Here is a 55831-nt window from a genome sequence, read left to right as displayed (position 1 = left end):
AGTGACGACGGTCGTCTCGGCGGCCGTGGAGGAGCAGTATGGCTGACATGCACACTCTGACAACCGAGGCGCCGGCCGACGGCGTGGACGCGCTCGCCCTCGACGAGGTCGTCGAGTTCACCTCGGACCTCATCCGGATCGACACCACCAACCGGGGCGGCGGCGACTGCCGCGAGCGCCCCGCCGCCGAGTACGCCGCCGAGCGCCTCGCCGCCGCCGGGCTGGAGCCGGTGCTCCTGGAGCGCACCCCCGGCCGCACCAATGTCGTCGCCCGCATCGAGGGCACCGACCGCGACGCCGAGGCGCTGCTCGTCCACGGACACCTCGACGTGGTCCCGGCCGAGGCCGCCGACTGGAGCGTCGACCCCTTCTCCGGGGAGGTCCGCGACGGCGTCGTCTGGGGCCGCGGCGCCGTGGACATGAAGGACATGGACGCGATGGTGCTGGCCGTCGTACGGTCCTGGGCGCGCACGGGGGTGAAGCCGCGCCGGGACATCGTGATCGCCTTCACCGCCGACGAGGAGGACAGCGCCGTTGACGGCTCCGGCTTCCTCGCCGACCGGCACCCGCACCTCTTCGAGGGCTGCACGGAGGGCATCAGCGAATCCGGCGCCTTCACCGTGCACACCGGCCCCGGCCGGACCCTCTACCCCATCGCGGCAGGCGAACGCGGCACGGCCTGGCTGAAGCTCACCGCGCACGGCACCGCCGGCCACGGCTCCAAGCCCAACAAGGCCAATGCCGTCAGCCGCCTCGCCGCGGCCGTGGCGCGCATCGGCGCGTACGACTGGCCCGTCCGGCTCACCGAAACCGTCACCGCCTGCATCACCCAGCTCGCCGCCGCACACGGCCTGTCGGTCGACCCGCGCGCCCCCGGCTTCGACCTCGACGCGGTCCTCGCCGAACTCGGGCCCGCCGCCGTCCTGGTCGAGGCGACCGTGCGCAACAGTGCCAACCCCACCATGCTGAGCGCCGGTTACAAGCTCAACGTGATCCCCGGCCAGGCCACGGCCTACGTGGACGGGCGGATGCTGCCGGGCGGCGAGGCCGAGTTCATCGCCACCCTGGACGAACTCACCGGCCCCGACGTGACCTGGGAGTTCCACCACCGGGAGGTGGCGCTCGAAGCCCCCGTGGACGGGCGGACGTACCGGATCCTGCGCGAGTCCGTCGAGCGGTTCGACCCGGCCGGGCACGTGGTGCCCTTCTGCATGGCGGGCGGTACCGACGCGAAGCAGTTCTCCCGCCTCGGCGTCACCGGCTACGGCTTCTCCCCGCTCAAGCTGCCGCCGGGCTTCGACTACTGGGCGCTCTTCCACGGCGTCGACGAGCGGGTCCCCGTCGAGGCGCTCCACTTCGGCGTCCGCGTCCTCGACCACGCGCTGCGCATCCTGTGAGCGGGGTCCGGTGATGGCGGCGGTGACCCTGCCCTACGGAAGCTGGCCCTCGCCCATCGGCGCGGGGCTCGCCGCCTCCCTCGACGGACGCCCCGAGTACGTCGGCACGGTCGGCCCCGAGGTGTGGTGGACCGAACCCCGGCCGCAGGAGGGCGGCCGCCGGGCCCTGGTGCGCCGCCCCGCCGACGGCGGCCCGCAGACCACCGTGCTGCCCGCCCCCTGGAACGTGCGCAGCCGGGTCACCGAATACGGCGGCAGTCCGTGGGCCGGCACCGGACGGCCCGCCGGAGGGCCCCTGGTGGTCTTCGTCCACTTCGCCGACCAGCGGCTGTACGCCTACGAGCCCGACGCGCCTGGCGCCCCCGGCCCGCGGCCCCTCACGCCCGTCTCCGCCGTCGGCGGCGGACTGCGCTGGGCCGATCCGGTGCTGCGCGGCACCGAGGTCTGGTGCGTGCTCGAGGAGTTCACCGGACCCGCGCCGACCGACGTACGCCGCGTCCTGGCCGCCGTACCGCTGGACGGAACGGCGGCCCAAGACCGTTCTGCGGTAAGGGAGTTGACGGACGACCGGCACCGGTTCACCACCGGTCCCCGGATCTCCCCGGACGGCCGGCGGGCGGCCTGGCTCGTCTGGGACCACCCCCGGATGCCCTGGGACGGCACCGAGCTCCGGCTGGCCGAGATCACCGCGGACGGAAACCTCGCCGGGCCGCGCACCCTCATCGGCGGCCCCGACGAGGCCATTGCCCAGGTGGAGTGGACGGCCGGCGGAACCCTCCTCGCGGTGAGCGACCGCAGCGGCTGGTGGAACCCGTACCGGGTGGACCCCACAACGGGCGACGCCGTCAACCTGTGCCCCCGGGAAGAGGAGTTCGGCGGCCCCCTGTGGAAGCCCGGACTGCGCTGGTTCGCGCCGCTCCCCGACGGGCTCGTCGCCGTCCTGCACGGCCAGGGCTCCTCGGTGCTCGGCATCCTCGACCCGGAGAGCGGGGACCTCGTCGACGCGGCCGGACCCTGGACGGCCTGGCAGCCGACCCTCGCCGTCAACGGGACCCGCGTCTACGGGGTCGCCGCCAGCCCGCGCAGCGCGTACGAGGTCGTCGAACTCGACACCGCGAGCGGGCACGCCCGGGTCGTCGGCGCACAGGGCGTGCACCCGGTGGACCCGGCCTACTACCCGGAACCCCAGAGCCGGACCTTCCTCGGCCCCGACGACCGGGAGATCCACGCCCACGTCTACCCGCCGCACCACCCGGCCGTACGGGCCGCCGCCGACGAGCTGCCCCCGTACGTGGTGTGGGCGCACGGCGGCCCCACCGACCACGTACCGCCCGTACTCGACCTCCACATCGCCTACTTCACCTCGCGCGGCATCGGCGTGGTCGAGGTCAACTACGGCGGCTCGAGCGGATACGGCCGCGCCTACCGGGAGCGGCTGCGCGAGCAGTGGGGCGTGGTGGACGTGGAGGACTGCGCGGCGGTGGCCCGGGCACTGGCCGCCGAGGGCACCGCCGACCCCCGCCGGCTCGCCATCCGCGGTGGCAGCGCGGGCGGCTGGACGGCGGCCGCCTCCCTGGCCGCCACCGACCTGTACGCCTGCGCGGCGATCATCTACCCGGTGCTGGACCTGCTCGGCTTCGCCGAGGAGACCCACGATCTGGAGTCCCGCTACGTCGAGAGCCTGGCCGGACCGGCACAGACCCTGGCCGTCCGCGGCCGCGAGCGCTCGCCGGTGGCCCGCGCCGACCGGATCACGGCGCCGTTCGTCCTGCTCCAGGGCCTGGACGACCCGGTCTGCCCGCCGGCCCAGGCGGAGCGCTTCCTGGCCGCCCTGCGCGGCCGGTCCGTACCCCACGCGTACGTGGCCTTCGAGGGCGAGGGCCACGGCTTCCGCCGGGCGGACACGATGATCCGTGCGCTGGAGGCAGAACTCTCCCTGTACGCCCAGGTGTTCGGACTCGACCGCCCCGATGTACCCCGGCTGGACCTGGACTTGGACCTGAACCTGGACCTGGACTTCTAGCCGGCCGGATGAGTATCCGTACTCATGGTGCGGCAGGGGCGTCGCGACCACGATGGGTTCCCGGAACGGATCTCAACGAGTGGAACGGCGGGGACGGGTGTGACGGTGGGGGAAGACGGCAGCGCGGGCGGCACGGCGGCGCGGCGCGGGGGCGATGTGTTCCGACCGTTGCTCAGACCCGCCGGCACAGGGGCTCTGCTGGGTGTCGTGTGGCTGGTGATCGCCCTGCTGCCATGGGACTCCGACGACCTCTGCCGGAGTGAGGAGCCCTGGGGCTGTCTGGGGGTCGGCCTGCTGCTGCTCGCCGCCGTGCCGCTCGCCGGCACGCTGCTCGGGTGGGCGCTGCTGCGGGTGGCGGGTGTCCGCCCCGCAGGGCGGGTGGCCTTCCTCGGCGGCCTGCTGGCCGTGCTGGCCGGCTACCTGCTCTCCCGGGCGGGGGTGGGGGCCGGGGGCCCGGCGGGCTCACTCGCGCTTCCGCTCCTGCTGGCAGCGTCGTACGCGGCCGCGGCCGCCGTCACCCTGCCCGGTACCGCTTCGCCCCGGCGCTGGGCGGTGCTCGGCGCCGCCCTTCTGCTGCTGTGGCCGCTGACGGGTGTCATGGGCGACAAGAGCGTGTCCGACGGAGTGGAGCGGGAACTGGCGGCTTCCCGGGTCCCGTTGCTGGCCCCGGACCTGAAGGGCTACCGGATCCTCTTCCCCACGGCCGGGAAGTACAGCGGCACCTTCGACTACCTGCTGCTTCCGCCGTCCGTGAAGCCCGGCGCCGACGACCGGGAGAAGCGCGGTGTCTGGGTGAAGGTCGCACCGATGGTGGCCGGCTTCGCGCCGCCGGACGCCTGCGAGTTCGAGGGATTGGGCGGGCTGGTCCACGCGGCCCCCTGTGAGCAGGTGGCACCCGACACCTGGCGCTCCTCCCGGTACGACTCCACCTGGTACATCGCCAAGCGCCAGGGCGTCATCGTGGCCTTCACCACCATCGGTCCGATCGTTCCCGAGAGTGACGTGCGGGCCATGGCCGAGTCGCTCGAGGTGCGGAAACCGGACTTCTTCACCGGCGGGTGAGGGTCAGGCGGTGTGCAACCAGATCCGGAGCGGGCCGATGGCGGTGAAGCCGTGCCGCAGCGCCGTGTCCACGTCGGCGCCCGACTCGTAACCGACGACGTCCAGGTCCGGCCACCGGACGGCGATCGCGGCGAGGGCGCCCGCCCAGGCCGCGTCGGTGTCCGCGTCGTCGTGCGCGAACACGTTCGACAGGCCGACGACTCCGGCGTCCGCGTTGGCGACGGCCCCGGCGACGATCCGGCCGCCCGCGCGGCCCGCGAGGAAGGCGATGCGCCCGGTCAGCAGCGCCGGGCGGAACACGCCGCCGCTCTCCCCGCCGTCCCGGGCCGCCTCCCAGGCCTCCAGCTCCTCCGGGGCGGTCACCGCGGACCACTCCAGCCGCGAACCGTGGTCTGCGGCGGCGGCTCCGGCCGGACGGTGGATCCACTGCGCGTCGAACAACACCTCGAAACCGTCCCCGGCCAGGTCCAGGCCCGCGAAGCTGTCCTTCACCGAGCAGCCGGGGCTCTCGGTGTCGATCCCCGCGAGCAGCACGGGCGCGCTCACCGCCTCGTCCAGCGTCACGGCGTCGGGGTAGAACGGCGGGGTCCGGCCGGCGCTGGTCCACAGCTCCTCGCCGAGGTGCGTGGGCAGGCCGTGGGCGCGGCAGACCGCGTCGCACCAGGCGGCGTTGTTGCGGGCCGCTGCCAGGAGCACGTTCGTCCGGTCGGGGTTCTCGATCACGCGGATGATGCTCGCATACCCCTAGCCTGGGCGGATGATCTTTTCCGCGTACCTCCGCGAGGGCGAGCGGGTGGGCCTGCGGCCCTTCCGGCTCGCCGACGGCCCCGAGTTCACCGCACGCGCGCACGAGAGCCGCGAACTCCACCACCCGTGGCTGTTCCCGCCCGTCACCGTCGAGGAGTACGAGCCGTACGCGACCGGGCTCATCGAGGAAGGACCCCGGGCCGGGTTCCTGGTCTGCGAGCGGGAGACCGGAGCCATCGCCGGCTTCGTCAACGTCAACAACATCGTGCACGGCGCCTTCAGGTGCGGGGCCCTCGGCTACGGGGCCTTCGCGCACGCCGCCGGGCGCGGGCTGCTGCGGGAGGCCCTCGGCCTGGTCCTCACGCATGCCTTCGCCCCGGCCGGGGAAGGCGGCCTCGGGCTGCACCGTCTGGAGGCCAACATCCAGCCGGGCAACGCGGCCTCGATCGCCCTGGTGCGCGGGGCGGGCTTCCGGCTGGAGGGGTTCTCCCCGGACTTCCTGTACGTCGACGGTGCCTGGCGCGACCACGAGCGCTGGGCGCTCACCGCCGAAATGCCCCGCGCCCGGCCGTGATCCGCCGAGACCCCCGCAGGGTCTTTGCGTAATCCTGACCGGTGGTGATCCGCGGAACCCCTGTGCACCGGCCGCCGTGGCGTGTTCCATTTCCTCATGGCCACCACCGTCCGACGTGCCGTACTGACTCTTCCGGCTGCCCCGTTGGGGCCCGAGAACCCGCTGCCCGCGCTGCGCGCGCCCGACGGCGTGCACGTACTCGACGAGCGGGCGCGCGAGGGTCTGCCGCGTGACATGGCGCGGCAGATCGGCTACGAGCCGCTGCGCTCGCTGCTGCCCGTCCGGATCCTCGACGGGTACGGACGGTCGCGCGCAGAGCTGGAGTTCGAGTCGATCGTCATCGAGAACGCGCACCTGCGGGTCACCGTCCTGCCGGGGCTGGGCGGGCGCGTGCACTCCCTCGTCCACCTGCCGACCGGGCGTGAACTGCTCTACCGCAACCCGGTGTTCCAGCCGGCCAACTTCGCCCTCAACGGCGCCTGGTTCTCCGGCGGCATCGAGTGGAACACCGGCGCGACCGGGCACACCACCCTCTCCTGCGCCCCGCTGCACGCCGCCCTCGTCCCCGCCCCCGACGGGGGAGTGATGGTGCGGCTGTGGGAGTGGGAGCGGCTGCGCGACCTGCCCTTCCAGGTGGACCTGTGGCTGCCGGAGGACTCGGAGTTCCTCTACGTCGGCGTCCGCGTGCGCAATCCGCACGAGCGGCCCGCGCCCGTGTACTGGTGGTCCAACATCGCCGTCCCCGAGGACGCGGGCACCCGCGTCCTGGTCCCCGCCGACGAGGCCTGGCACTTCGGCTACGAGCGTTCGCTGCGCCGCATCCCCGTACCGGAGTGGCAGGGCGCGGACCGTACGTACCCGCTGCGCAGCGAGTACCCGGCGGACTTCTTCTACGAGGTCCCGGACGGGGCCCGGCCCTGGATCGCCTCGCTGGACGCCGGCGGGCAGGGGCTCGTCCAGACGTCCACGCGGCGGCTGCGCGGGCGCAAGCTGTTCGTGTGGGGCGCGGGCGGCGGCGGCCGGCGCTGGCAGGAATGGCTCACCGAGCCGGGCACCGGCGGTTACGCGGAGATCCAGGCCGGGCTGGCCCGTACCCAGCTGGAGCACGTACGGCTGGACGCCGGGGCGGAGTTCTGCTGGCTGGAGGCGTACGGGCCGCTGGCCGCGGACCCGGCGGCCGTGCACGGCGCCGACTGGAAGGCGGCCCGCGGCGCGGCGGAGGAAGCCCTGGCGCGGGCACTGCCGGCCGACCGGGTGGAGGCGGCGTACAAGGCGTGGCTCGGCTGCGCCGACACCGAACCCGGGGAACGGCTGGCGGAGGGCTCGGGGTGGGGCGCGCTGGAGGTGCTGTGCGGGGGCTTGGTCCTGCCGGGCACCCCCTTCGAGCAGTCCACGCTCGGGGAGGAGCAGGAGCCCTGGCTGGAGCTGTGGCGCACGGGTGTCTTCCCGAAGCCGCGCCGGGCGGCGCCGCCGGGGCCGAGCCTGGTCGCGGCGCACTGGCGGGACATGCTGGAGACGGCCCCGGCGGAACCGCTGACGGAGTACCACCTCGGGGTGGCGCAGTGGCACGCCGGTGACATCGCCCAGGCGGTACGGAGCTGGGAGCGCGGACTGGCGTCGGCCCCGTCGCGGTGGCCGCTGCTGAGGTGCCTGGCGGTGGCGGACGAGCTGGCCGGGGATCCCCTGCGGGCGGCCGCCGGCTTCGCGGAGGCCTTCGAGGACCTGGCGGGAGAGAGCCGGGACGGCGAGCGGTGGGCGGCCGCGGAGGCCGCGCTGGGCCGCGAGGCGATGGCGGCCCTGCTGGCCGCCGGCCGCCTCCCGGAGGCCCGCCGCGTCTGGGACCGGCTCCGGCCGGCCCTGCGGGAACACGGCCGCTTCCGCCTCCTCGCCGCCCGGCTGCTGGCCGCGGAGGGCCATGTGGCCGCGGCCCGCCGGGTCTTCGAGGACGGCTTCGACATCCCGGACCTGCGCGAGGGCGAGGAGACCCTCTCGGAAGCGTGGTCGGCCCTCACCGACCGACCCCTCCCACCCCACTACGACTTCCGCATGCGGCCGTCCCCGTAGGGCAACAGCGCCGCTGCCGGCTCCGCCCCAGCCCCCGCGCCTCGAACGGGGGGCGGGGCCGGACGTGGCCGGCGCCAGGCCATTGCAGCCTCACCGGCGTTCGAGGCGCGGGGTGCGGGGCGGAGCCCCGGCGGGGCCGGACGCGCCGGCACCCCCTAGGCCCGGCAGAGGATTTCGCCGTGCAGGACCGAGAACCAGGCGTCGGGGTCCTGGCCCCAGGCGCGCCAGGCCTCGGCCATGTGGGCCAGCTCCGCCGGGGTCGCGTGGCCACCCGCGGCGGCGGTTTCGGCGTAGGCGGAGGACGTGGTGCGGTCCGCCCACAGGGCCGACCACCAGGCGGTCTCCTCGGGGGTGGCGTAGCACCAGGCCGTCGCGGACGCGGTCACCTCCTCGAAGCCCGCCGCGCGGGCCCAGGCCCGCAGGCGGCGGCCCGCGTCCGGTTCGCCGCCGTTGGCGCGGGCGACCCGCCGGTACAGGCTCTGCCACGCCTCCACGCCCGGCGCGGCCGGGTACCAGGTCATCGCCGCGTAGTCGGCGTCGCGCGCCGCCACGATCCCGCCCGGCCGGCACACCCGCCGCATCTCGCGCAGCGCCTGCACCGGGTCGCCCACGTGCTGGAGCACCTGGTGGGCGTGGACCACGTCGAAGGAGTCGTCCGGGAAGTCCAGCGCGTGGACGTCCGCCGTGCCGAACTCGATGGTGGTCACCCCGCGTTCCTCCGCGTGGGCCCGGGCCTGCGCGACCACGTCCGCCGAGGCGTCGACGGCGGTGACCCGGCCGCCCGGCGCGACCAGCTCCGCCAGGTCGGCGGTGATGGTGCCCGGACCGCAGCCCACGTCCAGGACGGACATCCCCGGGCGCAGGTCGCCGATCAGGTACGCGGCGGAGTTCGCGGCCGTGCGCCAGCGGTGCGAGCGCAGCACCGACTCGTGGTGGCCGTGGGTGTACACGGCGGTCTCCTTGGCGGTGTTCCGGGCGGCGTTCATGTCGTGACCCCTCCTCGTCGAAGCGTGACCACAGCGTAGATGATCAGTTCGGTCTGTGAGATATGCGTTTCGCCATGTGGACACTCCCCGTGCAGGCAAAGGGGATTGGGCATGTCGGTGGCAGGGCAATGGAGGTGCGAGGACAGTGGGCTCAAGAGGGGGACGCCCCTGGCACAGGACGGTGAGGGCCATGCCGGACACGCTGCTCGAACAACACGCCGCGGCGCTGCGGCTCTTCGGCGAGCGGCTGCGCGCCGTCGCCGACGACCAGTGGGACGCGCCCACCCCGTGCACGGAGTGGACCGTGCGGGACCTGGTCAACCACGTCACCGGCGAGCAGCTCTGGATCCCGCCGCTGGTCGCCGAGGGTCGTACGGTCGAGGAGATGGGCGACGCGTTCTCCGGCGACGTGCTCGGCGGGGACCCGGTCGCCGCCTGGGAGGAGGCCTCGGCCGCGGCGCACGCCGCCTTCGCCGCGCCCGGGGCGCTGGAGCGGACCGTCCGGCTCTCGTACGGGCCCGCGCTCGGTTCGGCGTACTGCTCCGAACTGACCGCCGACTGCGTCGTGCACACCTGGGACCTCTCCCGTGGCATCGGGGCCGACGACCGGCTGCCGGACGGGCTCGTCGAGTTCTCGATCAAAGAGGTCATGCCGTATGCCGACGGGCTGGCCGCGAGCGGGATGTACGCCGAACCGCTGGAGGTTCCGGCGGGTGCGAACGCGCAGACCAGGCTGCTCGCGCTGCTGGGGAGGCGGGGCTGAGCGGCGTATCGGCCGCCGGGGGCCGATAACGGGCATTTCTCGGCGAATAATCGTATAAAGGGTCAGCGGGCGGTGAGCGCGGAATGCGGGAAGGGGTGGCGGCGATGCAGCGCACGGCGGCGGAAGGCCGTGGTCCGGTCCGGTACGGTCCCCCCGCGCCCCAGCCCGGCCTGCCCGTCCTGCCCGAGCTGCTCTCCGTCCTCGCCGCGGCCGCCGGACGCTCCGCGCCCGAACCCCCCGGCGGCGGCCCACCCGTACGCGAGGCCGCCTGCCGGTACTGGGGCCGCCGCGGGCTGCCCACTGCCCCCGAGGCCGTGGCCGCCGGGCCCGGCGCACCCGCGCTGCTGCTCGCGCTGATCGGCGCGTACGGGGGCGACGTCATGCTGCCCCGGCCCTGTCCCGCCTCGTGGACCCCGCAGGTCCGGCTGCTGGGACGGCGCGCCTACCACGTGCCGACCCCGGCCGAGTGCGGCGGCGTACCCGACCCCTACGCGCTGCTGGAGACCGTACGGCGGGTGCGCGCCGAGGGCGGCGACCCGCGCGTCCTGCTCCTGTCGGTGGCCGACGACCCCACCGCGACCGTGCCGCCGCCCGAGACGCTGCGCGAGGCCTGTGAGGCCGCCGAAGCCGCCGGGCTCTTCGTCGTCAGCGACGAGAGCTGGCGCGACACCGTCCACCGGCCGCACGACACCCTGGTGCTGAGCCCCGCCGAGATGCTGCCCGAGCGGGCGGCCGTCCTCGTCGACCTGTCCGGCGCACTGCTGCCCGCCGGCTGGCCCGCCGCCGTGGTCCGCTTCCCCGACACCTCGCGCGGCACCTGGCTGCGCGCCCGTACCCTCGACGTCCTCACCGCCACCGGTGCGCTGGTCGCCGGACCGGTCGCCGGAGCAGCCGCGCACGCACTCGACGAACCCGAAGCCGTCGCCGCCCGGGCCCGCGCGGCCGCCGTCCTGCACGGCGTGGTCGCCGCCGCCGCGCACCGCGAGCTCCTCGCGGCCGGGGCGCTGGCCCGGCCTCCGGAGGCCGGGCGCCACCTCTACGCCGACCTGACCCCGCTGCGCGCCGGACTCGCGCGGCACGGGGTCGGCGACGCCATGGAGCTGGAGGACTGGCTCGGCGGCCGGCTCGGCGCCGCCACCCCCGGCGGGCAGCGGTTCGCCGACGAACTGGGCGCGCTGCGGGTGCGGTTGTCCACCGGGCCGCTGCTGGGCGCCACCCCCGAGGAGCGGCTGGCCGCGCTCACCGCCGGCGATCCGCTCGCGCTGCCGCACGTACGGAGCTCCCTGGACCGCCTCGGGTCAGTCCTGGCCGGGCTGGCCTGATGCCCGAACCGGTGAACGGAGACTTCCTGATGAGGAACGGGACCGACGCCCCCGCCTCCCCGGCCCCTCCACGGCCCACCCCCGCTCCCCGTCCCACGCCCGGCCCGTCACCCGCCGCCGCCCCACCCGCGGCGGGCCCCGTGCCCGCGGCGGCCGCGGCCGCGCCCCCCGCACCTGCCGCAGGGTCCGCAGTCGCAGGCCCCGCAGCCCAGGAGGCGGCGACCCGGGCCCTCGCGGCCCCCGACGCCCGCGCCCTCACGGCACCCGCCCCGGCCCCGGCAGCGCCGACGGCCCCCGCCGAGCCGCGGCCGCTCGGGGAGCACCGGCGCTGGCCCCGTTCCTTCGCGGACCGGCTCACCACCCCGCTGCCCGGCGTCCGCGGCATCGCCCGGCTCGCCCGCGAAGGCGCCTTCCGGCCCGGCCCCGAGGGGCTGCGCGGCATCCCCGATCTGCCCTACGCCCCCGCACCGCTGCCACCCGCGCCCCCCGGCACCGTCTCGGTCACCTGGGCGGGGCACGCCAGCTGGGTGCTGCGGACCGGCGGGCTGACCGTACTGACCGACCCCGTCTGGTCCCGGCGGATCCTCGGGACGCCGAGCCGGATGACGCCCGTGGGCGTGCGCTGGGCGGACCTGCCGCCGGTGGACGCGGTGGTCATTAGCCACAACCACTACGACCACCTCGACGCGCCCACCCTCAAGCGGCTGCCCCGGCACACCGCGCTCTTCGTCCCGGCCGGCCTGGCCGGCTGGTTCCGCCGCCGGGGCTTCACCCGGGTCACCGAGCTCGACTGGTGGGAGGCCGCCGAACTCGACGGCGTCCGCTTCGAGTTCGTGCCGGCCCACCACTGGTCGAAGCGCTCCCTGATCGACACCTGCCGGTCCCTGTGGGGCGGCTGGATCCTCACCGACACCCGGAGCCCCGAGCCGAAGCGGCTCTACTTCGCGGGCGACACCGGCTACGGCCACTGGTTCGCCGAGATCGGCCGCCGCCACCCCGGCATCGACCTCGCCCTCCTCCCGATCGGGGCCTACGCCCCGCGCTGGTGGCTCAGCGACGTCCACGCCGACCCGGAGGAGGCCGTCCAGGCCTGCCTCGACCTCGGTGCCCGCCGGATGGCCCCCATGCACTGGGCCACCTTCGTCCTCTCCGCCGAGCCCGTCATGGAACCCCTGGACCGCGTCCGGGCCGCCTGGGCCCGCGCCGGCCTGCCCCGCGACGACCTCTGGGACCTCCCGATCGGCGCCTCCCGCACCCTGGAGGGCCGCTAGTTTTTCGGAACCGGCCGGGCTCGCGGTCCGGCGCAGCCGCGGATCCGGCGACGGTTCCGGAACCCTCCACGCCCCTCACCGGGGGCGGGCAGGCCTCCGGGGACGCCGGATCCGGCGCCACAGCGAAGGGCCGGCGCTGATCAGGAGGGTCAGGCCCACCGCCAGGGCAACGCCCTTCCAGGGCTCCGCGAAGAGGGAGCCGCCCAGGATGCCGATCAGGCCGTACGTAGCCGCCCACGCCAAGCAGGCCGGGGCGTCGCCGCGGGCGAAGCGGCGCAGCGGCCACTGCGCCAGCAGGCAGGCCAGCATGACGGGGATCCGGCCCGCCGGGAGCAGCCGTGACACCACCAGGACGAGCACCCCGTGCTCGTCCAGCCTCGTCCGCGCCTGCTCCAGCCGTTCGGGCGCGGCCCGGGCGCGCAACGCCTCCAGCCACCGCGAGCCGCCCCGGGACCGCACCCCGCGGCGGCCGAGCCAGTACAGCGCGACGTCCCCGGTGAACGCCGCCAGCGCCGCCACCGCGAACACGAGCAACACCCCGAAGGGCAACGACCGCTGATGGAACGCCACCACGGCCGCCGTGCTCACCAGCGCCCCGGTGGGGATCACCGGCACCAGCGCGCCCAGCGCCACCAGGACGAACAACGCCGGGTAACCCACCGCCTGCTGGGTGGTCTCCGGCGGGACCCGACCGGCCGCCGCCGCGACGTCCTGCCACGTCACGGCAGCCGCACCCGTTCGCCGTGGCCGGGTACCCGGACCGTCACCTTCGGGGCGAGCCGCCGCGCCCAGCGCTCGAACTCCTCGCCCGGCGCGTGGAATTCGTGCGGCCGCACCGCGTCCAGCCCGATCGGCCAGTACGTTCCGTAGTGCACCGGGACCGCCGCCGCCGGAGCCAGGTCGGCCAGCGCCCGCGCCGCCCGTCCCGCGTCCAGGTGGCCCGGTCCCAGGTACGGGCCCCAGCCGCCCACCGGCAGCAGCGCCACGTCCACCGGCCCGACCTCCGCGGCCATGGCGTCGAACAGCCCCGTGTCCCCCGCGAAGTACGTCCGCGCCGAGCCCTGGACCACGTACCCGAGGGCCGGCGCGAGCTGCGGCCCGAACGGCAGCCGCCGCCCGTCGTGCCGGGCACGGACCGCGCGCACCCGTACGCCGCCTCCCACGTCGGCCTCCTCGCCCGGCACCATCTCCGTCACCGACAGCCCCCGCACTCCCGCGAGCCGGGCCAGACCCGGCACCGCCCGGCGCGCACCGCGCGGCACCAGCAGCCGCGTCCCGGGCGCGAGCGCCGCCAGCGACGGCAGGTGCATGTGGTCGGCGTGCAGGTGCGACACCAGCACCACGTCCGCGACCGCCGCCCGCGCCGGGGGCACCGCCCCGCGCCGCCGCCGCAGGTGCGCGAGCCGCCGCGCGAACAGCGGGTCCGTCAGCACCCGTACCCCGGAGTCCTCGACCGTGCACGTGGCATGCCCCCACCAGGTGATCTCCACCGACACCCGGCCTCCCTCCCTCGCGCGTCCCCCACCGAGCCTAGGGCCTGTCCTGCGGATCGGGCCGGACCGGCGAGCACCCCCGGGCGGCAGGACACCCCCGGAGACTGCCCCGCCGGTCCGCCCGGAACCGGATCCCGCCGCCCCCTCCTCCCCGGCGGCGGATCGGAGTAGGGTCGGGCGGCATGGAAGAGCTGCGCGTGGCCGCGATCGCCAGCCTGGCCCCGCTCGAAGACCTCGACGCCGACCCCTTCGCCGTCGACACCCGCAGCCAGCACGCCATGTGCGCGCGGTGGGCCGCCGACCGCGGCTACGTCGTGACGCGGCACCTGCTCGTCTACGGGCTGCGCCCCGACCACTTCGGGTTGTGGTCCGACGTCGACGCCGGGCAGGTCGACCTGTTCGTCGCCGCCAACCACCGGGTGCTGGCCCGCGCCCTGCGCTCCGTCGAGGAGTTCACCGCCGAGTGCGAGCGGCGCGGCGTACGGCTGGAGACCGCCGGGCACGAAGAGCCGCGCTACACCTCCGCCATGAAGGCCGAGGTGCACCGCCGGCTGTCCATGCCGACCGCCGGCTACGACGGCACCTGAGGCGGGCCACCCGCCCGGCGCCCCCGGCCGCGCGACCGTACGCCCACCCGTGCCGCATCCCCGACGGGTCGCGTTGTGCGAGCCTGGAGAGCGGGACGGGGGCTCGCGGGCGCGTCGTGGGCCGGATCGGTGAGGCGGGTGCGGCGTGGCGCGAGGACGGTGGCGGACCGCGGGCGGCGCACTGGTACGGGTGGTGCTCGTCTGGGCCGCGTCGGCGCTGACCATGCTCGCCCTGGCGGGGATCCTGCCGGACTTCCGGCTCCGGTCCGGCGACGGCGAAGGCGACAGCATCACGCAGGCAGGCCTCACCGCCGCCTGGGGCGCCGGAGCCTTCGGCCTGCTGAGCGCGCTCGTCTGGCCCGTGCTCGTCCGCGCCCTGCTGCTCGTGCCCGCCCTCGTACTCGGGCTGCTCGTCTTCTTCCTCAATGGTTCGCTCCTGCTGCTGGCCCTCAGCCTGACCCCGGCCGGGCACGGCGGGGCGGCCCCCGAGACGGCGGTGGTCGTGGCCGCGGCGATGTCCGCGGTGGCCTCGGCGACGTCCACCGCGCTCGCGGTACGCGACGACGAGGCCTACCGGCGCCGGCTCTACCGGCTCGCCGACCGGCGGCGCCGACGCCGGCCCGGGGCGGGGGCCCGTGGCGCGAAGGAGGCCGCGCCAGGGCTGGTCTTCCTCCAGCTCGACGGGGTCGGGTACGAGGTGCTGCGCCAGGCCTGCGCCGACCTGCTGATGCCGACCGTCGCCAAATGGCTGGACGGCAGCCACCGCATCACCTCCTGGCGCACCGACTGGTCCAGCCAGACCGGCGCCAGCCAGCTGGGCATCCTGCACGGCTCCACCTTCGACGTGCCCGCCTTCCGCTGGTACGAGAAGGACACCGGCGAGGTGGTGGTGTGCAACCGCCCCACCAGCGCCGCCGAACTCCAGCGGCGCGCCGTCGCCCGCACCGGGGACGGGGGGCTGCTCACCCTCGACGGGGCCAGCCGGGGCAACCTCTTCAGCGGGGGCGCGGACCAGCTGGCGCTCGTCCTCTCGGTGTCCGCCCGCCGGGGCCGGGCGAACCGCTCCCGCGCGGGCTACTTCGCGTACTTCTCCGATCCGGCCAACGCCGTGCGCACCGCCCTGTCCTTCGTCGCCGAGGCCGGCCGGGAGGTTGTCCAGTCGCTCCGGGCGCGGCTGCGCGGGGACCGGCCGCGCGTGGCCCGCGGCGGGCTGTACCCGCTGATCCGTGCCTTCGCGACGGTCGTGGAACGGGACGTGGTCGTGGCGGCGGTGATCGGGGACATGCTCGCCGGCCGCGCCGCGGTCTACGCGGACCTGGTCGCCTACGACGAGGTCGCCCACCACTCCGGCCCGCGCGGCCGGGACACCGACCAGGTGCTGGAGCGCCTGGACCGGAGCATCGCCCTGATCGCCCGGGTCGCCGAACACGCGCCGCGCGACTACCGGATCGTGCTGCTCTCCGACCACGGCCAGAGCCCGGGGGAGACCTTCCTCGCCCGGTACGGGCTGACCCTGAAGGACCTGGTCAGGGCGGGCTGCGGGCTGCCGGTCTCCCGCCGGGCCGGCCGTACGCACAGCGGCGCCGAGGCGCGGGCGGCCGTACTGGCGGCCCTGCACCGGCCGGTGGAGGAGGGCGAGGAGGCCCACCCGCGGCCCGGTTCCGAACCGGTGGTGCTGGCCTCGGGCAACCTCGGGCTGGTCTCCTTCCCGGACGTCCCCGGCCGGGCCTCGCGGGAGCAGATCGAACGCGCGCACCCGGCCCTGCTGGCGACCCTGGCGGACCACCCCGGCGTCGGCTTCCTGCTGGTGGACGGGGTGGTGCTGGGCCCCGGCGGGGCGCGGGCCCGCCTCGACGTCCCGGGGGAGGCGGAGGAGCTGCTGGCTCCCTTCGGGCCCGGCGCGGCCGAGGCGGTCCGGCGGACCGATGCCTTCCCGCACGTGGCCGACATCATGGTGAACTCGGCGTACGACCCGGCGACGGGCGCCGTGCACGCCTTCGAGGAGCAGATCGGCTCGCACGGCGGTCTCGGGGGCGAGCAGGGGCACCCGTTCCTGATGTGGCCGGCGGAACTGTCGGAGCCGGGCGCCGGCCTGGTGGGCGCAGAGGCGGTGCACGGCGTACTGCGGCGCTGGCTGCGGGAGGCGGACGGCCCGCAGGTACCGGTCGGCCTCCGCCTCGGTCGGCCGGAGATCGCGCGCCGGCCCCGGGAGCCGCTGCGGGAGGATTCCCGGCCGGAGGCCGCACCGCACGGAATCCTTCCCTCGGCAGAGGCCCCCGCGCCGGACGAAACCCGTTGATTTGGTGCCGCCCGTGCGGTGGTCAACCATGGGTGGACCTGCCCACCATGTGAGACACCCCGAGGCGCACCACCGATGACCAGCACCGCGACCCTGCCCACCGAGACCGGAACGGGTGCCGAGAGCGGCAGGGGTGCCGAGCCCGGCGATGCGTCCCCGCAGCGGAAGCGTTTCGGCCTGCCGGTCGCCACCTGCCTGGTCATGGGCAACATCATCGGCGGCGGAATCTTCCTGCTCCCCGCCTCGGTGGCCCCCTTCGGCACGATCAGCCTCCTCGCCTTCGCCGTGCTGACCCTCGGCGCGGTCGCCCTGGCGCTCGTCTTCGGGCGCCTCGCCCGGCGGCATCCGCAGACCGGCGGCCCCTACGTCTACGCCCGCGCCGCCTTCGGCGACTTCGCCGGCTTCCTCGCCGCCTGGAGCTACTGGATCACCACCTGGGTCTCCAACGCGGCCCTCGCCGTGGCGGCCGTCGGCTACCTCGGCGTGCTCTTCCCGGCCGTCGGCGCCCACCAGTGGTCCATGTGCCTGGCCGCCCTCCTCGTGCAGTGGCTTCCGGCGCTCGCCAACCTGGCCGGCACCCGCTACGTCGGCGCCGTCCAACTGGTCGCCACCGTGCTGAAGTTCGTCCCGCTGCTGCTCGTGGCCGTCGGCGGGCTGTGCTTCTTCGACCCGGCCAACCTCGGCCCGTTCCGGGCCACCGACCAGAGCCCGGTCGGCGCCGTCTCCGCCTCCGCCGCGATCCTGCTCTTCAGCTACCTGGGCGTCGAATCCGCCGCCGTCAGCGCCGGCGAGGTCCGCGACCCGGCACGCAACGTCGGCCGGGCCACCATCCTGGGCACCGTCGGCGCCGCCACCGTGTACCTGCTCGGCACCCTCTCCGTCTTCGGCCTGGTCGCGCACGAGAAGCTGGTCTCCTCCGACGCCCCCTTCACCGACGCCGTCAACGCGATGTTCGGCGGCACCTGGGGCGGGACGGCGGTCGCCTGCGCCGCCGTGATCTCGATGGTCGGCGCCCTCAACGGCTGGACCCTGCTCAGCGCGCAGACCCCGTACGCGGCCGCCAAGGACGGGCTCTTCCCGAAGGCCTTCGAGACGAAGAAGCGCGGTGTTCCGGTGGCCGGCGTGGTCGTCACGGTCGTCCTGGCCTCGGCCCTGACCCTCTACAACTACACGGCCGGCCCGGAGGGCGTGTTCGAGGTCCTGGTCCTGGTCACCACCTTCACCGCGACCGTCCCCTACCTGCTCTCCACCGCCGCGCAGGTCCACTTCCTGCTCTCGGGCCGCTCCGGGCGGGTCGACCGCGGCCGCCTGGCCCGCGACGCGGCCCTCGCCTGCCTGGGCTTCGCCTTCTCGATGTGGCTGGTGGCCGGCGCCGGCTACGCCGCCGTCTACCAGGGCGTGCTCTTCCTCTTCGCGGGCGTCCTCGTGTACGCCGTGATGTCCGCCCGCAGGCGTCGCGCGGCCGTTTCACCCGCGGGGTAATTTGGAGGGAGAGGACAGCCAGGGGGGCTCTAAGGGGTCGCCATGTCCGCGATCAGCAACACCATCGACATCGACCGCAGCCCCGAGGACGTCTACGCCTACGTGACGGACCCCACGCACCTGCCGGAGTGGCAGGACAGCGCCGTGTCAGCCGTTCCCATGGGCGACCTCCCGGTCCACGTCGGGTCGCGGGTCCTCATCACCCGGCAGATCGGCAGGCGGAGGATCCCCTCGACGGTGGAGTTCACGGAACTCGACCCGCCGCGGAGCTGGCACCTTCACGGCGTCGACGGCCCGGTCCGGCCGAACGTGCGGGGCAGGATCGAACCCCTCGGCGACGGGACCCGCTCACGCGTCACGCTTTCCGTCGACTTCGAGGGCCACGGCCTGGGCAGGGGCCTGGTCCCCCTCGTCGTGAAGCCCATGCTCCGCAAGGAGATGCCCCGCAGCGAGGAGAAGCTCAAGCACCTGCTGGAGCACTCGCTCTGATCCCGGAGGCACGAGCCCCGGTACCGGTGATCACGGACGGGTGGTACGACACCCTGCGGATCCGGCGCGAGCACGCCAACCGGTTCCGCAGGGTGCCTCCCTGCCGTTCGGGCCCGGGGGAGCGGTCTTGCGACCGTCCCGGGCCGATCCCGACTCGATCAGTCGAGGTAGTCGCGCAGAACCTGCGAACGCGACGGGTGGCGCAGCTTCGACATGGTCTTGGACTCGATCTGGCGGATGCGCTCACGGGTGACCCCGTACACGCGGCCGATCTCGTCCAGCGTCTTCGGCTGGCCGTCGTTGAGGCCGTAGCGCATGGAGACCACGCCCGCCTCGCGCTCGGAGAGCGTGCCCAGGATCGACTGGAGCTGCTCCTGGAGGAAGGTGAAGGAGACCGCGTCCGCGGGCACGACCGCCTCGGAGTCCTCGATGAGGTCACCGAACTCGCTGTCGCCCTCCTCACCCAGGGGGGTGTGCAGGGAGATCGGCTCACGGCCGTACTTCTGGACCTCGATGACCTTCTCGGGGGTCATGTCGAGCTCCTTGCCCAGCTCCTCCGGAGTGGGCTCCCGGCCGAGGTCCTGGAGCATCTGGCGCTGCACGCGGGCGAGCTTGTTGATGATCTCGACCATGTGGACGGGGATGCGGATGGTGCGCGACTGGTCGGCCATGGCACGCGTGATCGCCTGCCGGATCCACCAGGTCGCGTACGTGGAGAACTTGAAGCCCTTGGTGTAGTCGAACTTCTCCACGGCGCGGATCAGGCCGACGTTGCCCTCCTGGATCAGGTCCAGGAAGAGCATGCCGCGGCCCGTGTAGCGCTTGGCCAGCGAGACCACGAGGCGGAGGTTGGCCTCCAGCAGGTGGTTCTTGGCGCGGCGGCCGTCCTCGACGAGGATCTCCAGCTCCCGCTTGAAGGCGGGCTTGTGGTCCTCCTCCTCTTCGAGCTTGTACTCCGAGAACAGGCCCGCCTCGATGCGCTTGGCGAGCTCGACCTCCTGCTCGGCGTTGAGGAGCGGCACCTTGCCGATGAGCTTGAGGTAGTCCTTGACGGGGTCGGCGGTGGCGCCGGCCACCATGACCGTCTGGGCCGGGGCGTCGTCCTCGTCGTCGTCGGACAGGACGAAGCCCTGCGTGCCGCCGGCCTTGGGGGTCTCCTCCTCGGCCTCGTCGACGAGGTCCTCGGCAGCCCAGTCCTCACCCTCGGCCACGGGGGCCTCGGCCTCGTCGGTGTCCTTGGCGCCGGTCTTCTTCGCCGCCGTCTTCTTGGTGGCGGTCTTCTTCGCGGTGGCGGTCTTCTTGACCGTCCGCTTCTTCGGCTCGGCGGTGGCCTCGGCCGTCGCCTCGTCCTCGACGGAGCCGGCCGACGCTGCGGATATCGCCGCGGCGGTGGTCGTGGTCGTGGTGGTCACGGCCGGGGCGGCCGTCTTGCGCGCACCGATGGGGCGCGGCGCGGCGGCGGCCTTCTTGGCCACGGTGCGGGCGGGGGCGGCAGCCGCCTTGCGGGGCTTCTTGGCGGCAGCCTTGGTGGCGGGAGCGGCGCTGACGTGGAGGGCGACACCCTCCTCGTCCAGGACCTGGTTCAGGCTGCGCAGGACCCGCTTCCACTGGTCCACCGGGATGCGGCCGGCCTCGAAGGCCTGGCGCACGTCGTCACCGTTGATGTGACCCTGCTCGCGGCCGCGCTCGACGAGCGCGACCAGGGCCTCGGATTCGGCGATCTCCGGAGGGAACGTACGGGACGGGCTGAGCGACACAAGGAGCCTCTCGTTGCGAACAGATAAGGGTGGGCGGGACATCATCGCGCGAACTCGGGAAACAGACCCGGGTGGGGTCTGTATTCCGGGCCGCGCGAGGACACCTGTCGGTTCATCGCATGCCCGAGTCGATTCGTTACGCGCTGAATTGAGTGACCTGCGCCACGCTGTGGCCGGGCAACCGATCCGGCGCCGATCCGTCCGCCTCCGCCGTCAGCCCGTTTTGCGGGCTTCGATGAGGAAGCGGGCGGTGTGCGCGACGAACGGGCCCTCGTGTTCGATCCGTTCGTGCAGCGCGCGCAACCGGTCCCGGTACTGCCCGACCGTGAAGCCGGGCACCATCCAGATCACCTTCCGGAGAAAGTAGATCACGGCTCCGATGTCGTGGAACTCCGTGCGCAGCCGTTCCGAACGCAGATCGACGACTTCGAGGCCGGCCTTCGTGGCGTCGGCGACCGCGTCGTCGGGATGCCGGGCGCGCCGTACGTCCTCCGGCTGGGGTCCGAGGAAGTACTCGACGAGCTCGAAGACGCTCGCCGGCCCGACCTGCTGCGACAGGTAGGTGCCGCCGGGCCGCAGCACCCGCGCGACCTCGTCCCACCAGATGGTCACCGGGTGCCGGCTGGCGACCAGCTCGAAGGCCTCGTCCCCGAAGGGCAGCGGCGGCTCGTCGGAGTCCGCGACCACCACCGCCCCGAGCGGGTGCAGCAGCCGCGTCGCCCGGTCGATGTTGGGCGGCCAGGACTCGGTGGCCGCCATCAGCGGGGGCAGGGGGCCGGCCCCGGCGAGGACCTCGCCACCGCCGGTCTGGATGTCGAGGGCGGAACGGACCGTCGCCAGACGTTCGCGCAGCAGGCCCTGGTAGCCCCAGGAGGGACGCTGCTCGGTGGCCCGGCCGTCCAGCCAGGAGAAGTCCCAGCCGTCCACGGATACGGATTCGGCCTCTGCGACGAGATGGTCGAAAGTACGCGTCATGTCTCGATCGTCCCAGGTCGCGCGCCGGTCATCCACCCGATGAGTCGACTACACTCGGCGGCGGGCCGTGACTGGCGTTCGGGTGGATCACCACCGGGGAGCGGCCCGGCGTACGGCGCACCTCCCGTACGCCGTCTGCCGCGCGCCTGGGCGAACCGCGATCCGCAGCGACGTTCAGGAGACCCCGTGACGACTGCCCAGACTGCCTCTGCCCGGCTGATGGACGGCACCGCCCTCGCCCGCCGCATCTCGGAGCAGACCGCCGCCCTCGCGGCGAAGATCACCGAGCGCACCGGTACCGCCCCCTGTCTCGCGACCGTGCTGGTCGGCGAGGACCCCGCGTCCGTCACGTACGTACGCATGAAGCAGAACCGTTGCGCCAAGGCCGGGATCACCTCCCGCCACGTGGAGCTGCCGGCCGCGACCACGACCGAGGAACTGGTGGCGACCCTCACCGCGCTCTCCGAGGACCCCGAGATCAGCGGCATCTTGCTCCAGCACCCGGTCCCGCACCACATCGACGAGCGCGCCGCCTTCGAGGCCATCGCCCCGGGCAAGGACGTCGACGGCGTCACCATGCACTCCTTCGCCGCCATGGGCTTCGGGCTGCCGGGCTTCGTCTCCTGCACCCCGGGCGGCATCATGCGCCTGCTCGCCGAGTACGACGTGGACCTGACCGGCAAGCACGCCGTCGTCGTCGGCCGCAGCGCGATCCTGGGCAAGCCGGCCGGCATGCTGCTGCTGGAGCAGAACGCCACCGTCACCTACTGCCACTCGCGCACCGTGGACCTGCCGTCGATCGTGCGCCAGGCCGACGTGCTGGTCGCCGCCGTCGGCAAGGCCGAATTCATCCGGGGCGAGGACATCAAGCCGGGCGCCGTGGTCCTGGACGCCGGCTACAACGAGGGCAACGTCGGCGACGTCCACTTCGAGTCGGCCGCGGCCCGCGCCTCGCTGATCACGCCCGTACCGGGCGGTGTCGGCCCGATGACCATCGCGGTCCTGCTGGAGCAGACCGTCCAGGCCGCCGCCGCGCAGGCCGGGCTGGACCTCGCTGACCTCTGACCGGCGCCGCGCGCGTCCCGGCGGGACGGGACGAACGCCCCGGAACGCCCGGAACGCCCCCGAACGCCCCGGACCCTGCGGTCCGGGGCGTTCGGCGTGGGCCGTCAGGCCCGGGCGGCCCCGGACCGGCGGGCCGTCGCGACGATCGGCGAGTCCCGGAACTCCCGGGCCAGCGCGCCCAGCGACCGGCAGTCCATGCGGTACGGGTCCGGATGCCCCGGTCCGGCCGCCGCCCTGCGCGCGCACGCCGAGGCCAGCACCGCCGCGTCCGCCACCACCGCGGCCCGTGCCTCGCTCAGGCCCTGGCCGCGTGCGGCCTCGTACGCGGCGCCGCGCACCTCGGGGTCGAACCAGCCGGCCAGCGCCAGGATCCCGTCGTCGATGACCGACTCGCGGTGGATCAGCCGGACTCCCACCGGCGACCACCAGGCCAGCGGCACGGTCCGTACGCTCGACGCCGCGAACCCCCGCAGCGCCTTCCACAGCGGGTGCAGCCGCCGGTACTGGCTGTAGTCACGCCAGGCCGCCGACCCGCCCACCAGCGGAACGATGAACCCCGACGCCACCAGCAGGGCCGCCGCCGCGGCCAGGGGCGGCGCCACGTCCGTGGACAGGCCGTCCCAGGCGCGACCGTTCCATCGGGCCCCCAGCGCGATCCACTTCACGACGATGTAGCCCAGGTCGAGCAGCCCGCCCGCGGTGATCAGGGCCAGTCCGGTCCGCAGCGCCCGCAGCGAGGGGTCGGCGCGCAGCAGCCACTTGCCGGCCAGCACGGTCAGCGCCGAGGTGCCCACGGTGTGCGCCAGCAGGTAGCAGACGATCATCTCCCGGATCCAGGGTGTGTTGGCGTAGTACGTGTCCAGGTCCCGCAGCCGTTCCACCGGTGCGTCGCCGATCACGAACAGGGTGACGATCGCCAGCGAGACGGCGCCGAAGCCGGTCAGCGTCAGCCGGGTGGCCCGCCGTACCGCGGCGGGCGGCCCGCCGGCCCATTGCACCACCAGGAGGACGCACGTGGCGGAGAACGCGGTGATCGCGCAGAACACCAGCGGCGCCGCGAAGTTCACCACGCCCGTGAGCCGGTTGACCGCGGCGATCGACGGCGGGGCCGCCAGGAACACGGTGAGGCCGGCGACCGAGAGCAGCGCGCACGCGGCCCGCACCTGCGGCTGGTCCCAGCACTTGCGCAGCGTCGGCGCCTTGACGAGCAGGGTCAGGACCATCAGCGATCCCGGCCCGTAGAGGATCAGGCCGTTCGACATCCGTCATCGCACCCGGCCGACGGGGTCGGCCGGGCCCGTCCGGCCGGCGGCCGGGTCCGCCGCGTCCAGCCCGGCCACCGTCCGCTCGGCCGCCGTGAGCGGCGGCGCCTTCAGCGCACCCCGGTCGGACGCGCGCAGTACGTGCCAGACCACCGAGGGGCGCAGCCAGTACGTGGGCGGGTTGCTCATGGTGATGACCTGGAGGAAGGCGGCCGTGAGCGTCTCCCGGGTGGTGGCCCCCGTCATCAGTCGGCTGACGTACGCGTTGAGCAGTCCGGCCCCGGTCCGCGGCCGCATTCCGGTGGCGCCGGGGTAGAGGATGTCCTGCGAGGTGGCGAGCTCCCAGGCGGTGGCCACCTGCGGGGCCAGCGCGCGCTGCGCCTCGCGGCCGAAGCCGGGGTGGGCGAGGCCCTTGGCGCGGAGCAGGGCGCGGACGGCCAGCAGCCCCTGCGCGGCGACGGTCATGCCCTGCCCGTAGAGCGGGTTGAAGGTGGCGACCGAATCGCCGACGGCGAAGAAGCCGTCGGGCAGCTCGGCCTTCTCGAAGTAGACCCGGCGGTTGGCGGTGCCCTGGGTGACGGCGACGTCCGTGAGGGGTTTGCGGCCCTCCAGGAGCTCGCCGACGATCGGGTCCCGCACGCTCTTGGCGAACGGGACGAACGCGTCGGGGTCGCCGGTCGGCTGGCCGCCCCGGGTGCCGGACAGGGTGGCCTGCCACTGGCCGTTCTCGATGGGCACGATGGTGGCCGTCCGCCCGGGTACGGGCACGCGCGGGTCGGACTGCACGTTGACGATGGGGAAGCCCATCTCGTGGGCTCCGGCGGGCGCCTCGAAGATCCGGGTCGCGTAGACCAGGCCGGAGTCGACCTCGGCCTGCCGGATGCCGCTCACGCCGAGCTCCGCCAGCCAGGTCTGGGCGCGGGAGCCGCGCCCGCTCGCGTCGATCACCAGGTCGGCGGAGACCAGCCTGCCCTCCTCCTCGGGGGTGTCCACGCGGACGCCGGTGACGCGCGCCGCCGTGCCCTCCAGGCCGCGGACCCGGCTCTGCTGGAGGGTGGTGACCCCCTCCAGGCCGGTCACCCGGGCGCGGACCACCGAGTCGAGGAGGTCGCGGCTGCAGGAGATGTTGAACTGCTTCTCCCCGAAGCGCGGGATCCAGCCCTGGGCGGTCTTGGTGACCAGGTCGGCGGGCAGGCTGCGGCGGATCGCTCCCGCCGCCGTCCACGCGTCGGTGATGCCCGGCAGGATCTCCTCGATGGCGCGGGCCCCGCCGGACCACATGACGTGCACGTGCCGGGCCTGGGGCAGGCCGCGGCGCGGCGCCGGGCTGTCCGGCAGGGTGTCCGCGTCGATGACGGTGACCGCCGCGTGCTCGGCCAGGACGGCGGCGGCGAGGAGACCGGACATGCTGCCGCCGATGACGACGGCGTGGCGGCGCGGAGGGGAGGACTGGGGCATCGTGTCGTGCTCTCTGTCAGGGCCGTGCGGAGGCATCGGCGCGAAGGGTGCGGCGGTCGGCCGGGCGGCGGTCACCGGGGTGACGCGGGACGCCCCCAGCCGAGCGAGGTGTTGATGCGCTCGATCGCCTCGGGGAACTGCTCTGCCCTGGGTGGAGGCAGGTACGGCTTGAGGAGTTTGCCCAGGTGCAGGCCGAAGATCTCGGCCCTGGTCTCCGCTGGGTCTTCGTGGTCGGCGCGGGCGGCGGCCTGGCGGATCACGGCCCTCAGCCCGGTGTCGGAGTGCAGCAGGCGGGCGAGATCGCTGTTGCCTTCGGCCAGGCGCGCGGCCACCACCATGCCCGGCCCGAGGCTGTGGCAGGTGCCCTCGGCCACGTGCCACAGCTCATGGCAGGCGATGACCAGCTGATGCTCGGGGCGGGTGTGCTTCTCGATGACGAGCAGATCGCGGTCGTCCATCTCCAGCCACAGCCCGCTGGCCGTGCCGGCCGGGAAGGAGGCGAAATGAAAGTCGATCGTCCGGTCGCCGCCGCGCCGGCGGCCGTACGCCGCGCACACACCGCCGATGATCGAGGCGACCTCGGAGGGCGGCGTCAGGCCGACGTCCGCGAGCAGGTCGTCGGCGAGCCTGCGCATCACCCGGGTGGTCCTCATGGCGTTTCTCCCTCACGGCCGAGCTGCCCTTCGCGTGCCAGCAGGTCGTCCAGGTGGTCGGCGAGCGACTTCCAGCCGCGCGGGGAGAGCCTGCCGGCGCGCGTGACGATGCTGCGGACGTCGTGCGCCCGCAGTACGGCCAGCATCGGGTTCTCCTCCTCCCGCTCCGCGGACGCCAGCTCGCGCTCGATTCCGGTGAGGGCGGTGGCGAGCGCCTCGGTGTCGTCGGCCAGCAGGAAGCCGCCCTCGACCCCGTAGAAGCGCTGGATCCCGGCGGCCGCCGCGAGATTGGGCAGGCCTTCGCCCCGGGCGAGCCGGGTCAGCGACTGCCCGGACGCGTCGAAGGACTTGGCGATGGCCGCCAGCGAGTGGGGCTGCCCGTCCTCCCTCAAGCGGGTGCGGCGCAGGTGCTCGAACCGCTGGTGCACCTGCTCCTTCAGGGGCAGCCGGGGCGGCCTGCCGTCGAGAGTGAGCCGGATGGCCTTCGGGGTCATGCCGGTGCGGTACGAGAGGTCCTCCAGGCCGTCCGGCCCGTCCGCGGCGGCACCGGTCGCGGCCGACAGAGCGAGGGCCCGCTCCACCGCGCTCTTGGAGTCGGCCAGCAGGAAACCGGCGTACACCCCGAAGAAGCGTTGCACGCCCGCCGCGTGGCCCAGCCGGGGCAGTCCGGTGCCCGCGTTGAGGGGTCCGAGGGAGGCGCCGGGCGCGCCGAAGTCGTCGGCGATGGCGGCGAGCGGCCACTCCCGCCCGTGCTTGTCGCGACGGGTCTGCCGCAGCAGCAGGAACCGCCGGTGTACGCGCCGCTCCAGCGGAACCTCGGCGGCCGTCCCCTCGACCACCCGCCGCACGCGCCCCGGTTCGACCCCGGACAGGTGGCTCAGCCGCTCCACGGCCAGCACCTCGCCCGCGTCCCGGCCGCACCGCTCCGCCAGTTCCCCGACGCGACGCCAGAGCGCGGCGAGGTCGGTTCGGGCGTCGGCTCGCACCGGCAGGTTCTCCGTAAGTCGACAGGGAGTTCGAGTGAAGAGGGCTGCGTGAAGCCTAGCCCTCCACCCCGCACCGAACCAGGGGAACCCCCACCTTTCCTGCCGTACAGCTCAAAAAAGGTGGGCATGCCCGCGGCCGTGCCGAAGACCGTGGCGGCGGCCGGGACGGCCGGCATGACCCCGGAGGTAATCGACCGCCTCGAGCCCGGTCGGCACAGTGGGGTCATCGGGTTCCGAGGCCGCGCACTCGGCCTCGGAACCCGTACCCCGTCCGTGTGTTCGACCTCGATGGAGGCTGGTTCCCCATGTCCGCAACCCTTCTCGGCACCCTCGCCCGTACCACCGAGCCGCAGACCGTGCTGAGGCGGTTCCTCGCCCTCGACGCCGTCGTGACCGGTTCCAACGGCCTCGCCTACGTGGCCTTCTCCGCGCCGCTCGGGCGGCTGCTGGGGGTCGGGCAGGGGGTGCTGCTGGAGCTCGGCCTCCTGCTCGCCGTGTACGGGTCCGCAGTCGGGCTGCTCGCCTCGCGGCGCCGGCCGTCCGCGTTCGCGGTGAAGGCGGTGGTCGAGACCAACTACGTCTGGGCCGCGCTGAGCCTGGTCTCGCTCTTCGTGTGGTTCTCGCCGACCGTCGCCGGGACGGTGTGGATCCCGGCGCAGGCCCTCACCGTCGCCGGTTTCGCCGTGGCCCAGCAGCTCGCGCTGCGCTCAACCGCTCAGTGAGCGCAGGTACTTCACCGTCGCCGGGTCGGCCGGGAGCATCGTTTCGATGGCCAGCTCTGCGACGGTCACGTCCATCGGCGTGTTGAAGGTGGAGATGGACGACACGAAGGACAGCACGTGCCCGTCGTGTTCGATCACCAGCGGCAGCGCGAAGTACGGCACGGGATCGTCGGGTTCGGCGTCCCCCGGACGGTCCGGAACCGGATACGCGGACACCTCCTCGTACAGCGCGCGCAGCGGCTCGGACCGGGCCAGCGCGATCTGCCGTTCCATCTGGGCCAGCAGGTGCCCCCGCCACTCCTTGAAGTTGCGGATCCTGGGGGCCAGCCCCTCCGGATGCAGGGTGATCCGCATCGCGTTCAGCGGCGGGGCCAGCAGGTGCTCGGGCAGGCCGTCCAGCAGCATGAGGATGCCCCGGTTGGCGGCGATGACGTGGTAGGTGGCGTCCACCACCAGTGCCGGGTAGGGCTCGTAGCCCGACAGCAGCCGCTCCAGGCCCTGCCGCAGCGTTCCCATCGACGGGTCGTCGAGTGGGGTGTGCGCGTACCGCGGGGCGTAACCGGCCGCCAGGAGAAGTGAGTTCCGTTCGCGCATCGGCACATCGAGGTGTTCGGCCAGTTTCAGCACCATCTCCTCGCTCGGCCGGGACCGGCCCGTCTCGATGAAGCTGATGTGCCGGGAGGAGGAATCGGCGCGGCCCGCCAGCTCCAGCTGGCTGATGCCGCGCCGCTCGCGCCAGGTGCGCAGCAGGGCGCCCACGGCCGGGGTGGCAGTCGTCATGGGCGCGACGCTAGCCGAAAGGGGTCATCCCAGGTCGAACACGTTCCGCAGACCGAGACGGTAGCGCCACAGGTCGTGCCGCTTCGCGGACTCGACCTCCGGCGCCCGGTAGAGCGGCCGGATCGTGCACCGGGCCGCCGGTGAACCGTCCCGGTCCAGGAGCGAGTTGACCGCCGCCCGCGCGGAGGCGTTGGCGCCCTCCATCGTCGCCAGGTCGATGTCGACCGCCACGTAGTCCCCGCTGAGGAAGAAGTTGGGGATGCGGGTGCCCGCGCTCGGCCGGTTGTGGAAGGTGCCGGTCGGGTGGATCAGCAGCTCGTCCTCGTTGGTGGGGTGGGGGGTGCCCAGCCCGTCCACGCCGGGGTCCAGGAACCAGGAGTGCAGGGACGAGTCGCTCAGCAGCGTCTTCCCCGTGTCGTTGAGGGAGGCCTTCAGCTGCGCCCACACCTCGCGCGCCACCTCCTCGCGGGTGCACTGCTTGGCCGTCTTCCCGTACAGGATCCCGGGCTTGTCCCACTCCGAGATGTCCACCGACAGGCAGTCGACGGCCGAGCCGTCCCCGTAGTCGGCGGGAAAGTTCCGCGACGGCCAGTGCTCGGCCTGCTGGATCGCCGTCAGCGACCAGGGTGAATCGATGCAGTTGAGGTGGCCGTGCACCAGCGGGGCCCGTTCGGTGAGGTAGAACTGGATCCCGGTCATCCAGTCGGTCTCCAGCGCGTCACAGCGCACCAGCATCGGATCGGCGGCCCGCAGCCCCGCGCTCCAGGTGCGGCGGGCGTGCTCGACCGGCAGGGCCGAGACGTAGTGGTCGGCGGTGATCGTCTGCCGGGCGCCGGCCGGATCGAGGACGACGACCCCGCTCACCCGGCCGTTCCCGTACTGGACCTCCCGTACCGTCCAGCCGATCCTGAACTCCACCCCCAGCGAGCGCAGGTGCGCCTCCCACGGGTCGATCCACGCCTCGTTGGTCGGCAGGTTGAGGATCCGGTCCGGCGGGCCGTCCGCACCCCGGCCCAGCAGGTTGAAGACGAACGCCTCGCCGAGCGTGCCGACCGTACGGGTGGAGGCCTCCTCGGCCTTGGTCGCCACGATGTTGCGGGTGATGCCGACGGCGAGGATGCGCTGGTACTCGCTCGACATCTGCGCGGCGCGGGTGAACTCCCACCACGGGGTCCGCTCCCACACCTCGTTGCGCCGCTCGTCGCAGCTGGTCAGGAAGACGAGCGCCCGGTCGACGAAGTACGCCGTCTCGTGGAGCGGGAGCCGGACCAGCGACTGGAGGATCCCGGTGAGGGCGCGGCGGAGCTCTTCCGGCGTCAGCTCGGCGGGGGAGTGCTCGGGCCACGGGATGGGCCCGCGCAGGTCCTCGCGGCCGCCCGCCCGGGCGAACATCATCTCGCGCGGGGCGACGAGGTTGTCCCACACGCCGTTCGCGTTGCCGGGGAACGGGATGCGCCGCATCGTGTCGGGCAGGTTGTGGTAGATCCCGGGGATGAAGCGGAACCCGTGCTCGGCGGGCAGCGGGCGGCGGCCGCCGCGCGCGCTGCCGGGCACGTCCATGCTGCGGGCCTTGCCGCCGAGCGCCCGGCGCTCGTACACGGTCACGGCGTAGCCCCGCTCGGCGAGTTCGTGCGCCGCGGTCAGGCCGGCCACCCCGCCGCCGAGGACCGCGACACGCCGGCCGTTCCCGGGGGCCGCGCCGCCCGGAGTGCCCGCGGCGGCCGCGGGGGCGGCCGCGGCCCCGGCGGCGGTCAGCGCTCCCGCGGTGGCCGCCGCGCCGGCGCCCGCGATGAACGTACGCCGGGAACTGCCGGTGCCCGGCGCTCCGGTGCGTGTCATTCCGTACCCCCAGATGAGTGGTGAGCGGTGTGGTTACCGTTGGTAACAGCCACGTCCGGCGCAGGAGCATAAGGGGGGCGCGGTGGGCACGGAAGGCCGGACAAGTACCCCGGCGCACTATGGCGCGAAAGGTTCGCTCCGGCGCACTGTGGGAAACTTGACACCACGTCACGGGGAAAAGGAGCCGGTACATGCCGAGTGAGCCGCTGTCGCAGAAGGAGATCGAGGACCGGTTGCGGGAACTGCCCGGCTGGGCCTTCGAGGACGACCGGATCTTCCGTACCTACCGGCTGGCCACGCACGTCGCGGCGAGCGCCCTGGTCGCCCACATCGCCGCCGTCCAGGACGAGTTGAACCACCACTCCGACCTGACCCTCGGCTACGACACCGTCCGGCTGTCGGTCAACAGCCACGACGCCGGAGGCGTGGTGACCGAGCGGGACTTCACCCTCGCCGAACGCGTCGAATCCCTCGCCCCCGCCCACGGCGCGAGCTGATGCCCCCGCACATACGATCCGCCGGACCCCTGATCGACTACGACGCGGAGGCCGAGGCCTACGACGCCACCCGCGGCGGCACCCCGCGCGCCGAGGCCGCCGCCGCGGCGGTCCTCGGCCTGCTCCCGCCCCGCGCGAGCACCCTCCTCGACCTCGGCTGCGGCACGGGCATCGTCACCACCCGGCTGGCCCGTCCCGGGCTGCACGTCATCGGCGCGGACGCCTCCCACGGCATGGCCGCCATGGCCCTGCGGCGCGGGGTCCCTGTGGCCCTCGCCGACGCGACCCGGCTGCCCGTGCGGTCGGGCTCGCTCGACGCCGTGAGCGCGGTGTGGCTGCTGCACCTGCTGCGCGAACCGGGTCTGGTGCCGGCGGTGATCGCCGAGGCCGCCCGGGTGCTGCGGCCCGGCGGGGTCTTCGTCACCACCGTGGACAAGGACTCCGCCCACGACGTCGGCAGCGACATCGACGCCGTCTTCGCCGCGCACCTGACCCCCACCCCCTCGGACGCCTCCGGGGAGGTCGAGGCCCACGCGGCCCGGGCCGGCCTGCGCCCGATCGGCGAGGCCCGCTTCACGGGGCACGGCCAGGGCCGCAGCCCGCGCGGCGCCGCCCGGGCCCTGCTGGCGGGGCGGTACGCCTCGCGGGTCGTCCCGCGCGGCATCACCGCGGCGGAACTGGCGGCCCGGCTGGAGCTGCTGCCCGACCAGGACGTCCCGCGCCCGGAACCGACGTACCGGCTGCGCGGCTTCGTACGGATCCGGGGTGGTGCCTGATCCCGGCGGTGCGGTCCTACTCGTTCCCCGCCCACCCGCCCGGGCTCAGGCCGGTTCCAGGCGCCACCACTGGGACGGGGAGTCGGTGTCCTCGCCCTGCCGCGCCCGGCCCTGCCCGTCGGTCTCCAGCAGCAGGCCGCTGATGCACGCGACCAGCGAGACCACCCCCGGATCGTCCAGGTGCTCCTCGACCAGCCACTCCTGCGCGCCGAAGGCGTTGGCCCGCCACACCTGCACCCGGGCACCACGGTCCAGCGAGGCGTTCGCGACGTCCAGGCGCCGGCCGTTGTCCTCGCTCACCACATGGAAGATCCCGCCGCCGCTGTGGACCGGCGTGATGCGCCAGCGCCGGGCGGCCGCCGGCGCGGGCGGCCCGTCGGGCCCCACCCGTACCCGGGAGGCGCCCTCGAGCTGGAGCACCAGCCCGCTCTCCGCGTTGCGGATCCGGTAGAGCCCTTCGGAAAGGTTCACGCGCGCCTCAGCCATCGAAGCGGGCCGGGTCCGGCCCGATACGGCGGGCCGCCGGGCCCGTGCCCAGGGCGTCCAGGGCCGCCATGTCGGCGGCGTCCAGCTCGAAGTCGAACACGTCCAGGTTCTCCCGGATGCGCGCCGGCGTCACGGACTTCGGGATCGCGACGTTCCCCAGCCGGAGGTGCCAGCGCAGCACCACCTGCGCGGCGCTGCGGCCGTGCCGGGCGGCGATCGCGGTCACTTCGGGGAGCGTCAGCAGCCCCTTGCCCTGGCCCAGCGGGGACCAGGCCTCGGTGACGATCCCGCGCTCGGCGTGTACGGCGCGCAGCTCGGCCTGCGGGAACAGCGGGTGCAGCTCGATCTGGTTGACGGCCGGGACCAGCGGGCTCTCGGCGGCGAGCCGCTCCAGGTCCACCGGACGGAAGTTCGACACGCCGACGGCCCCGGCGCGGCCGCTCGCGGCGATCTCCTCGAAGGTCTGCCAGATGGAGACGAAGTCGTCGCGCATCGGGCGCGGCCAGTGGATCAGGTACAGGTCGACGTGGTCGAGGCCCAGCTTGGCGAGCGAGTTGTCGAAGGCACGCAGCACCTGGTCCCGGCCCCACTTCCGTGAAGGCCCGTTCCACAGCTTGGTGGTGACGAACAGTTCCTCGCGCGCGATCCCCGAGGCGGCGATGCCCTTGCCCGTGCCGCGCTCGTTGCCGTAGGCGGCCGCGGTGTCGATGCTGCGGTAGCCCGCCTCCAGCGCGGTCGCCACGGCCCGCTCGGCCCCCGCGTCCGGAACCTGCCAGACGCCGAAGCCGAGCCGGGGCATGCGGGTGCCGTTGTTGAGCGTGACGGTGGGGACCTGGTTCACGTCTGGTCGTTCCCTCGGATCGTGGTGCGGCGTCGGACGGCGTCGTACGGGGGGCCACAACCGGCCTCCCGCACGAGGTATTCCCGCCCTCGTGCCGTGATCCGTACGCCATCCGAGGCGCCTTCAGGCGGTCCCGAGATACGCCTCCCGCACCAGCGGGTCCGCCCGTACCTGCGCGGCCGTGCCCTCGGCGAGCACCGTTCCGAGGTCGAGGACGACCACCCGCGTGCAGAGGTCCATCACGAAGGCCACGTTGTGCTCCACCAGCAGCACCGCGCAGCCCTCCTCCTCGGCCAGCCGCCGGACCACCGTGGCGAGCTGCGCGCGCTCCGGCGCCGACATGCCGGACGCCGGCTCGTCCAGCAGCAGCACCCGCGGCGGATCGGCCACCGCGCGGGCCAGCTCCACCATGCGGCCCTGGCCGACGGGCAGCCCTCCCGCGTACGCCGTCCCCAGCGCGCCGATCCCGCAGTCGGCCAGCACCCGCTCGCCGCGCTCCCGGCGCGCCCGCTCCCGGGACCGCCGCGCCGGGAAGGCGAGCAGGTCGGCGGCGAGCCCGCCCCCGCCGCCCCGCCACTCCTGCGCCACCAGCACGTTGTCGGCGACGCTCAGCTGGCCGAACAACTGCTGTCGCTGGAAGGTCCGGCGCATCCCGTGCCGGGCCCGCCAGACGGGGGAGCGGCGGGTGATGTCCGCCCCGTCGAGCATCAGCCGGCCCCGGTCGGGGCGGCGGATCCCGGACAGGACGTCGAACAGCGTGGTCTTCCCGGCGCCGTTCGGCCCGATCAGACCGCACACCTCGCCCGCCCGGATCCCCAGGTCCACCCCGGTGAGCGCCCGGACCCCGCCGAACCGGACGCTGATGCCGCTCGCCCGGAGCACGTATCCCTCGCCGTCGCTCATGTCGCCATGCCCAGGTAGGCCTCGGTGAGCCGGTCCGCCTCCACCTCGGCCCGCGGGCCGCACCAGGAGACCCGGCCCTGGGAGAGGTACGCGACGGTGTCGGCGATCCCGAGGATCTCCGCCGCCTTCTCCTCCACCAGCAGCAGCGCGGTGCCGGCGTCGCGGAGTTCGGTGAGCAGCGCGTACACCTCCTCCACGACGCGCGGGGCGAGCCCGAGCGAGGGCTCGTCGGCGATCAGCACCTCGGGCGGCCGCTGCAGCAGAGGGGCCAGCGCCAGCATCTGCTGCTCCCCGCCGGACAGCGCCCCGGCGGCCACGCGGCGCCGCTCGCCCAGCCGGGGGAAGCGGTCGTAGACGGCGGCCCGGGCGTCGGGCTCCCGGAGGTACAGCGCCAGGTTCTCCTCGATGGTGAGCGCCGGGAAGATCCCCCGCCCTTCGGGGGCGAGCAGCACCCCGGCCCGCGACCGGCGCACGGGCCCGTCCCGGGTGGCGTCGCGGCCGCGTATCCGTACCTCGCCGCCCGTGGCGGGCAGCAGCCCGGCCGCCACCCGGCACGCGGTGCTCTTCCCGGCCCCGTTCGGCCCGAGCACGGCCAGGATCTCCCCCTTCCGGACGGCGAGGTTCACCCCGTGCAGGACGAGTCCCCCGTCGTACCCGGCCGTGATGCCGCGCAGCTCCAGGGCAGTCTCGGCGGGGCCGGCCCCTGCCGGGTCGGGACGTGCGGCGGGGCCGGTCCCTGCGGGGCTTTCCCCCACCCCGCCCCTTCCCGAAACCGGGGGCTCCGCCCCCGGCCCCCCGTCCCGGGGCTCCGCCCCGGACCCCGCGGGGGCTCCGCCCCCGGACCCCCGCGCCTCAAACGCCGGCGAGGCTGAGAGATGCCGCGCAGCGGCATCTTCAGCCCGCCCGGCGTTTGAGGGCACGGGCGCGCAGCGCACGTACGGGGTCCGGGGCGGAGCCCCGGTTTCGGGAAGGGGCGGGGTGGGGGAGAGCCCCGCAGGGCCGGCCCCGGCCCCGGGCCCGGTCAGGGCCCCGGGCCCGGTCAGGGCCCCGGCGCGCCGCCGAGCCCACCGCACCGGCACAGCCGCGCAGTATCCGTCGGGATCATTGGCGAGAGCCAACCCCGCCAGCCCGAACAGAATCACCGGCAGGTGCGCGGACGCCGTCACGTAATCCGACAGCAGCCGCGGCGCGACGGCGAACACCAGCCCCGCCACCACCGCGTACGCGGGCCGCCGCACCCCCGCCGCCACGACCACGGCCAGCCACACCAGCCCCGTCATCGCGGTGAAGTCCGTCGCCGTGATCCGGGTGTTGAACGACGCGTACATCACGCCCCCGAACCCGGCCAGCCCCGCCGACAGCGTGAACAGCAGCAGCTTCGTCCGTAGTACGGACACCCCCGACGCCATCGCCGCCGCCGGCGCCGACCGTACGGCCAGCATCGCCCGCCCCGACGGGGAGTTCCGCAGCGCGCTCAGCCCGGCGGCGCACAGGGCGACCAGGACCACCAGCGCCACCCCCAGTGCCCGGTCGTCGGACAGGTCCACCGGCCCGAAGACCGGCCGCGGGATCGACCACCCCGAGTCGCCGTTCCGCAGCCAGCGCATCTGGAAGAGCACCTGGTCGGCCAGGAACGCCAGTGCCAGCGTGGCCAGGGCCAGGGACCGGCCGCCCAGCCGCAGCGCCGGCAGCGCGACCAGCGCCCCCAGCACGGCCGCCGCGCACGTCCCGACCGCCAGCGCGGCCACGAACGGCCAGCCCCGGCTCATCAGCAGCCCGGCCACCAGCGCGGCCCCGGTCACGAAGGTGCCCTGGGCCAGCGAGACCATCGCCCCCAGTCCCGTCACCACGGTGAAGGACATGAACACGAGCGAGATGGCCAGGCCCTGCGCCAGCAGCCCGCTCCAGAAGGGGGTGGTCACCGTGTAGAGCGCGACGCACAGTGCCGCCGCGCCGACCGCCCACACCGCCCACCGTCGTGCCCACGAAGCCCCGGCCAGATGGTCCACCGGCGGGGTGTCCACCGCCGCGATCCCCGCCGTCCGGGCCCGCCGCGTCAGCACCAGCAGGCCGCCGAACAGGATCAGGAACGGCACCGCCGTACGGAACCCCGTGATGCCTTCGGCGAAGGAGGCGTACCCGGCGACCAGGTTCTGCAGCACCCCGAGCCCGAGGCCGCCCGCGAAGGCGAGCGGCACCGACGCGAACCGCCCGATGACCGCCGCCGTCGCCGACACGAACAGGAAGAGGGTGAAATCGTGCGCGGACAGCCCCAGCAGCGGGGTCGCGAGCACGCCCGCCAGCCCGGCCAGCCCCGAGGCGATCATCCAGGCCACCGACGACAACCGGTCCGCGCTGATCCCGCGCAGCTCGGTCAGCGAGCGGTTGTCGACGGCCGCCCGCAGCCGCAGCCCGAGCCGTGTGTGCCGCATCAGCACCCACAGGGCCACCGCCACCACCGCCGTCGCCACCCATGTGATCAGCTGGTCGGAGTCGATGCCGACGCCCTCCGCGAGCTGCCAGGACCGCGCGGGACTCGGCCCCACCCCCGGCAGCCCGAACTGGTTCTCCGCGGGCTTGACGGGTGCGCCCGCCTCCGCCAGCAGCTCCACCGCCCACAGCCCGGCGGCGGGCAGCGCCACCAGCAGCCCGATGGTCGCCACGATCTGCGCCGTCTCGCCGACCTTGGCGAGACGGCGGAACATCAGCCGGTCCAGCCCCCAGCCGAGCCCGGGCGCCAGGACGCACACCACCAGCAGCGCCGCCGGGACGGCCGGCCAGCCGAGGCCCGAGTGCAGCTCGTAGAAGGTGAGCGCGCACAGGTAGGCGGTGGCCCCGTGCGCGAAGTTGAACAGCCCGGACGCCGAGTACGACAGCACCAGCCCGGTGGCGAGCAGTGCGTACAGGGCCCCGGAGACCAGACCGCTCAGCACGAAGACGAGCAGATCCCCCATCCCGTCACCCCACCCCTACTTGAAGGGGATGGGCTCGTAGCACGTGAACGGGACGGAGACCCCGTACGCGCCGTCCTTCAGCTGGACGAGCGCCCCGCAGCCGAAGCTGTCCTTCTGCCCCTTGGGCTCCGCACGGTCGCCGACGAGCGTGGCGGTGTCGGAGAAGCTCTGCGCGGCGGCCTGGAAGGACTCGACGGTCAGGTCCTTGCCGGCCTTCTGCGCGATGGACACGAACAGGTCGGCGGACATGTACCCGGTCATCATGTGCATGTTGAGCGGCACGTCCTGACCCCCGGCCGCCGCCTTGATGTCGGCCTTGAACTGGGCCATCTTCGGGTTGTCCGACTCGAACGGCTCGAACTGGAGCAGCACGTGCACCCCGTCGAGCGCCTGCTTGGTGGCGTCCTTGGCGAGCAGCCCGGGGTCGTAGTCGGTGGGGTCGGAGAGCAGCCCCTTGTAGCCGCTGCGCTTGAGCGCGGTGAACAGTCCGATGTTGTTCGGGGTCTGCATGACGGAGACGACGGCGTCCGGGGCCTTGCCGCCGTTGCTCTCCAGGATGTCCTTCACGTACGCGGACCAGTCGCTCGGCACGGCGGTGCCGGGCACGGAGGCCTTGGCGTAGGAGACCGTGAAACCGGCGCTGGTGAAGCCCTGCTGGAAGGTGCGGATGCCGAACTTCCCGGCGTCGCTGTCGTTCGCGATGATCGCGACCGACTTGCCCTGCGCCCCGCCGAGCACCTTGCCGATGCCCTCGGGCCAGGTCTGGTTGAGGGTGCCGCCGGGGGTGGGGACCAGGCAGCCGTTGAAGCCGTAGATGTACTTGGGCCCGCAGAAGGAGGGGAGCGTGCCCCAGCCGAAGGTGGGCACCTTCTCCTGCTCGAGGAAGTCGGCGCCCGAGAAGGTCACCGAGCTCATGGGAGAGACCGCGAAGACCTTGTCCTGCTGGACGAGTTTGCGGGCGGCCGCCATGTTCTTCGCCGGGTCCTGGCCGTCGTCCTCCGCGCCGAGGTAGTCGATCCTGCGACCGTGGATGCCTCCCTCGGCGTTGGCTCTGAGGTACCGGGCCTTGGCGCCGAGGTCGGTGTCCTTCTTGCTGTAGCCGCTGGCGCTCGTCATCGAGACGATGCCGCCGACCTTGATGGAGTCGGCGGTCACCCCGCGCGAGTCGCCGGCCCCGCCGGGCTTGCCCGGGGCCGTGTGGTCGGAGGCCGAGTTGCAGGCGGAGACGAGCGCGAGGGCCGCCGCCGCGGCGGCCAGGGTGCGGATCGGTCGCAACATGTCGGGGATCCCCTCCGGTCGGAATCCCCGCATTCTGTGCGTGACCTGACGGATCGTCAATATCAACGGCGGCGTGAAGTGACGGATCGTCAGTTGATGGCTGTCAGGACTCGTACAGGGCCGCGACCTCCCTGGCGTACGCCTTCTCGATAGCCCGGCGCTTGAGCTTCAGCGAGGGCGTCAGCAGCCCCCGCTCCTCCGTGAACTGCTCGGCGAGCACCCGGAAGGTGCGGATCGCCTCCGCCTGGGAGACCAGGGTGTTCGCGGCCACCACCGCCCGGCGGACCTCCGCCGTCAGGTCCGGGTCGTGCACCAGCCGCGCCGCCGGCAGCTGCGGCCGGCCGCGCATCGACAGCCAGTGGGCGATCCCCTCCATGTCCAGGGTGAGCAGGGCCGCTATGTACGGCCGGTCGTTGCCCACCAGCACGCACTGCGACACCAGCGGATGCGAGCGCACCCGCTCCTCCAGCGCGGTCGGCGCGACGCTCTTGCCGTTGGAGGTCACCAGGATCTCCTTCTTCCGGCCGGTGATGGTGAGGTAGCCGTCCTCGTCCAGCCGCCCCAGGTCCCCGGTCGCCAGCCAGCCGCCGCGCAGCACCGCCTCCGTGGCGCGCGGGTCGTTGAGGTAGCCCGAGAAGACGTGGCCGCCGTGCAGCCAGACCTCACCGTCCTCCGCGATGTGCACGGTGCCACCCGGGATCGGCGGGCCGACGGTGCCGTACTTCGTCGCGCCCGGAGGATTGGCGGTGGCCGCCGCGCACGACTCCGTCAGCCCGTACCCCTCGAAGATCGTGATCCCGGCGCCGTCGAAGAACAGCCCGAGGCGGCGTGACATCGCGGACCCGCCGGACATGGCGTACCGCACCCGGCCGCCCATGGCCTCGCGGACCTTCCCGTAGACGAGCTTCTCGTAGAGCTGGTGCTCCATCCGCAGCCCCGCCGAAGGTCCCGGCCCGGTGCCGAAGGCCTTTTGCTCGCGCGCCTCCGCGTACCGTACGGCCGCCTCCACCGCCCGGTCGAAGGGGCCCGTACGCCCCTGTGCCTCGGCCTTGCGGCGGGCGGCGGCGAAGACCTTCTCGAAGACGTACGGCACCCCGAGCACGAACGTCGGCCGGAACGCGGCGAGGTCCGGCAGCAACTCGGCCGCCGCGAGGACGGGCTGGTGCCCCAGCTTGACCCGCGCCCGGACGGCGGCCACCTCCACCATCCGCCCGAACACGTGCGCCAGCGGCAGGAAGAGCAGGGTCGACGGCTGCTCGCCCGGACCGGCCTGGAAGACCGACTCCCAGCGGCTCACCATGGTGTCGGCCTCGAACATGAAATTGGCGTGGGTGAGCACGCAGCCCTTGGGCCGGCCGGTGGTGCCGGAGGTGTAGATGACGGTGGCGGTCGCATCGGGGGTCACGGCCCCGCGATGGCGGTGCACGACGTCCTCGGCGACGCCGAGCCCGTCGGCGACGAGCCCGTCCACGGCGCCGGCATCGAGCTGCCACAGCAGGCGCAGGTGGGGGAGCCGGTCGATGACCGAGCCCACCGTCATGGCCTGGTCCTCGTTCTCGACGACGCAGGCCGTGCAATCGGAGTCGTACAGGATCCAGTGCACCTGATCGGCGGAGGAGGTCGGATAGACGGGGACCGGCTGGGCGCCGATCGCCCACAGGGCGAAGTCGAAGAGGGTCCACTCGTACCGGGTGCGGGACATGACGGCGACCCGGTCCCCGAACCGCACCCCCTGGGCGAGCAGCCCCTTGGCGAGCGCGAGCACCTCGGCGGCCAGCTGCCCGGACGTCACGTCCCGCCAGACCCCGTCGGTCTTCCGGCCGAGAACCACCCGGCCCGGATCCTCCTCGGCGTGCCGGAACACGACGTCGGCCAGCCCGCCGACGGGCAGGCCCGTGACGACGGGTGGGACGGTGATCTCGCGCAAGGCCCCGCTCCTCTCCGCGCGCCGCGGTGAACGTACCGCTCAGTCTGGCGGAGGTTGATCACCCTGCGAATACCTCCACAAGACCTCCCCAGTGCCGGGGGTGTGCGTGCCGCTGCGCGGGCTCTTCCCCCACCCCGCCCCTCCCCGAAACCGGGGCTCCGCCCCGGACCCCGTACGTGCGCTGCGCGGCATCTCTCAGCCTCGCCGGCGTTTGAGGCGCGGGGGTCCGGGGGCGGAGCCCCCGGTTTCGGGAAGGGGCGGGGTGGGGGAAAGCCCGCGCAGCGGTGGCCCCCCGGCCGGGCGGCAGCATGCGGCCGGGCCGGTCAGGCCGGTCGGCTGAGGCGGTCGCCCCCGGCGAGAACGGCCGCGGCCAACGCCCCGGCGGCAGCCGTCGGCCGTCGCCCCTGCAGCAGCGCGAACTCCACCGGCCCCAGCTCCGGGAGCCCGCCGATCCGGACCAGGCCCGGCGGAATCAGCCCCCGCGTGTGGGCCATCACCCCCAGCCCCGCCCGCGCCGCCGCGATCAGCCCGCTCAGGCTCCCGCTCGTGCACGCGATCCGCCACGCCCGCCCCTCCCGCTCCAGCACTTCCAGCGCACGCGCCCGAGTGATCCCCGGCGGCGGGAAGACGATCAGCGGCACCGGCCGCTCCGGGTCCACCCGCAGCCCCTCCGCCCCGATCCACACCATCCGGTCCCGCCAGACCAGCCGCCCCCGCTCGTCCTCCGGCCCCCTCCGCTTCGCCAGCACCAGGTCGAGCCGACCCGCGTCCAGCCGCTCGTGCAGCGTCCCCGACAGCTCCACCGACAGTTCCAGGTCCACCTCGGGGTGCTCGTGCCGGAAGCCCTCCAGGATTTCCGGCAGCCGCGTCAGCACGAAGTCCTCCGAAGCCCCGAACCGCAGCCGCCCCCGCAGCCGCGTCCCCGCGAAGAAGGCCGCCGCCCGTTCGTGCGCCTCCAGGATCGTCCGCGCGAAGCCCAGCAGCGCCTCGCCGTCCTCCGTCAGCTCCACGCTGTGCGTATCGCGCGTGAACAGCGGCCGCCCGGTCGCCTCCTCCAGCCGGCGCACGTGCTGGCTGACCGTGGACTGCCGGATGCCGAGCCGCCCCGCGGCCTGGGTGAAGCTCAGCGTCTGGGCCACCGTGAGGAACGTACGCAGCTGGACAGGGTCGTACACACCGCCATGCTAGCCACGTCCATCGCGATCCGTGATGACAGTGAGCGCGGTGTACGGGTTTCCCGATCACCGGCAGTCCCCGACCATGAAGGAGACCCGCCACGCCGACCGACAGCAAGTGAGCCCCCCGCACATGCGCCGCCCGCACCTCCCCACCTGGCTGCCCCTCGACCCGTACGTCCTGGCCCTGCTCGGCACCGTCGGTCTCGCCGCACTGCTCCCCGCCCGCGGCCCGGCCGCCACCGCTGCCGACGGCGCGTCCACCGCGGCCGTGGCCCTGCTCTTCTTCCTCTACGGCGCCAGGCTCTCCACCCGCGAGGCCCTGGACGGCCTGCGCCACTGGCGGCTGCACCTCACCGTGCTCGCCTGCACCTTCCTCCTCTTCCCCCTCCTCGGCCTCGCCGCCCGCGCGCTCGTCCCCACCCTCCTGACCCAGCCCCTCTACGGCGGGCTCCTCTTCCTCTGCCTGGTCCCCTCGACGATCCAGTCCTCCATCGCCTTCACCTCGATCGCCCGCGGCAACGTCCCCGCCGCGATCTGCGCCGGCTCCTTCTCCAGCCTGGCCGGCATCGTCCTCACCCCGCTCCTCGCCGCCGTCCTCCTCGGGAACAGCGCGGGCGGCTTCTCCCTCGACTCCCTCCTCGGGATCGTCCTCCAGCTGCTGCTGCCCTTCCTCCTCGGACAGGTGCTGCGCCGCTGGGTCGGCGGCTTCCTCGTCCGCCACAAGAAGGTGCTCGGCTACGTCGACCGCGGCTCGATCCTGCTCGTCGTCTACGCCGCCTTCAGCGCCGGCATGGTCGCCGGGATCTGGCACCGGGTCAGCGCCGCCCGCCTCGGCGCGCTGATGCTGGTGGAGGCCGTACTCCTCGCCGTGATGCTCCTGGTCACCTGGTACGGGGCCGGGCGACTCGGCTTCGGCCGCGCCGACCGCATCGCCATCCAGTTCGCCGGGTCGAAGAAGAGCCTCGCCGCCGGACTCCCCATGGCCAGCGTGCTGTTCGGGGCCCAGGCCGCCCTCGCCGTGCTGCCGCTGATGCTCTTCCACCAGATGCAGCTGATGGTCTGTGCGGTGCTCGCCCGCCGTCGCTCCCGCGATGCCGAACCGGGATCGGAATCCGCTGCCGACCGTGTGGCGGAGGTCTCCCGCCCGGCCCAACACCCCACTCCCCGGGCCCGGTAACGTGCGTCGGTGACCTGGATACGCCCGCTCGCCGCCCACGCCGAACGCCCCTGCACCCTGGTGGTCTGCCGCGGCTGCTGCTGCGGGGACCCCCGCAAGAACCCTGGCTCCGACCACGCCGGACAGCTCGCCCGCCTCCGCGAGGCCGCCGCGGCCTCCGGCGGCCGCCTGGCCGTCCGTACGAGCGACTGCCTCGGACCCTGCGCCCAGGCCAACGTCATCGTGGTCCAGCCCACCAGCGAAGCCCGCCGCCGCGGAGCCCGCGCCGCCTGGTTCGGCTGGGCCCTTGACGACACCGCGACCGACGAGATCATCGCCTGGGCCGAGTCCGGCGGCCCCGGCTCCACCCCGATCCCCCCGACCCTCGACCTCCACCGCATCGACCCCCCGGCGCCGGCAGCGCCTTCCGAGTCCACCCGCCGGGGCCGCCGGGGCAAGCGCTAGGGAGTGTCGTCAAAGTAGCGCCGGCCGCCCGCCGGCCAGGCGGGACTTTGACGACACGACCTCGGCCTGGCAGCCCCGGCGTCAGGGCGGCAGCGGCTCCGGTCCGCGCCGCTCAGTAGCCGATCCGGTCCTCGCCCGCGTAGATGTTCATGTCCCCGCCCCGCAGGAATCCGACCAGCGTCAGGCCCGACTCCAGCGCCAGGTCCACCGCGAGCGAGGACGGCGCCGAGACGGCCGCGAGGATCGGGATGCCCGCCATCACGGCCTTCTGGGCGAGTTCGAAGGACGCGCGGCCCGAGACCAGCAGGACGGAGCCGGCCAGGGGGAGGCGGCCGGCCTGGAGGGCGCGGCCGACGATCTTGTCCACCGCGTTGTGCCGGCCCACGTCCTCCCGTACGTCGATCAGTTCCCCGTCCGCCGAGAACAGCGCGGCCGCGTGCAGCCCGCCCGTGCGGTCGAAGACCTTCTGCGCAGCGCGCAGCCGGTCCGGCAGTTCCCCGAGGAGCCGCGCGGTCACCCGTACGGGATCGTCCGCGAGCCCCGGGAACCGGGTCGCCGTGCGGACCGCGTCGAGGCTGGCCTTGCCGCACAGGCCGCAGGAGGAGGTGGTGTAGACGTTCCGCTCCAGCGTGATGTCCGGTACGGGCACTCCTGCGGCCAGCTGCACGTTGACCACGTTGTAGGTGTTGGAGCCGTCCTCCGTCGCGCCCTCGCAGTAGGTCACGGCCTGGACGTCCTCGGTGCGCCCCAGCACGCCCTCGCTCACCAGGAAGCCGACGGCGAGTGCGAAATCGTCCCCCGGGGTGCGCATCGTGATGGCCAGTGGTCTGCCGTTCAGCCGGATCTCCAGCGGCTCCTCGGCCACCAGCGTGTCCGGACGGACCCCGGCCGTGCCGTTCCGGATCCGGACGACGCGACGGCGTTCGGTGACCCGTCCCATGTGATCAGCCCACCCCTTCGGTTCTCGTTCTTCCGACAAGCCCATTGTCCCGGTTCCGCTTCGGGCCCCGTCCCGACAGGTGGATCCTCGGGAATCTCCAAATTCCCGGCCCCGAATCCTGTGGGATCACGCGCACACGTACCCACCAGTAGCAGGCAAAGCTGGGTGATCCTGACTTCTTTACGAGGGGAATTCCGCCCATGACCGGTTCACGCGTGGTGGCGCTAGGGCACTACCAGCCCGCGAAAGTGCTCACCAACGAGGACCTCGCGGCCATGGTCGACACCACCGACGAGTGGATCCGCTCCCGCGTCGGCATCAAGACCCGCCACGTCGCGGGCCCGGACGAGCCGGTGGACGAGCTGGCCTACCAGGCGGCCGGCAAGGCGCTGGCCGGCGCCGGCCTGAGCCCCGACGACATCGACCTCGTGCTGGTGGCCACCTCCACCGCGATCGACCGGTCGCCCAACATGGCGGCCCGCGTCGCCGCCAAGCTGGGCATGGGCGCGGGCCCCGCCGTGATGGACATCAACGTCGTCTGCTCCGGCTTCACGCACGCCCTCGCCACCGCCGACCACGCCATCCGGGCGGGTTCGGCCACCCGCGCGCTGGTCATCGGCGCCGACAAGATGACCGAGATCACCGACTGGAGCGACCGCACCACCTGCGTCCTCACCGGCGACGGCGCGGGCGCCGCGGTGGTCGAGGCCTGCGAGGAGCCGGGCATCGGTCCGGTGCTGTGGGGTTCGGTCCCGTCCATGGGCAACGCCGTCCGGATCGAGGGCTCGCCGCCGGTCTTCGCGCAGGAGGGCCAGTCCGTCTACCGCTGGACCACCAGCCAGCTCCCGCCGCTCGCCCGCAAGGTCTGCGAGAAGGCCGGGGTCCTCCCGGAGGAGCTGGCCGCGGTCGTTCTGCACCAGGCGAACCTGCGGATCATCGAGCCGCTCGCCGCCAAGATCGGCGCCGTCAACGCCGTCGTCGCCCGCGACGTCGTCGACTCCGGCAACACCTCGGCAGGCAGCATCCCGATGGCCCTCTCCAAGCTGGTCGAACGCGGCGAGATCCCCTCCGGAGCCCCCGTCCTGCTCTTCGGCTTCGGCGGCAACCTCTCCTACGCGGGCCAGGTCATCCGCTGCCCGTGACCCCGGCCGGGACGGCGTCGCCGGCCCCGGCGGGCCGGACGGCACGCGCCTCCGCGGCCAGCGCTCCGACGAGGACCAGCACCAGCGCCGTCAGCTGCCACGCGCCGCCCAGCCGCATCCCGGCGGCGGCGGTGGCCAGCACCGGCACGACGGCCAGTGCACGGAAGCGGACCGGCCGGATCCCGAGGACCCGCCGGAAGGCGACGTCACCGGCGAGGTAGCACGCCACCCCGCCCGCGAGCGCGAGCGCCGGCCCGGCGTGCAGGTGCTCCCCGAGGTGCCCGATGGTCTTCTTCACGCCCGCCGAGAAGGCCGCGATGCCCAGCAGCATCGGCAGGAACGCGTAGTAGTACGCGCGCAGGGCCAGCCTGAAACGCCGGTCGGGCGCGGTCCGGGCGAACACCCGCTCGGCCCGCCCCTCGTCGCGCACGAAGTACATCCACCACAGGGCCGCCCCGACCGCCAGCGTCAGGAAGGCGCCGCCGGCGATCCCGAGGGTCAGCGGCATCGAGCCGACACCGATGCCGATCGCGATCACCGACTCCCCGAACACGATGATCAGCAACAGCCCGTGCCGCTCCACGAAGTGCGGCGCGCTGATCCCGCCGAGCTGGTCCCCGACCGTCTCCTCGACCGCCGGGCGCGCCCCACTGGCGGCCACCCGCCGCACGATCACCGGCGTCACGAACTGGAGCACCAGGGCCAGCAGCCACAGCCCCCAGGCCGGCAGCCCGTCGAACAGCCCGGCCGCGGTGACGGAGAGCGCGGACAGCGCGTTGGGCAGCGCGAACCAGAGCACCCCGCGCCCGTGGGCCTGCGTGTACAGCGCGCTGTGCATCAGCACGACGAACAGGTAGCCGAGCCCGAAGGCCACCCCGCCCTCCCCGAATGCGGTCGGCACGGCCAGCGCGCAGACCAGGAACGCGCCCATGGCCAACAGGATCAGCACCCGCCGCACGGGCCGGTCGGGCGGCACCTGATTGGTGAGGTAGGCGTAGCCGCCGTACATCCAGAACAGCACGGTGAAGATGAGCACCACCTGCCCGGCGCCCCGCAGGCTGAGGTCGTCGGCCAGCAGCACGGTCAGCTGGGTGATGGTGAAGACGAAGACGAGATCGAAGAACAGCTCCAGCGTGCTGACGCGGTGCTCGGTTTCCATGTGCGGCTCCCCCCGGGGCGTATGTGCGGGTCATCCGACCGTCCCCACACCCCTCGTGTCCACCCGGTACCAGCATCCGGAAGCCCCGCCCCACCCCGGCGAGACGCCCCGTCTCGACACGGCCCCGTTCCCCCGTCGGCGCATGCGTGCAGGTCAGCACGGCGTGGCGGGGCGACCGCCGCCCGGATATGTGGTCGGACCCCCGCCGATCCTTTGCTATTGTTGTCCATGTCGCCGCGGGAAACCGGGGCCGACCACCTGGTCCGGGTGGCGGAATGGCAGACGCGCTAGCTTGAGGTGCTAGTGCCCTTTATCGGGCGTGGGGGTTCAAGTCCCCCCTCGGACACCAGCGAGAACCCCACACATCGTGTGGGGTTCTTCTGTTTTTCCGCTCCCTCTCCGCCCTCTCCGTCCTCTCCTCCCTGTCCGCCCCGTTCGCTCATGTGTGGAGGACGATCAGGCCGCCCGGGGTGGTCAGGGTGCCCGGGGTGACCTCCGTGAAGGTGTGGGGGAGGGAGAGACGAGGGGGGCCGGTGTTCGGGGCGGCGTCGAAGAGGTAGGCCGCCGCGGCCGTCGTGTCGCTGACCAGGTGGGGGCCGGCGGGGGAGGGGGCCGTGCCCGTCAGGGGGGTGCGGAAGAGGCGGCGCAGGTGGCGGAGGGTCTCCGGAGTGACCGGGCCGCGTGACCGGTGGGGCTGCGGGGACAGCGGGTCCGAGGCAGGGGAGACGGCGCAGTCCGGGTCCTGGTCGGACGGGTTCGGGAAATCCGGGTCCGCGCAGGGGTTCTGGATGGCCGGGTCCGGGGTGGGTGGGGCGTCCGGGGGGATCGCGCCCGTCAGGAGCAGGGCGAGGAGGACCGGGACGGCCTTGCGGCGCAGGGCCTCGGTCGCCGAGCGCAGGCGGTGGGCATGGGTGGCGGGCAGGGAGAGCGCGAGACTGCCTGCGGCGCCTGCGGCGGCGATCGGGACCGCCGAGCAGACGACCCCGGGGGAGTATTCGAGGAGGTCGAAGACGGGCGCGCCCGGGGCCACCGCGTCCAGGGCGTTGAACAGCGCCCGGCTGTCGGTGATGGTCTGCGGGGTCAGGCGGGCCGGCCGGTGCCGGGCCACGTGGTCGGCACGGCGGTCGTGGTCGAGCTGGGTCAGCAGGCACTTGCCGACGGCGCTGGCGTGGGCCGCCGCCCGGAAGTCCACCCACTCGCGTACCGGCGGGGCCGCGGGGCCGTCCGCCATCTGCGTGATGTGGACCTCCCCGTCGGCGTACCGGCTCAGGTACACCGCGGCGCCCGCGCTGTCCCGGGCCAGGGACAGGGTGCGCTGGAGCTGGCCCGCAAGGCCGTTGCCGCCGGGGGCCGCGAGCCGGTCCAGGGCCGGCCCCCGGGCATAGACCCCGGCGCCGGCCCGGTACGCGTACTCCTCCTCGCACAGCATCGACAGCAGCGGCCGGAGTTCCGCCTCGGTCAGGCCCGACTTCCGCGCGAGCCGGCGCGCCCGCACCCCGTGCGGGTGCTGCTCCAGGACCCGTACGACGGCCAGCGCGCGCCGGGCCTCCGCCAGTGCCTCGCCGGTTCCGGCCTGGACGACCGTCCCGCGGGCCGCCGCCGTCAGCGCGGGGTGCCGCAGCGGGCCGGCCGCCGGCCGGGGTGTCGTGGGCGCCGCGGCCGGGGCCGGAGCCGCCGCCGTGACGGTCACGGCGGCCGGGGGCGGCGGCCGGAACGCGGCCAGCACCCCGGGCAGCCCGGGCCGGGGCAGAGGCACCGGGCCCAGATCGGGATCGTCCAGCTGGTCCACGTAGCGCAGGACCGCCGCCTGCGCGCACAGCCGCACGTCCCGCAGGTCCCTCCTGCCGCTCGGCCGGAAGCCGCGGCGGCCCAGTTCGCGCGCCCAGTGCCGGGCGTCGTGGTGTTCGCCGCGCCGGGAGTGGTCGAGGAAGAGGCAGTAGGCGGCCGGGGCGGTCCGCGACCGCCCGGAGCCGGCGGCGAACTGCCACCAGAACCGGGCCCCTTCGCGCAGCCCGGCCAGGTGGAGCAGACAGCCGAAGACGACCGCGCCGGCCAGGTCGGTGTGCGCGCTGGCGAGGAACGCGGAGAGCTGGGCTTCCGCCTTCGGCGCGCATACGCAGGCGAGGCAGGCGGCCTTGAGGTCGCGGCGGGCCCGTTCGGCATCGAGCGGGCAGTCCCGCAGGGGATCGCTCCAGCCGTAGGCGGACCGGCGCCGGGTGCGGTGCCCGGCGACCGGGGTGTGCGGGGTCGCGCGCAGCAGCCGGGCCTCGGCCGCGCCGAGGTCGTAGTGCCGGTAGCGGTCGCGGACGCCCGCCCTGGCGAGGAACTCGGCCAGGGAGCGGGGGGTTTCATCGCCGTACGGGGGCCGGCGCCGTTCGTGGGGCCTCATGATTCGGCTGATTCGGGAGATTCGGCAGATCCAAGCGATCCGGACGAGTCGGAGGAGCGGGGGGAGCCGGAGCGGTCCGCGGAGCCGGAGGAGCCGTGAGAGCCGGAGGGGTCCGGGGAGTCGGAGTTCGCCGCGGACGCGTCCAGCAGGCGGGCGAGTCGCCGGTGGGCCTGGCCGAGGTACGAGCGGACCGTGGCCTCGTCGACGCCCATCACGGCGGCGGCCTCGCCGGGGGAGCACTGGAGCCCGTACCGCAGGAGCACGGCGTCGCGCTGCCGCTCCGCGAGCCGGGAGACGGCGGAGTAGAAGCGGATGGTGTCGGTCAGCACCTCGTACTGGTCGGCGTGCGCCTCTTTCAGCGCGGCCTCGAAGGCGCTGATGTCCATCGGCTCGGGCTGCTGTCGCCAGGGGTGGCGCCGCTGCTGCCGGTCGACGATGGAGTGCTTGAGCACGGTCCACGCGTAGGCGTCCAGGCGGTCCATGTGCAGCATCTTGAGCCACTCACCCATGATCGAGTCGAAGGTGGCGTCCACCGCCTCCTCGGCCGCCGCGTCGGAGCCCAGCTGCAGATACGCGAAGCGCATGTACGCGGGCCGCCGATTGGCGTGGAAGGCCCAGTACGACAGGCGCGCCGTCGGATCCCACTGGCTCATGGGCGTCGGCCGCCGGCGTCGGCTCGGCAGTCCCACGGCCCCACCGGACTCCTCCGGTCCGCCATCGCTCACCGTTCCACCTCATCCCCTGTGCGCAGAACAGGAAAGCAGTGCGGGCGCACTCGGAGGGCGCAGAGAAGAAACCTGGCACGATAACGGTCGGTCATGATCGGCCGGTGATCGGTCTTGATCATGCGTCGCTTCAGCCGGTACGTATGCATATGCCGGTGCATATGCCTCGCCCCTGCGGCGCCGCGGCCCGCCCCCCGCCTGTAGCATGACCCCATCGCGAGGGCCGTGACGGAGAGGTCACTGTCCTCGCTTTTTCATTACGTCCACCCATGAACAAATGCGGCGCGGGGCCTTTCGGCGGTTCGATACGATGAACCGCGTTCACGATCCGTCACGCCACGCTGCACCGCACATGAGAAATGGAGCATCCGAGGATGGCTCGACACCTGATCACCAGCGCGCTTCCGTACATCAACGGGATCAAGCACCTGGGCAACATGGTCGGGTCGATGCTTCCGGCGGATGTGTACTCCCGGTACCTCCGCCAGCGCGGCCACGACGTCCTGTACATCTGCGCCACCGACGAGCACGGCACCCCCGCCGAGCTCGCCGCCAAGGAGGCCGGCCTCTCGGTCGCCGAGTTCTGCGCGCAGGCCCATGACGCACAGAAGGCGGTCTACGACGGCTTCGAGCTGTCCTTCGACTACTTCGGCCGCAGCTCCTCCGCGCAGAACCGCGAGATCACCCAGCACTTCGCGCGCAAGCTCCAGGAGAACGGCTTCATCGAGGAGCGCGCGATCCGGCAGGTCTACTCGCCGGTCGACGGCCGCTTCCTCCCGGACCGCTACGTCGAGGGCACCTGTCCGCACTGCGGCTACGACAAGGCCCGCGGCGACCAGTGCGAGAACTGCACCCGCGTCCTGGACCCCACGGACCTGATCGAGCCCCGCTCGGCCATCTCCGGCTCCACCGAGCTGGAGGTCCGCGAGACCAAGCACCTGTTCCTCCTGCAGTCCAAGCTCCAGCACGAGGTGGAGGCCTGGGTCGCGCAGCACGAGGAGGAGTGGCCGCAGCTGGCGTCCTCCATCGCCCGCAAGTGGCTGACCGAGGGCCTGCACGACCGCGCCATCACCCGCGACCTGGACTGGGGCGTGCCGGTGCCGGCCGACACCTGGCCGGAGCTCGCCGCCGAGGGCAAGGTCTTCTACGTCTGGTTCGACGCGCCGATCGAGTACATCGGCTCCACCAAGGAGTGGTCCGACCTGGACCCGGCGAACCGCGACTACAAGTCGTGGTGGTACGAGGCCGAGGACGTCCGCTACACGCAGTTCATGGCCAAGGACAACGTCCCGTTCCACACGGTGATGTTCCCCGCCACCGAGCTCGCCACCCGCGAGCCGTGGAAGAAGGTCGACTACGTCAAGGCCTTCAACTGGCTGACGTACTACGGCGGCAAGTTCTCCACCTCGCAGAAGCGCGGCGTCTTCACCGACCAGGCGCTGGAGATCCTCCCGGCCGACTTCTGGCGCTACTTCCTGATCGCCAACGCGCCCGAGTCGGACGACTCCTCCTTCACCTGGGAGCACTTCACGACCACGGTGAACAAGGACCTCGGCGGCACCCTCGGCAACTTCGTCAACCGTGTACTGACCTTCTCCCGCAAGAAGTTCGGCGACGAGGTCCCGGCCGGCAACCCCGCCGGCGAGGCCGAGGCCAAGCTGGGCGAGCAGATCGCCGAGCTGCTGGCCGAGTACGAGGACCACATGGAGTCGCTCCAGTACCGCAAGGCCGCGGCCGCGCTGCGCGCCCTGTGGTCGGCCGGCAACGCCTACCTCGACGAGAAGGCCCCCTGGCTGGAGGTCAAGACCGACCTGGAGGGCGCGGCGCTCACCCTGCGCACCGCGATGAACCTCATCCACCTCTACTCGGTGGTGTCCGAGCCGTTCATCCCCGCCTCGGCGCGCGCCATGCGCTCCGCGTTCGAGCTCGCCGACGACACGGCGACGTGGATCACGCCGGAGCAGGCCAAGTCCCTGGACGCGGTCCCGGCCGGAACGCCGTTCACCGTGCCGCCGGTGCTCTTCGCGAAGATCACCGAGGAGGACCTGGAGTCCTACCGCGAGCGCTTCGGCGGTTCGCCGGAGGCCTGACCCGAGCCGGCAGCTGTGACTCCGTGAGGGGCGCGACCTTCCAGGGGCGCGCCCCTCACGCGTGTCAGCGCGGCATCGAGGACCGCTCCGCCCGACCGGGCCTCAATCGTGGCCGGGGCCGCTGCCGCCCTGCCGGAGGAGACAGTCCTCGAAGAAGGCGAGGCAGCGCAGGTGATAGGAGCGGGCCGCGTAGCCCAGGCTGATGTTGTGGCCCGCCTCCGGCTGCCGGTCGATGCACAGCCGCGGCGCGGCACCGAGCCGCGACCGCAGCTCCGCCAGCGCCTCGGGGTCGTGCCGCCACCACCCCTCGTGCTCCGCGAACGTGAACCGTACGGGCACGCGGACGCGGCCCGCGATGCTCCGGAACACCTCGGGCCAGCGGACGATGTCCGCCTGCTCCAGGGGCGGAACGGGCGCCAGGATCGAGCCGCTCGTGGTGAAGGTGCTCGGCGGGTAGAGGCGCAGCGGCCCCCAGCTGCGCCTGCCTCCCCGGGCCGCGTCCGCGCCCGAGAGCGCGTCGGGCGCGTACCGGTGGCCGCAGCCGGAGATCTCGACGCCGAGCAGATCGGGCGCGGCGTGGTCGGCGGCGGTGAGCAGGGCGACCTTCCCGCCGAACGAGTGGGCCAGGAGGAAGAGGCCCGCCCCCGTCGGGAAGCGGGCGCGGTAGTCGAACAGGGCGGCGGCCAGGGCCACCGCCTGCCCGGCGAGGGCCTGCCCGTCCGGGAGCAGGCCCGCGGACTGGCCGTAGCCGGGCCGGTCGACGGCCAGGACCGTGAACCCGAGCCGCGCCCCCAGGGTGAGCAGGGAGAGGTGGGGAAGGGCCTGGGCGTCGAAGTAGCCGGCGCTCATGCCGGCCCCGTGCACCGCCACCACCGTCGCCCGCGGTGGCGCGGCGTCCGCGGGTTCGCAGAGCAGGGCCGACAGGGGGGTGCCGTCGGCGTCCAGGCTGATCCGGCGCACTCCCCGGGACGGGACGGCGGGCGCGGATGCGGTGCTCATGGCGCCGACGCCGTGTCGGGGGTGCTCTTCACCCTCGTGCGGAAGCGCGGCAGGAGCCCGCGCCGGCCGAAGGTCCCCATGACGGGGGCCGTCAAGCCGGCCCCGAGGGGCCGGCCGGGGGGTTCGGCCGGCCGGCCGGTCACGGCGACGCCCACTCCGCCGAGGCGGGGTTCGGCGGCCGGCGTGACACCGGTCGGCCCGGCGCCGGCGATGATGACGTCCGTTTCCACGGAATCATCCTCTGCTCGGATTTTCGTATGCAGCGCGTGACGCGCCGAACCGGCGGCGCGTGACCCGGAAAGGTGCGGGCCGCCTCCTTCGGTGAGCGCCGCCCCTCGTCACCCGGTCGGCCCAGCATTTCGGTGGGGTGGCCGGCGTCGCCGCCGGACCGTCGGTCTCCCCGCCCGGCGGAGCGGGCCGCAGGCGCACCCGGGCCGCGGGCGGGCCGGGGGCGGGCCGGGGCCTTCGGGCGCGGGAGGGGATGGCGGCCGCCCGCGCCGTGCGGATCGGCCACTCCGGTCGGCCGGTGGCCTGAAGTCACCCCTCCGTCAAGGATCTTGACCTGTCTGCCGCGTATCGAACCAGGGCCGTGATCGTTTCTTCAGCCGTAACCCTCATATGTGCTGCGGAATCGGGAGGACACGCGGTGACCGCTTGGCAGTACTTCGCCGGCGCGGGTCTGGTGGCGGCGCTCTGCCCGCTGCAGGGCCACGTGGCGGTCGCGGGCGACGGCCAGGGCCGCGGCGCCCGCGTCGACGTGTGCGTGCCCGCCGGGCAGGCTGCCCGGCCCGAGCCGACCGTCCCCGGGCCGCCGCAGGTACGGGCGGGTGCGCCCTCGGTACGCGTGGCCGTGCCCGGCGCCGACCGGCCCACCGTGCGCCATCCGGGGCGGCCCGCCGGTCCCCGGCCCGCTCGCCCTCCGCAGCCGCCGCCGTCACCGGCCGGGCCGGGGCCTTCGGCGCAGGCCGGGGCCGGGGGTTCGCAGCCCCCGCCACCTGCGGTGGATGCCGGGCCCGCGACCGGGCCGGAGCCGGCGGACACACCCGCTCCGCCCCGGCCCAGGGCCGCCGCCGCGCCCGTGACCGCCTTTCACGTGCGTCCGTACCACTCGGCGGCCTTGGAGCGGCGCGGCCCGGACGGGATGTCCACCATGATGCTCATGGTCGTCGTCACCACCCCGGCCGTACTCGCGGCAGCCGCCCTGCGCCCCCGTTCCAAGAGCCGCGGCTGACGGCCGCCGGCGTACCCATCCACCGATCCATAACGGGAGAATCCACGTGTCCGAATGGCTGGTCCTGGCCATCGCCATGGTGCTCGTCTGCGCCCTCGTCCTCGCCGCCACCTGGATCCGGCACCGCCGGGTCGCCGACGAGGACACCAGCGAAACCCCCGACGTCATCGAGTACATGACCATGATGGTGGGCGTGGTCTACGCGATCGTGCTCGGCCTGGCCATCGCCGGGGTCTGGGAGGCGCGCGGCGCCGCCGAGGACAGCGTGCGCCGCGAGGCCCAGTCGCTGTACGAGGTCACCCAGCGCGCCGACGTCTACCCCGCCCCCGTCCGCGACCGGATCCGCGACGAGGTGAACGCGTACGTCTCCCACACCGTCTCCGTGGACTGGCCGCGGCTGACCTCCGGGGAGGGCGCCTCGGCCGAGGGCGGCCGGCTGCTCGGCAAGCTGCGCAGCGACGTCACCCACCAGAGCCCGGCCACCGAGCTCCAGGCACAGGCCTACCAGCCGCTGCTGGACCACATCGCGGCCGCCGACGACGCCCGCCACTCGCGGACCCAGAGCGCGGAGTCGACACTGCCGGTCGTGGTGTGGTTCGGGCTGCTGGTCGGCGGGGTGGTCACGGTGGGGCTGATCTTCACCCTGCAGATCCGCCGCTCCGGGCGGGAGCTGCTGCTGGCCGGGCTGTTCAGCGCGCTGATCGTCTTCCTGCTGTTCATGGTGTGGAGCTTCGACGCGCCCTACGGGCGGGACGGGATCGATTCCGCCGGCCCCTTCCAGGACCTGTTCCCGGCGACGGCCATGGCCGCCGCCCGCTGATCCCGAGCCGGGCCGCGCGAGCACGGTCTGCGCGGGGAGGGTTGTCCGAGGACGGCCTACGCGAGGCGGCCCGCCGTCAGCGCCGCCTGCCGGCGGACCGCCTCGACCACCGGCGAATGCCGCAGGGCGTGGGAGATCCGCAGCAGGTCGCGCGGCCCGTCGGGGAGGTCGAACGAGCTCTCCTCGCCGGCCTCGATGCAGTTCCCCTCGGGGTCCGCGGAGCGGGCCTGCACGGCGGCCGCGACCATGGCGGCGTCGGCGACGGCACGCGCCGTCCCCCGGTCGGCCCCCTCCGCGACGGCGCGCTCGTAGGCGCCGTCGTGCAGGCTCCGGTCGAAGTACGGCCCCAGGTGCAGGAACCCGTCGTGGATGTCCGACTCGCGCTGGATCACTCTCAGCTCGGCCGCGGACCACCAGGACATCCGTACGCCGGGGGTGCAGCTCTGCGTGCACATCTGCACCTCCTGCCAGAGGGCGCCGAGCTTCCGGTACGTCTTCCAGGTCTGCCAGTTGTCCGACAGCCGCTGGCACACCAGGGGGACGACGAAGCCCGTCGCGCTGATCAGCGCGCCCACGGCGGCGAGCGGCGGGGCCACGTAGGTGCTGAGGTCGTCCAGGTCGTGGCCGAGCCAGCGGGCGACGACCGCGGACATCTTGGTGGCGTCGTAGGTGAGGTTGAAGATGTAGCCGGACACGATGATCATCAGGCCGACGCGCAGCCAGCCGCGCACCCGCAGGGACCAGCGCCAGCACAGCGAGACCATCACGACGGCGGCCACGTGGTGCGCCAGCAGGTAGAAGGCGATCATCTGGCCGAGGTAGGGCGTGTTGGCGTAGTAGGTGTCGAAGTCCCGCAGCCGCTCGACCGGGGCCTCGCCGAGGGCGAACAGCACGATCAGGCACGCGATGACCACGCTGTAGCCCAGGATCCAGCGCCGGGAGACGCGGCGGGTCTGTTCGGGCGGGCCGCCCCGCCAGTTCACCATCAGAACCAGGCAGGAGGCGCTGAAGGCGGTGATCAGGCAGTACACGAGGGGGGCGGAGAAGTTGGTGATGCCGGTCCAGCGGTTGACCGCCTCGATGGTGGGCGGGGCGGCGAAGGTGAACACCGCGGCGGCGAGGGTCAGCAGGGCGCAGACCGAACGCAGCAGCGGATCCCGCCAGTTGGTGCGCAACGCCGGCAGCTTGAAGGCCAGGGAGACGGCCAGCGCGATCGCCGGTATGTAGTAGTCCTCGCCGCTCAACGGTCGTTCCTGTGCCCCCGGTAGCCCAGCGATGCCTCGATCCGGCCCGCCAATTCGTCGCGCTGTGCCGGCGACCGGTGGCCCGCCGAGCCGGCCAGCCAGCTCCGGCACCGGGCGCCCAGCAGTAAGCCGAACGTTTCGGCCTCGGTCTCCTCCTGTACGTCGGCGCGCGTGCGCGCCGCGACCCGGCGGACGGTCTCGCCGATGTCGGCTTCGTCGGACAGCAGTCGGGCGGCGACGGCGGCGCCGTCGACGTGGTGGCTGCAGTGGCCGGCCTTCATGTGCCACAGCTCGTGGCCGAGGATCACCAACTGGTGGTCGGGCGCGGTCCGTTCCTCGATGACCACGAGATCGCGGTCCGCCATGTCGAGCCACAGGCCGCTGGCCGTCCCCGGCGGGAACGAGGCCATCCGGAACTCCACCCGGCGGCCGCGGTGTCTGCTCATGCCCTCGCACAGGGCGGCGTAGAGGTCCACGGGTTCCACGGGCGCGGTGAGCCGGATGCCGGCCACCAGCTCCCCGCACAACCGCCGCTGCTCTCTGCCTATGCTCACCGTTCTCCCCGTCGGCGCGGA

General features: G+C 73.8%; 49 protein-coding genes, 1 tRNA gene, 1 pseudogene and 1 riboswitch (1 of these 52 running past the window's edge). Of the genes and pseudogenes, 24 read left to right on the top strand and 27 right to left on the bottom strand.

The annotated features are described in order from the left end of the window. From ACIP5M_RS12285 to ACIP5M_RS12270, 4 genes are all read left to right on the top strand, one after another. Positions 1–46, top strand: the 3' end of a protein-coding gene (locus ACIP5M_RS12285; RefSeq protein ID WP_401195453.1) for a M55 family metallopeptidase. It extends 788 nt beyond the left edge of the window; 46 of the gene's 834 nt are visible here — the last part of the coding sequence; its start codon lies beyond the left edge, outside the window; the stop codon is at positions 44–46. A 1-nt stretch (position 47) separates the two neighbouring features. Further along, complete coding sequence (locus tag ACIP5M_RS12280) at positions 48–1397, top strand: M20/M25/M40 family metallo-hydrolase (protein ID WP_401195450.1); 1350 nt, start codon at positions 48–50, stop codon at positions 1395–1397. A gap of 13 nt (positions 1398–1410) precedes the next feature. Next, a complete protein-coding gene (locus ACIP5M_RS12275) occupies positions 1411–3420 on the top strand; it encodes a prolyl oligopeptidase family serine peptidase (RefSeq protein WP_401195448.1) in 2010 nt (669 codons plus the stop codon). 207 nt (positions 3421–3627) lie between these two features. Beyond that, positions 3628–4482, top strand: a complete 855-nt coding sequence (locus ACIP5M_RS12270) for a hypothetical protein (RefSeq protein ID WP_401195445.1) — start codon at positions 3628–3630, stop codon at positions 4480–4482. A 3-nt stretch (positions 4483–4485) separates the two neighbouring features. Here ACIP5M_RS12270 and ACIP5M_RS12265 read toward each other — a convergent pair whose 3' ends face one another. Then, on the bottom strand, positions 4486–5205 hold the full coding sequence (locus tag ACIP5M_RS12265) for a hypothetical protein (protein ID WP_401195443.1): 720 nt from the start codon (positions 5203–5205) through the stop codon (positions 4486–4488). A 34-nt stretch (positions 5206–5239) separates the two neighbouring features. Here ACIP5M_RS12265 and ACIP5M_RS12260 point away from each other — a divergent pair, with 34 nt between their 5' ends. Together ACIP5M_RS12260 and ACIP5M_RS12255 are read left to right on the top strand one after the other, a co-directional pair. Further along, positions 5240–5803, top strand: coding sequence for a GNAT family N-acetyltransferase (locus ACIP5M_RS12260; protein WP_401195440.1), 564 nt, complete (start codon positions 5240–5242; stop codon positions 5801–5803). A gap of 96 nt (positions 5804–5899) precedes the next feature. Next, positions 5900–7867, top strand: coding sequence for a DUF5107 domain-containing protein (locus tag ACIP5M_RS12255; RefSeq protein ID WP_401195438.1), 1968 nt, complete (start codon positions 5900–5902; stop codon positions 7865–7867). A 155-nt stretch (positions 7868–8022) separates the two neighbouring features. Here ACIP5M_RS12255 and ACIP5M_RS12250 read toward each other — a convergent pair whose 3' ends face one another. Further along, positions 8023–8853, bottom strand: coding sequence for a class I SAM-dependent methyltransferase (locus tag ACIP5M_RS12250; protein WP_401195436.1), 831 nt, complete (start codon positions 8851–8853; stop codon positions 8023–8025). Between the two features lie 190 nt (positions 8854–9043). Here ACIP5M_RS12250 and ACIP5M_RS12245 point away from each other — a divergent pair, with 190 nt between their 5' ends. The 3 genes from ACIP5M_RS12245 to ACIP5M_RS12235 all read left to right on the top strand — a co-directional run bounded on the left by ACIP5M_RS12245 (position 9044) and on the right by ACIP5M_RS12235 (position 12209). After that, positions 9044–9616: a TIGR03086 family metal-binding protein gene (locus ACIP5M_RS12245; RefSeq protein ID WP_401195433.1), complete on the top strand. Its 573-nt coding sequence runs from the start codon at positions 9044–9046 to the stop codon at positions 9614–9616. Between the two features lie 104 nt (positions 9617–9720). Beyond that, positions 9721–10938, top strand: coding sequence for an aminotransferase class I/II-fold pyridoxal phosphate-dependent enzyme (locus tag ACIP5M_RS12240; protein WP_401195430.1), 1218 nt, complete (start codon positions 9721–9723; stop codon positions 10936–10938). 29 nt (positions 10939–10967) lie between these two features. Next, positions 10968–12209, top strand: coding sequence for an MBL fold metallo-hydrolase (locus ACIP5M_RS12235; RefSeq protein WP_401195427.1), 1242 nt, complete (start codon positions 10968–10970; stop codon positions 12207–12209). Positions 12210–12284: 75 nt separating this feature from the next. On the opposite strand, the gene ACIP5M_RS12230 is transcribed toward ACIP5M_RS12235, so the two are convergent. Next, the gene (locus ACIP5M_RS12230) at positions 12285–12932 is read right to left on the bottom strand and encodes a DedA family protein (protein WP_401195425.1); all 648 of its coding nucleotides are present in this window, start codon (positions 12930–12932) and stop codon (positions 12285–12287) included. After that, a complete protein-coding gene (locus ACIP5M_RS12225; RefSeq protein WP_401195423.1) occupies positions 12929–13705 on the bottom strand; it encodes an MBL fold metallo-hydrolase in 777 nt (258 codons plus the stop codon). The genes ACIP5M_RS12230 and ACIP5M_RS12225 overlap by 4 nt, the downstream gene beginning before the upstream one ends. 179 nt (positions 13706–13884) lie before the next feature. Between ACIP5M_RS12225 and ACIP5M_RS12220 the strand changes: the two genes are divergently transcribed. The 4 genes from ACIP5M_RS12220 (at position 13885) to ACIP5M_RS12205 (ending at position 18559) form a co-directional block, all read left to right on the top strand. Continuing rightward, a complete protein-coding gene (locus tag ACIP5M_RS12220) occupies positions 13885–14289 on the top strand; it encodes a hypothetical protein (RefSeq protein ID WP_401195421.1) in 405 nt (134 codons plus the stop codon). A 145-nt stretch (positions 14290–14434) separates the two neighbouring features. Further along, on the top strand, positions 14435–16588 hold the full coding sequence (locus tag ACIP5M_RS12215; protein WP_401195419.1) for a phage holin family protein: 2154 nt from the start codon (positions 14435–14437) through the stop codon (positions 16586–16588). A gap of 75 nt (positions 16589–16663) precedes the next feature. After that, positions 16664–18070 carry an amino acid permease gene (locus tag ACIP5M_RS12210; protein ID WP_401195416.1) on the top strand — a complete coding sequence of 469 codons (1407 nt, stop codon included), beginning with the start codon at positions 16664–16666 and terminating at the stop codon, positions 18068–18070. A 42-nt stretch (positions 18071–18112) separates the two neighbouring features. Continuing rightward, a complete protein-coding gene (locus ACIP5M_RS12205; protein ID WP_401195414.1) occupies positions 18113–18559 on the top strand; it encodes an SRPBCC family protein in 447 nt (148 codons plus the stop codon). A 158-nt stretch (positions 18560–18717) separates the two neighbouring features. Here the strand turns inward: ACIP5M_RS12205 and ACIP5M_RS12200 are convergent, their stop codons facing one another. After that, positions 18718–20316 carry an RNA polymerase sigma factor gene (locus ACIP5M_RS12200; protein ID WP_401195412.1) on the bottom strand — a complete coding sequence of 533 codons (1599 nt, stop codon included), beginning with the start codon at positions 20314–20316 and terminating at the stop codon, positions 18718–18720. Positions 20317–20529: 213 nt separating this feature from the next. After that, on the bottom strand, positions 20530–21291 hold the full coding sequence (locus tag ACIP5M_RS12195) for a methyltransferase domain-containing protein (protein ID WP_401195410.1): 762 nt from the start codon (positions 21289–21291) through the stop codon (positions 20530–20532). 57 nt (positions 21292–21348) lie between these two features. Continuing rightward, positions 21349–21450: riboswitch (ZMP/ZTP riboswitch) on the top strand. Positions 21451–21510: 60 nt separating this feature from the next. On the opposite strand from ACIP5M_RS12195, the gene ACIP5M_RS12190 reads away from it, so the two are divergent. Further along, positions 21511–22356, top strand: a complete 846-nt coding sequence (locus ACIP5M_RS12190) for a bifunctional 5,10-methylenetetrahydrofolate dehydrogenase/5,10-methenyltetrahydrofolate cyclohydrolase (protein ID WP_401196293.1) — start codon at positions 21511–21513, stop codon at positions 22354–22356. A gap of 104 nt (positions 22357–22460) precedes the next feature. Here ACIP5M_RS12190 and ACIP5M_RS12185 read toward each other — a convergent pair whose 3' ends face one another. The 4 genes from ACIP5M_RS12185 to ACIP5M_RS12170 form a co-directional block, all read right to left on the bottom strand. Beyond that, positions 22461–23618 carry an MAB_1171c family putative transporter gene (locus ACIP5M_RS12185; protein ID WP_401195407.1) on the bottom strand — a complete coding sequence of 386 codons (1158 nt, stop codon included), beginning with the start codon at positions 23616–23618 and terminating at the stop codon, positions 22461–22463. Positions 23619–23621: 3 nt separating this feature from the next. Next, on the bottom strand, positions 23622–25076 hold the full coding sequence (locus tag ACIP5M_RS12180; protein ID WP_401195404.1) for an NAD(P)/FAD-dependent oxidoreductase: 1455 nt from the start codon (positions 25074–25076) through the stop codon (positions 23622–23624). A gap of 71 nt (positions 25077–25147) precedes the next feature. Further along, positions 25148–25729 (bottom strand): toxin-antitoxin system, toxin component, encoded by a 582-nt coding sequence (locus ACIP5M_RS12175; protein ID WP_401195402.1) that lies wholly within the window; start codon positions 25727–25729, stop codon positions 25148–25150. Further along, positions 25726–26715 (bottom strand): hypothetical protein, encoded by a 990-nt coding sequence (locus ACIP5M_RS12170; RefSeq protein WP_401195399.1) that lies wholly within the window; start codon positions 26713–26715, stop codon positions 25726–25728. The genes ACIP5M_RS12175 and ACIP5M_RS12170 overlap by 4 nt, the downstream gene beginning before the upstream one ends. 305 nt (positions 26716–27020) lie before the next feature. On the opposite strand from ACIP5M_RS12170, the gene ACIP5M_RS12165 reads away from it, so the two are divergent. Then, positions 27021–27437, top strand: a complete 417-nt coding sequence (locus tag ACIP5M_RS12165; protein ID WP_401195397.1) for a hypothetical protein — start codon at positions 27021–27023, stop codon at positions 27435–27437. On the opposite strand, the gene ACIP5M_RS12160 is transcribed toward ACIP5M_RS12165, so the two are convergent. Together ACIP5M_RS12160 and ACIP5M_RS12155 are read right to left on the bottom strand one after the other, a co-directional pair. Continuing rightward, a complete protein-coding gene (locus ACIP5M_RS12160) occupies positions 27423–28217 on the bottom strand; it encodes a helix-turn-helix domain-containing protein (protein WP_401195394.1) in 795 nt (264 codons plus the stop codon). The genes ACIP5M_RS12165 and ACIP5M_RS12160 overlap by 15 nt on opposite strands. 24 nt (positions 28218–28241) lie before the next feature. After that, positions 28242–30056: an FAD-dependent oxidoreductase gene (locus ACIP5M_RS12155; protein WP_401195391.1), complete on the bottom strand. Its 1815-nt coding sequence runs from the start codon at positions 30054–30056 to the stop codon at positions 28242–28244. A 191-nt stretch (positions 30057–30247) separates the two neighbouring features. Here ACIP5M_RS12155 and ACIP5M_RS12150 point away from each other — a divergent pair, with 191 nt between their 5' ends. Both ACIP5M_RS12150 and ACIP5M_RS12145 read left to right on the top strand, forming a co-directional pair. Continuing rightward, positions 30248–30553: a 4a-hydroxytetrahydrobiopterin dehydratase gene (locus ACIP5M_RS12150; RefSeq protein WP_401195388.1), complete on the top strand. Its 306-nt coding sequence runs from the start codon at positions 30248–30250 to the stop codon at positions 30551–30553. 29 nt (positions 30554–30582) lie between these two features. Next, positions 30583–31329 carry a class I SAM-dependent methyltransferase gene (locus ACIP5M_RS12145; protein ID WP_401196290.1) on the top strand — a complete coding sequence of 249 codons (747 nt, stop codon included), beginning with the start codon at positions 30583–30585 and terminating at the stop codon, positions 31327–31329. Positions 31330–31374: 45 nt separating this feature from the next. Here ACIP5M_RS12145 and ACIP5M_RS12140 read toward each other — a convergent pair whose 3' ends face one another. The 7 genes from ACIP5M_RS12140 to ACIP5M_RS12110 all read right to left on the bottom strand — a co-directional run bounded on the left by ACIP5M_RS12140 (position 31375) and on the right by ACIP5M_RS12110 (position 40893). Then, positions 31375–31815, bottom strand: coding sequence for an RICIN domain-containing protein (locus ACIP5M_RS12140; RefSeq protein WP_401195385.1), 441 nt, complete (start codon positions 31813–31815; stop codon positions 31375–31377). Then, positions 31808–32656, bottom strand: coding sequence for an aldo/keto reductase (locus ACIP5M_RS12135; protein ID WP_401195383.1), 849 nt, complete (start codon positions 32654–32656; stop codon positions 31808–31810). Before ACIP5M_RS12135 ends, ACIP5M_RS12140 begins: the two co-directional genes overlap by 8 nt. Before the next feature lie 123 nt (positions 32657–32779). Continuing rightward, the gene (locus ACIP5M_RS12130) at positions 32780–33559 is read right to left on the bottom strand and encodes an ABC transporter ATP-binding protein (RefSeq protein WP_401195381.1); all 780 of its coding nucleotides are present in this window, start codon (positions 33557–33559) and stop codon (positions 32780–32782) included. Continuing rightward, a complete protein-coding gene (locus ACIP5M_RS12125) occupies positions 33556–36513 on the bottom strand; it encodes an ATP-binding cassette domain-containing protein (protein WP_401195379.1) in 2958 nt (985 codons plus the stop codon). Before ACIP5M_RS12125 ends, ACIP5M_RS12130 begins: the two co-directional genes overlap by 4 nt. Positions 36514–36528: 15 nt before the next feature. Further along, positions 36529–37791 (bottom strand): ABC transporter substrate-binding protein, encoded by a 1263-nt coding sequence (locus tag ACIP5M_RS12120; protein WP_401195377.1) that lies wholly within the window; start codon positions 37789–37791, stop codon positions 36529–36531. 103 nt (positions 37792–37894) lie between these two features. Further along, positions 37895–39718, bottom strand: coding sequence for an AMP-dependent synthetase/ligase (locus ACIP5M_RS12115; protein WP_401195374.1), 1824 nt, complete (start codon positions 39716–39718; stop codon positions 37895–37897). Between the two features lie 323 nt (positions 39719–40041). After that, positions 40042–40893 (bottom strand): LysR family transcriptional regulator, encoded by an 852-nt coding sequence (locus ACIP5M_RS12110; RefSeq protein WP_401195371.1) that lies wholly within the window; start codon positions 40891–40893, stop codon positions 40042–40044. Between the two features lie 133 nt (positions 40894–41026). On the opposite strand from ACIP5M_RS12110, the gene ACIP5M_RS12105 reads away from it, so the two are divergent. Both ACIP5M_RS12105 and ACIP5M_RS12100 read left to right on the top strand, forming a co-directional pair. Next, the gene (locus ACIP5M_RS12105) at positions 41027–42073 is read left to right on the top strand and encodes a bile acid:sodium symporter family protein (protein ID WP_401195367.1); all 1047 of its coding nucleotides are present in this window, start codon (positions 41027–41029) and stop codon (positions 42071–42073) included. Positions 42074–42082: 9 nt separating this feature from the next. Then, entirely contained in the window at positions 42083–42517 is a 435-nt protein-coding gene (locus ACIP5M_RS12100) for a (2Fe-2S) ferredoxin domain-containing protein (protein WP_401195364.1), read from the top strand. Between the two features lie 112 nt (positions 42518–42629). Here the strand turns inward: ACIP5M_RS12100 and fdhD are convergent, their stop codons facing one another. Next, positions 42630–43457: a formate dehydrogenase accessory sulfurtransferase FdhD gene (gene fdhD, locus ACIP5M_RS12095; RefSeq protein WP_401195361.1), complete on the bottom strand. Its 828-nt coding sequence runs from the start codon at positions 43455–43457 to the stop codon at positions 42630–42632. 200 nt (positions 43458–43657) lie between these two features. Between fdhD and ACIP5M_RS12090 the strand changes: the two genes are divergently transcribed. Further along, the gene (locus tag ACIP5M_RS12090; protein WP_401195358.1) at positions 43658–44599 is read left to right on the top strand and encodes a beta-ketoacyl-ACP synthase III; all 942 of its coding nucleotides are present in this window, start codon (positions 43658–43660) and stop codon (positions 44597–44599) included. Here the strand turns inward: ACIP5M_RS12090 and ACIP5M_RS12085 are convergent. Further along, on the bottom strand, positions 44583–45758 hold the full coding sequence (locus tag ACIP5M_RS12085) for a low temperature requirement protein A (protein WP_401195356.1): 1176 nt from the start codon (positions 45756–45758) through the stop codon (positions 44583–44585). The two genes, ACIP5M_RS12090 and ACIP5M_RS12085, sit on opposite strands and share 17 nt — an antisense overlap. A gap of 261 nt (positions 45759–46019) precedes the next feature. Here ACIP5M_RS12085 and ACIP5M_RS12080 point away from each other — a divergent pair. Next, positions 46020–46107: transfer RNA gene (locus ACIP5M_RS12080), tRNA-Leu, on the top strand. Positions 46108–46593: 486 nt separating this feature from the next. Here the strand turns inward: ACIP5M_RS12080 and ACIP5M_RS12075 are convergent. Beyond that, positions 46594–47313: pseudogene (locus tag ACIP5M_RS12075) on the bottom strand (IclR family transcriptional regulator C-terminal domain-containing protein); the annotation flags it as partial. A gap of 830 nt (positions 47314–48143) precedes the next feature. Next, positions 48144–48872, bottom strand: a complete 729-nt coding sequence (locus ACIP5M_RS12070) for a sigma-70 family RNA polymerase sigma factor (protein ID WP_401195353.1) — start codon at positions 48870–48872, stop codon at positions 48144–48146. Positions 48873–49246: 374 nt separating this feature from the next. Between ACIP5M_RS12070 and metG the strand changes: the two genes are divergently transcribed. Further along, positions 49247–50962, top strand: a complete 1716-nt coding sequence (metG, locus tag ACIP5M_RS12065) for a methionine--tRNA ligase (RefSeq protein WP_401195350.1) — start codon at positions 49247–49249, stop codon at positions 50960–50962. A gap of 102 nt (positions 50963–51064) precedes the next feature. Here metG and ACIP5M_RS12060 read toward each other — a convergent pair whose 3' ends face one another. Both ACIP5M_RS12060 and ACIP5M_RS12055 read right to left on the bottom strand, forming a co-directional pair. Beyond that, positions 51065–51961: an alpha/beta hydrolase gene (locus ACIP5M_RS12060; RefSeq protein WP_401195347.1), complete on the bottom strand. Its 897-nt coding sequence runs from the start codon at positions 51959–51961 to the stop codon at positions 51065–51067. Next, entirely contained in the window at positions 51958–52191 is a 234-nt protein-coding gene (locus ACIP5M_RS12055; protein WP_401195345.1) for an FAD-dependent monooxygenase, read from the bottom strand. The genes ACIP5M_RS12060 and ACIP5M_RS12055 overlap by 4 nt, the downstream gene beginning before the upstream one ends. Positions 52192–52607: 416 nt before the next feature. On the opposite strand from ACIP5M_RS12055, the gene ACIP5M_RS12050 reads away from it, so the two are divergent. Continuing rightward, positions 52608–53192, top strand: a complete 585-nt coding sequence (locus ACIP5M_RS12050) for a hypothetical protein (protein ID WP_401195342.1) — start codon at positions 52608–52610, stop codon at positions 53190–53192. Between the two features lie 46 nt (positions 53193–53238). Next, complete coding sequence (locus ACIP5M_RS12045; RefSeq protein ID WP_401195339.1) at positions 53239–54012, top strand: hypothetical protein; 774 nt, start codon at positions 53239–53241, stop codon at positions 54010–54012. A 56-nt stretch (positions 54013–54068) separates the two neighbouring features. On the opposite strand, the gene ACIP5M_RS12040 is transcribed toward ACIP5M_RS12045, so the two are convergent. Together ACIP5M_RS12040 and ACIP5M_RS12035 are read right to left on the bottom strand one after the other, a co-directional pair. Then, on the bottom strand, positions 54069–55256 hold the full coding sequence (locus ACIP5M_RS12040; RefSeq protein WP_401195336.1) for an MAB_1171c family putative transporter: 1188 nt from the start codon (positions 55254–55256) through the stop codon (positions 54069–54071). Next, positions 55253–55810, bottom strand: coding sequence for a toxin-antitoxin system, toxin component (locus ACIP5M_RS12035; protein WP_401195334.1), 558 nt, complete (start codon positions 55808–55810; stop codon positions 55253–55255). The genes ACIP5M_RS12040 and ACIP5M_RS12035 overlap by 4 nt, the downstream gene beginning before the upstream one ends. Positions 55811–55831: the final 21 nt, after the last annotated feature.

The sequence above is a fragment of the Streptomyces sp. NPDC088762 genome (assembly GCF_044750905.1).
Lineage (GTDB): Bacteria > Actinomycetota > Actinomycetes > Streptomycetales > Streptomycetaceae > Streptomyces.
Note: the sequence above shows the minus strand (reverse complement) of the source record. Positions and strands in the feature narration are given on the sequence as shown.

Excerpts from the sequence above, each read along its gene's own strand:
- ACIP5M_RS12280 (WP_401195450.1), top strand. The coding sequence starts at position 48 with ATGCACACTCTGACAACCGAGGCGCCGGCCGACGGCGTGGACGCGCTC.
- ACIP5M_RS12275 (WP_401195448.1), top strand. The coding sequence starts at position 1,411 with ATGGCGGCGGTGACCCTGCCCTACGGAAGCTGGCCCTCGCCCATCGGC.
- ACIP5M_RS12260 (WP_401195440.1), top strand. The coding sequence starts at position 5,240 with ATGATCTTTTCCGCGTACCTCCGCGAGGGCGAGCGGGTGGGCCTGCGG.
- ACIP5M_RS12255 (WP_401195438.1), top strand. The coding sequence starts at position 5,900 with ATGGCCACCACCGTCCGACGTGCCGTACTGACTCTTCCGGCTGCCCCG.
- ACIP5M_RS12250 (WP_401195436.1), bottom strand. The coding sequence starts at position 8,853 with ATGAACGCCGCCCGGAACACCGCCAAGGAGACCGCCGTGTACACCCAC.
- ACIP5M_RS12245 (WP_401195433.1), top strand. The coding sequence starts at position 9,044 with ATGCCGGACACGCTGCTCGAACAACACGCCGCGGCGCTGCGGCTCTTC.
- ACIP5M_RS12240 (WP_401195430.1), top strand. The coding sequence starts at position 9,721 with ATGCAGCGCACGGCGGCGGAAGGCCGTGGTCCGGTCCGGTACGGTCCC.
- ACIP5M_RS12235 (WP_401195427.1), top strand. The coding sequence starts at position 10,968 with ATGAGGAACGGGACCGACGCCCCCGCCTCCCCGGCCCCTCCACGGCCC.
- ACIP5M_RS12220 (WP_401195421.1), top strand. The coding sequence starts at position 13,885 with ATGGAAGAGCTGCGCGTGGCCGCGATCGCCAGCCTGGCCCCGCTCGAA.
- ACIP5M_RS12210 (WP_401195416.1), top strand. The coding sequence starts at position 16,664 with ATGACCAGCACCGCGACCCTGCCCACCGAGACCGGAACGGGTGCCGAG.
- ACIP5M_RS12205 (WP_401195414.1), top strand. The coding sequence starts at position 18,113 with ATGTCCGCGATCAGCAACACCATCGACATCGACCGCAGCCCCGAGGAC.
- ACIP5M_RS12195 (WP_401195410.1), bottom strand. The coding sequence starts at position 21,291 with ATGACGCGTACTTTCGACCATCTCGTCGCAGAGGCCGAATCCGTATCC.
- ACIP5M_RS12190 (WP_401196293.1), top strand. The coding sequence starts at position 21,511 with ATGGACGGCACCGCCCTCGCCCGCCGCATCTCGGAGCAGACCGCCGCC.
- ACIP5M_RS12185 (WP_401195407.1), bottom strand. The coding sequence starts at position 23,618 with ATGTCGAACGGCCTGATCCTCTACGGGCCGGGATCGCTGATGGTCCTG.
- ACIP5M_RS12180 (WP_401195404.1), bottom strand. The coding sequence starts at position 25,076 with ATGCCCCAGTCCTCCCCTCCGCGCCGCCACGCCGTCGTCATCGGCGGC.
- ACIP5M_RS12175 (WP_401195402.1), bottom strand. The coding sequence starts at position 25,729 with ATGAGGACCACCCGGGTGATGCGCAGGCTCGCCGACGACCTGCTCGCG.
- ACIP5M_RS12165 (WP_401195397.1), top strand. The coding sequence starts at position 27,021 with ATGTCCGCAACCCTTCTCGGCACCCTCGCCCGTACCACCGAGCCGCAG.
- ACIP5M_RS12160 (WP_401195394.1), bottom strand. The coding sequence starts at position 28,217 with ATGACGACTGCCACCCCGGCCGTGGGCGCCCTGCTGCGCACCTGGCGC.
- ACIP5M_RS12155 (WP_401195391.1), bottom strand. The coding sequence starts at position 30,056 with ATGACACGCACCGGAGCGCCGGGCACCGGCAGTTCCCGGCGTACGTTC.
- ACIP5M_RS12150 (WP_401195388.1), top strand. The coding sequence starts at position 30,248 with ATGCCGAGTGAGCCGCTGTCGCAGAAGGAGATCGAGGACCGGTTGCGG.
- ACIP5M_RS12140 (WP_401195385.1), bottom strand. The coding sequence starts at position 31,815 with ATGGCTGAGGCGCGCGTGAACCTTTCCGAAGGGCTCTACCGGATCCGC.
- ACIP5M_RS12130 (WP_401195381.1), bottom strand. The coding sequence starts at position 33,559 with ATGAGCGACGGCGAGGGATACGTGCTCCGGGCGAGCGGCATCAGCGTC.
- ACIP5M_RS12125 (WP_401195379.1), bottom strand. The coding sequence starts at position 36,513 with ATGGGGGATCTGCTCGTCTTCGTGCTGAGCGGTCTGGTCTCCGGGGCC.
- ACIP5M_RS12120 (WP_401195377.1), bottom strand. The coding sequence starts at position 37,791 with ATGTTGCGACCGATCCGCACCCTGGCCGCCGCGGCGGCGGCCCTCGCG.
- ACIP5M_RS12105 (WP_401195367.1), top strand. The coding sequence starts at position 41,027 with ATGCGCCGCCCGCACCTCCCCACCTGGCTGCCCCTCGACCCGTACGTC.
- fdhD (WP_401195361.1), bottom strand. The coding sequence starts at position 43,457 with ATGGGACGGGTCACCGAACGCCGTCGCGTCGTCCGGATCCGGAACGGC.
- ACIP5M_RS12090 (WP_401195358.1), top strand. The coding sequence starts at position 43,658 with ATGACCGGTTCACGCGTGGTGGCGCTAGGGCACTACCAGCCCGCGAAA.
- ACIP5M_RS12085 (WP_401195356.1), bottom strand. The coding sequence starts at position 45,758 with ATGGAAACCGAGCACCGCGTCAGCACGCTGGAGCTGTTCTTCGATCTC.
- metG (WP_401195350.1), top strand. The coding sequence starts at position 49,247 with ATGGCTCGACACCTGATCACCAGCGCGCTTCCGTACATCAACGGGATC.
- ACIP5M_RS12060 (WP_401195347.1), bottom strand. The coding sequence starts at position 51,961 with ATGAGCACCGCATCCGCGCCCGCCGTCCCGTCCCGGGGAGTGCGCCGG.